This is a genomic window from Bacillus cereus group sp. N31 (assembly GCF_016483245.1).
Classification (GTDB): domain Bacteria; phylum Bacillota; class Bacilli; order Bacillales; family Bacillaceae_G; genus Bacillus_A; species Bacillus_A toyonensis.
Window position 1 is genome coordinate 57672 of record NZ_JAEHCH010000014.1, and the last position, 57671, is coordinate 115342.

Sequence of the window (57671 nt, forward strand, 5' to 3'; positions counted from 1 at the left end):
GTAAATATTGAAGATATTATATATGTAGGACTCGTAGATGGGAAAGTAACAGTAAAAACAATGAGAGAAACATATGTAACACACGATACACTTGTAATTTTGGAAAAGAAGTTACCACAAACAAGTTTTATGCGTGTTCATCGTAGTTTTATTGCAAATATTAATCATATTACAGAAGTGCAGCCGTGGTTCAATTCTACTTATAATTTAATTATGAAAGAAGGATCAAAAGTACCTGTTAGCCGTACATATGCAAAAGAACTTAAAAAGCTGCTTCGTATTTAAGAAGCAGCTTTTGTATTTCATCCTCTTATTTTTGTAACTGATTCTGTATATGTGACGCTCTGTTTTGTAAACGCTTACTAAAACGCGTACATCTTATACAATAAAGGTACCAAATCGAAAGAGGTGGCCAAAATGAGTAAGAAAAAAGTATATAGTTTTTTATCACAAGCATTCATATTCTCAGCTATTATGTTAATTTCTAATATTATTGCAACACATTTACCAATTCCGATGCCTTCATCGGTAATCGGGTTAGTCATTTTATTTAGTCTATTATGCTTAAAAGTTATTAAATTAGAGCAGGTTGAATCACTCGGAACAGCTTTAACAGGTATTATCGGATTCCTTTTCGTCCCATCAGGTATTTCAGTTATTAATTCTCTTGGTGTAATGGGACAATATTTTGTACAAATACTAACTGTAATTGTTGTCGCAACAATTATTTTACTCGCTGTAACAGGGTTATTTGCACAATTTATTTTAGGAAAAGATGACAAAGAAACAAAAGATACAAAAGAATTGAAAGTAGTCAATAAAGGACGCAAGTACGGAAAAGTTGCGTAACCATTTTAGTATATATTGTTAGGGGGTAATGAACATGGCAAGTACAATGACTCCATATTTCGGAATCGTCGTTTCATTAATCGCATACGGAATCGGCACATTATTATTTAAGCACTCAAAAGGATTCTTCTTATTTACACCGTTATTCGTGGCAATGGTATTAGGGATTGTCTTTCTAAAGGTAGGTAATTTTACTTTTGAAGAATATAATACTGGCGGAAAAATGATTAGTTTCTTCTTAGAGCCAGCAACAATCGCATTTGCCATTCCATTATATAAACAAGTTGATAAGTTAAAAAAATATTGGTGGCAAATTTTATCGGCTATCGTGGTTGGATCTATTTGTTCAGTAATTGTCGTATTCATTGTAGCAAAGGCAATTGGTTTAGATACAGCAGTAATGAATTCAATGTTACCACAGGCAGCAACAACAGCAATTGCATTACCAATCTCTGAAAGTATTGGTGGTATTCCAGCCATAACATCGTTTGCAGTTATTTTTAACGCAGTTATCGTATACGCATTAGGAGCATTATTTTTAAAAACATTTAGAGTGAAACATCCAATTGCGAAAGGTCTAGCACTTGGAACAGCAGGTCATGCATTAGGTGTTGCGGTAGGAATTGAAATGGGTGAAGTAGAGGCAGCTATGGCAAGTATTGCTGTAACAGTAGTTGGGGTTGTAACAGTTGTCGTCATACCGATGTTCATGCCATTCATTGGATAGTAAAACTTACTTAAAAAATGAGAAAAGCAAGCTATTTGTAGGACACATTCCTACTGATGGCTTGCTTTTTATGTTACAGTAGTGGTAAGACCTATTGTTAGCAAAATGCAAGTTTCCTTAAATCTTCATTAATACTGTGTAGAATACGTTTTGAATTAGGTCATTGTATTGTAAAATAAGAAGTAAGCTACTGTATGGTTTTAGGAATTATATGATAGCTCATCTTCATATGAATGAATAAATTATAGGTAGAAAATAGAGAGAAATCTACTTATTAACGTTTTACTTTATAGGACAGGAGAGAGTACTCGTCGATTATGCAAATAAAAAACCTGTTTCAAAGCAAAGGATTTCAGAGGTTACTCGTATTAGTAATACTTGCTCTCGTGTTATATGGGTTGCAAAGTATGTTGAATTTAATATTAATTACGTTTATTCTTACGTATTTAATGGATCGATTCCAAAAGTTTATTTCTCGCAAATTAGATAATTTTATGCCCATTAATCGAAAACTCATTATAGCATTTCTATACGTAATGTTAATTGGTGGAATTGCTATTACACTATTTAAATATTTACCAGTGTTAACGATACAAATTTCACAATTGATTTATCAATTTAACGTATTTTTAAGAAATCCACCGGATAGTGAATTGATTAAGTATGCGGTTAATGCTGTCAATCATATGGAACTTTCGAAATACGTAGGACAAGGCGTAGACATTTTGTATAAATCTATTACGAATGTTGGGAAGTTCGGTCTTCAAGTGTTACTTTCTTTAATTTTAAGTTTATTTTTCTTGTTGGAAAAGGCCCGTATCGTTGCTTTTACTGCAAAGTTTAAAGAAAGCAGGCTTGCAATTTTCTATCATGAAATTGAGTACTTCGGAAAGAAATTTGCGCGTTCATTTGGAAAAGTAATTGAAGCACAATTTTTAATTGCGGTTGTTAACTGTGTTTTATCTGTTATTGCATTATGGATATTAGGATTTCCACAATTATTAGGTTTAGCGTTAATGATCTTCTTACTTGGTTTAATTCCAGTAGCTGGGGTTATTATTTCGTTATTCCCGCTTTGTATGATTGCTTACAATATCGGCGGTATTATGTACGTTGTTTATATTTTAGTTATCGTAACAGTTATTCATGCACTTGAAAGTTACGTATTGAATCCGAAGTTTATGTCCCAAAAAACAAATTTACCGATTTTTTATACGTTTATGGTATTAATTTTCTCAGAGCACTTTTTAGGTGTGTGGGGACTTATTATCGGTATTCCGATCTTCATTTTCTTATTAGATGTTTTAGATGTAACGAGTGATGAAATGGAGAGGGATATTGAAAAAAATAGAGTGAAGTAAAGAAAAAGCATCGATATTCGATGCTTTTTCTTTTATAACATTATGTTTCTTATGCCATACTGTAAGAAGAATATAGAATAGGGGTGAAATAATGGCTGTAAATGAAAAGATAGAATTGGCTACATTTGCTGGCGGGTGCTTCTGGTGCATGGTTTCGCCATTTGAAGAGATGGAAGGTATTATAAAGGTCGTTTCTGGCTATACAGGTGGTCATAAAGAAGATCCAACCTATAAAGAAGTTTGTTCAGAAACGACGGGACATTATGAAGCGGTACAAATTACATTTGATGCAAATAAAATGCCGTATGAAGAGTTGCTTCAAATATATTGGAGACAGATTGATCCAACTGACGTCGGCGGACAATTCCACGACCGTGGACAGTCTTATGAAACGGTGATTTTTTATCATAATGAAGAACAACAGAAAAAGGCAGAGGCTTCAAAAGAAGAACTTGCGAAGAGTGAGCGATTTTCAAAGCCAATTGCGACAAAAATATTGCCAGCTGCTACATTTTATCCAGCTGAAGAATATCATCAAGGATATCATAAGAAAAATACATTCCGCTATGAGTTATATCGTAAAGGATCGGGACGAGATGCTTTTATTAAGCAACATTGGCCAAAGGATAATGCTCATTTAAAAGAAAAACTCAATGAGATGCAGTTTTATGTAACACAGGAAAACGGTACAGAACCACCATTCCGAAATGAGTATTGGAACCATAAAGAAGAAGGTCTTTATGTAGATATCGTTTCAGGCGAGCCATTGTTTACTTCTATAGATAAATTTGATAGTGGATGTGGCTGGCCGAGCTTTACGAAACCGGTGATGTCAGCTAGTGTGAAAGAAAAAATGGATGTTAGTCATAATATGACGCGCACGGAAGTGAGAAGTAAGGAAGGAGATTCACATCTTGGGCATGTATTTCCAGACGGCCCAGGACCAAATGGCCTTCGTTATTGTATAAATTCAGCAGCTCTTCGATTTATCCCAAAAGGGGAGTTAGAGAAAGAGGGATATGGGGATTGCCTAATCTTGTTTGGAGATAAAAAATAACCTCGCTAATTGCGAGGTTATTTTTTTATTATTTTACTTTTTTCTTTTTAAACTTGCTTAATACTTCATAAACGATTGGAACGATAAGAAGTGTTAATAACGTTGAACTCGTTAATCCACCAATTACAGTTACACCAAGTCCTTTAGAAATTAAGCCGCTGCCTTCAAATCCTAATGCAAGCGGGATAAGAGCCCCGATTGTTGCAATTGCAGTCATTAAAATTGGACGAAGGCGTGTAGCACCAGCTTCTAGTAATGCTTCACGTGTGGATAAACCTTCATTTTCTTTATGAATAACACGGTCAATAAGCACGATTGCGTTTGTTACAACGATACCGATTAACATAAGCGCACCAATCATTGCAGATACGCTTAACGTTTCACCAGAGATTAGTAAGGCAACGAGTGCACCAATGATTGTGAATGGTAGCGAGAATAAGATCGCAAATGGTGCAAGGGCACCACCAAATGTAACGACAAGAACGAAGTATACAATGGCAATCGCAGCTAACATCGCTAAGCCAAGTTGTTTGAATGATTCTTGAATATCCTTTGTAACGCCTCCCATAGAAACGTCTACACCAGAAGGAAGATCCATTTTATCTACTTCTTTTTGAACTGCAGCAGATGCTTGTGAAACGTCATCCGATGTTAATTTCGCACTAACTTCTGCATAAACGCGACCATCACGATGTTTTACTGTGTTAGAAGTTTCACCTTCTTTTACAGTCATCACATCTTTAACAGCAATTTCATTGCCAAGTGGTGTTGTAATTTTTCGATTTGTTAAATCATCGATTGTATCATAATTTTGTTTTTCAGCTTCTACATATACATTTACATCTTTACCGTCTTTTTTAATTGTTGTTAAAATAGGGCGATCATGTTGATTAGAAAGACCCATTCCAATTTGAGCGGCCGTTAGACCCATTTTACTTAGCTTTTCTTGATCTGCTACTAAAGTGTACTCTGCATATGTTTTTGCAATACTAGAGTCTATGTCTTTTAAATCTTTGTTTTTCTTCATGATATTTTGAAGATCTTTTACGACAGGCTTAATGTCTTCCGAGCTATCTCCGTAAACGTATAGTTTAATTTCATTACTACCGCCACTTGCTCCGAAATCTTGGTTTTTCCATTCGCCTTTTCCAGACATCTTTTGTAAATCTTTCACGACTTGTTCTTTTTCTTTTTCAAAGTTTTTCGTATCGTTATCATATTGAACGAAGAACATTGCTTGATTTGATTGACCAGGACTCATTGGGTTTTCGCCACCTAATGAGAATTGAATTGTTTTGACGTCTTTATTATTTTGGAAGTGCTTCTCAGCTTTCGTTGCAATTTTTTCAACGTCTTCTAATGTTTGACCTGGCTCTGGATTGTATGTTGTAATAATCATTTTTTCTTCTTCAGAAGGTAAGAAGCTTACACCGATAATCGGCACAAGTGCGAGACTACCAACTAATAGAAGGACAGCGATACTTGATGTAATGATTTTATGATTTAAAGCCCATGCAAGTATGCGTTTATAACCGTTTGCTAATTTACTCGGTTTCTCTTCATGATGTACTTCTTTTTCTCTCATGCTCTCTTTTTTAAATAAAGAATGAGCTAGCATTGGTACGATTGTAACTGCTACTAGTAACGATGCTAATAAAGCGAAGACGATAGTTAAGGCGAATGGTAAGAACATTTCACCAATCATACCTTTTACAAGTCCAAGAGGTAAGAATACAGCAATGGTTACAATAGTAGAAGACATAATTGGGACAAACATTTCCTTCGTAGCTTCACGAATTAAATCTTTTCCGCGTAGTTTCTCTTCTGATAACGACATTCTTCGGTAAATATTTTCAATCACAACAATTGAGTCATCGACAACGCGTCCGATAGCGACTGTCATTGCTCCAAGCGTCATAATGTTAAGCGTAATATCCATTTGCTTTATAACTAAAACAGCAATTAATAAAGAAAGTGGTATAGAAACGACAGAGATTAATGTTGTTCGGATATTTCGTAGGAACAACATAATAATAACAATCGCAAAGATAGCCCCGAAAATTGCTTTGCTAAGCATTGTTTCAACTGATTTCTCAATCGGTGCACCTTGGTCGAAGGTTGAGATGATTTCTAAGTCTTTATATTTTTTCTCAAGGTCTTTTACTTTATCTTTCACAGCATTTACAACATCAACCGTATTTGCATCAGCAGCCTTCACAATTTGAATTCCAATGGCTTCTTTTCCATTCGTTCGAGAAATAGATGCTGCTTTCCCAACTTCTTTAATGTCAGCAATTTCGTCTAATGTAACTGTTGGAATTCCATTCATAGCGGCTGGATTCATTTGCGGCGTTTGTGCACCGGCTCCAGCATTTTGATTGCCTTGAGCGCTAGGTGCTGAAGGTACAGCTGGGATTTTTAGCTCTTTTAATGCTTTGATTGTTGTAATATTTCCATCTACAATAACTGATTTTTCCGTGTCTTTAAATGTATATAAGCCAAGTGGTAAAGATACATCCGATCCTTTAATCACATTTTTTACAGTATCTTCACTTAAACCTAATTCTTTCATCTTATCTTTCTTGAAAACAAGTTGTACTTCATCTACTTGTTGACCTGAAATTTGAACAGATGCAACACCATCAAGTCCTTTTAATCCTGGAACAAAATTTTTTTCTACATTTTCTGTTAACGTAGCTAAAGATTCATTTTTACTTGCTACACTTAACGAAATAACAGGAAAGGCATTAAAGTTTACTCGTGAAACTTTCGGATCTTTTACGCCTTCAGGAAGTTTCACATTCGCGAGAGCTTCTTTAATTTCTGTTTCGGCCTTTTCCATATTTTTATCAAAATCATACTCTACTTGAATAGAAGATGCGTTTTGAAAAGATGATGAACTCACAACGTTTACACCGCTTAAATTTTGCAATTGCTCTTCCATCGGTTTTGAAACTTTGTCAGCTACTTCTTCTGGTGTAGCACCAGGATAAACCGTAGTTACTGTTACAACAGGTGTTGTAATATCAGGAATTGTTTCCAGTTTCATATTAAGCCCAGAATATATCCCTGCAATGGTAACAATAATGGTTAGTAGCCAAACTGCGAACTTATTTTTTAATGAGAAATTGATGATTTTGTTCATGTTTGCGCTCCCTTTATATCGTATTGACCAACTGGTCAGTCTAATACATAATATAACTGACTGATTGGTCAGTAGTCAATGAAAAGAGATGGTATAATAAAATCAAATTCGAGTTTATAATATGATGCGAGATTAAACGTAGGAGAGAAGATATGAAAGAAAAAGAGCGCTTAATTATAGAGATGGCTATGAAGTTATTTGCGACTAAGGGTGTAAATGCGACATCAGTGCAGGAAATTGTGACAGCTTGTGGTATATCTAAGGGAGCTTTTTATTTATACTTTAAATCGAAAGATGAGCTTTTATTAGCAACACTTCGATATTATTATGACAAGATTCAAAATAAAATGATGGATATTGAAAAAGAATCACTATTACCGCGTGAAAAATTTGAAAAACAATTGTGCTGCCAGTTTAATGATATACAAAAGCATAAGGAATTTATTATTATGCATGCGAGGGAAAATGCTATTCCATTTAATAAAGAAGTAGAAGAATTTATGATGCGGATGAAATTGGAATCTCATGCATTTTATCGAAATAGTTTGTTGTCTATTTATGGTGACAAGGTTATGCCGTATTTATTAGATTTAGTAATTATGGTAGAAGGGATCTGCCGTGGATATTTAGAATTAATTATTTTACAAGCGCCAGAAATTGATTTGTCCTATGTATCGGCTTTTATTTTAAAAAGGGTGGATCATTTAGTAGATGGACTTATAGAATCTTCGGAAGAACCTGTTTTACATGAAGAAAGACTTGGAGAGTTTCTTTGTAAATCAGAGCTTATTAAAGAACAAGTTAAGGAGCATTTTTTAAAAGAAATAATTGTTTTTAAGCGTACATTAGCTGATCAATTAGAAGATGATGAATTACTTATTACGCTAGATGTTTTAGAGGCAGAAATGAGATTGCCAAATCCAAGGGTCCCAGTCATTCAAGGGATGTTGTCTAATTTAGATGTATACCCAAATTTAAAAGAGTTCCGTTTGAGACTTATGGGGTATTACAATATAAAAAGGTAACAATGATAGTTTTCATTGTTACCTTTTTTATTATGCATTCACTTTTTCTTTTTTCTGTGCAGCCTCTTCTTGTTCAATATTGATAGTTTCTTTCACGATATAAATCGGACGGTTTTTACTTTCGTCATAAATACGAGCAATATACTGACCGACGATTCCAAGACCAAGTAACTGAATACCGCTAAAGAATGTAATAGCAACCATAATGGATGCCCAACCTGTTTGAGTACCATCACCGATGATTTTCACAGTAATTGTATACAGCAAGACAATTATAGAAATGAGAACTGATAATAAGCCTAAAGACATAACAATTCGTAACGGTTTTGTCGAAAAGGCAATGATACCATCTGATGCAAATTTAATCATTTTCTTTAATGGATATTTTGTTTCACCAGCAAAACGCTCGTCACGTTCATATTCAACATACGTTTGGCGGAAGCCAACCCAAGACATCATACCGCGAATAAAGCGATTTCGTTCTGTCATTTGATTGAACACATCAGCAACTTTGCGATCGATGATTCGGAAATCACCTGTATCTTTTGGGATATCGATATCAGACATATAGTTTAAGAATTTATAGAAATATTTAGCAGTTAAAAGTTTAAACCAAGTTTCACCTTTACGTTGTTTACGTTTTGCATAAACAACTTCATATCCTTCTTCCCATTTGGCAATAAGTTCAGGAATAACTTCTGGTGGATCTTGTAAATCTGCATCTATAATTACAAGAGCGTCACCTTTTGCAGCAGCAATACCCGCTGTAACAGCTACTTGGTGTCCGAAGTTGCGTGCAAAATTAACAATTTTTGTACGGTAATCATTTGCTGCAATCTCAGATAAAATGTCCATTGTACGATCTGTACTGCCATCGTTTACAAAGACAAATTCATAATTAATATTATTTTGAAGCATAACGGACTTTAAACGATTATAACATTCCTGTGCTACTTCTTCCTCGAAGTACATAGGAACTACAACCGAAATTAATTTTTCCATGTTGTATCCTCCGTAGTTTTAATAAGTTGCTTAAGTTTAATTGGTAGCCTGTTCAGTTTGGTTGAATGTCCAAATTTTATTAAGGATAAAATTTATAACCATTCCAACACCAATTGCGAAGATTTGTGCAATAAATGCATTAAAGGTAAGTTTATCTACTAATATAAACAAACATAATGTATTAAAAGCCAATACAATTAAATTTACAGTTAGAAACTTAAAGAACATTGACGTGCTTTTATTATTAGGTTTAAACACCCAATTTTTATTCCAATAATAGCTATTGGCAACACCAATTAAATAGGCAATGGTATTCGCAACAAGATAGTTCATCCCGAGCTTTACCAATATCCCAAAACTAATAATTGTAATGAGTGTATTAAAAATTCCTACTAAACCAAACTTTAAGAGTTTTTCCATCATAGTATCCTCATTTTTATAAAATAGAAAATATAGAAAGATAATTCATACATAACAAATACATATTATAACATATTTTATGGTGAAACGTTATTTGTTTTAATTAGGGAAAATATGAAAAGAACGAGCGATATATGTAAAGTCTAGTTATATATATGGTATGATTGATTTACGATCGACAATTAGAAAAGGTATAGTGTGAGCAAAAAAAATGGGTATTTTAGGTTTTTGGGTAGAAATGAAGGGCCCTACATATTCATTACATTTTTGTAAAGGAGATACCACTATTCTTATAGTAATGTATAAAGGAGTAAATTGTATTGAACTTATTTTTAAAAGGAATGTCTACTTTCTCTACACGAGCGGTATATATCATATACGGATTTTTTGCTTCGGTATTATTTATTAATTATTTTTCAGATACACAAAAATATAATTACGTAATATTATTAACGGGTGTTTTATTATTATCTATAGTAGGAAGTTTTATCCTTAGAAAAGGCTCGCTGTATCTAGAAAAATTAAATGAAAAAAAATGCTTTTTCGTTTTAGTAATCGTTTGTTTAGCAGTTAAATTAACATGGGTGCTCAGCTATCAAATTCAGCCATTAGTTGATTATGCTACGTTTTATTATACTGCAGAAGAATTAAGTGAAAGCTTCGTTATTAATAAGAGATACATAGCATTATTTCCACATATTTTTGGTTATGCGTCAGTCTTAAGTATTTTCTTGAAGATATTTGGCTCTAGTTATATGATACCACCTATTTTGAATGTTATCCTAACTACAATATCAATGGGATTAATATATGCTATATCTAGAAAAATTGGTGGGGTAAAAACTGCAATAACAGCAAGTGTTTTATGGATCGCGTTACCTTCGCAAACCATGTATAATATGTTTGCATTGTCAGAGCCGCTCTATTGTACAGTACTGTTGTTGATTTGGATGATTATGATAATCGTTCATGAGAAAATCGCCAATATAAATATAAAAAGATTACTTGTTTATTCCATTTTAATAGCAGCGTTACTTGCATTTATGAATATGGTACGACCAATTGCAGCAGTTCCAATTATAGCTCTAGTGATATGGTTCTTTATTATAGATATAAAGCAAATTGGGAATAAAAAAATATGGTTAAATAAGATAACATATGTAGGGGTTATCGTTGTCGGATACCTTATTTTTTCCTCGGCGATAAATCAGTATATAACATTACGTTTAGGTGAAGAAATAGCATCAACCCCGGGTTATAATATTTATGTAGGATTTAATGAGGAAAGTTCGGGGAAATGGAATAAGCCAGATGCTGAACTATTGTTTTATTATAGTGATAAACCAGGATGGACTGCTGATGATGCTCAACAGAAAATGCTAGAAGAAGCAAAAGAAAGGGTGCAAAGTGGTAATATCGACTTTGTGAAACTATTCTCCGATAAATTCTTTTCGTTTTTAGGTGATGATAGTTCAGCAGTGGACTATGCTGGGCCTGTATTAGATAATATAGTACGATATACTGTAGCATCGAATATGTTTTATTACTTCTTAATTGCTACCTCAATACTAGGTGTATTAGTGGCTATAAAAAATAAAAATAAATCTTCTCTATTTATTATTTGCTTATTTGCAATAGGGCTAACAATGGCACAGTTGTTAGTAGAAGTGGCATCAAGATATCATTATTCAGCTACAATATCAATGGTAATCTTGGCTGCTTTTGGTATAAATCATGCTTTCAATAAAAAAGAGAATATAGATATAAATGAAAAGGCATGAGTTCGGTATTGTACCGGGCTCATGCCTTTTTATTCGGTTTTAATTTGTTTTGATGATTAAAACCTTACTGTATTTTATACTTTTGAGGTTTTTCTATTTGATATAAATCGATAGCATAAATATAGCCCATAGCTTTGAATGATTGTAAAGCTAGGCATGATGAAGTATCGATATCTTGTTTGGTATTCGATTAAGAAATGAACAGTTACGTAACCAATTATTAATAATAAAAATAGTGTGTAATGCGTGTTGTTTTGCTTAGTCAATATGAGATAAAGAAGTGCTAATGTACTGAATAGCATAGATGTAGTATATATATACTTTTCATATTTCGTAAGGTCGTCTTTTAAAGTAATCATATCATTATCTGTGTTCCCAAGTGTTAGTAGACTCCATACTGGAGCGGAGTCGTACTCTGCCCACATGAGTATGAACTTATCACCAAATAACGATAAAACCTTTTGTGGATCAGCTAATCGTTCTTGAATCAGTTTCTTTTCAGCAGCTTTTCGTTCTTCGCCAATCTCAAGGGACATAATATATTCCGCATCTGCTGCAGAATAGCCACCTTTTGTTTCGTGATTAAATCCTACTGTAAACTTCCAGAGAGGATCACGGTTAGATAGTGGATATTGTGTAATTCCCGCAGATATAAACGAATAACTTATAATGTAATGAACAAGGTAAAATACAACGAAAATCCCACAAAGTTTTTTTATAGAAGTGAAAATATCTTGCTTTGATTTCCCTAACATACCGTGTAAAAAGACATAAATAGTTACTGCAATCAAGATTATACCACCAAGCGGACGCATGATGTCCCCTAAGGAAAGTGAAACTCCTATAAAAATCCACATATATTTATGGCTTAATCCTTTTGTAATTAATAAATAAAATCCAAGGTAAAATAGGAACGTGGCAAGATGTTGATTTGTTAGGACTGAGCTCAGCACAATACTTGGGATATATACTGCATATAGTAATCCAGCCACGCGTCCGGACCACTCATTAAATATGTGAGAAGTTATTTTGTAAACGAGAAATGTTGTTCCAGTGCAATAGAATACATTTAAGAGCTTTAGAAGGAAGGTCCCTTCACCAAATAAATTAACAATAAAAGCTTCGTACATTGTAAATCCAAGTTGATAAACCCACGAAGTATAATATATGCTTTGAGCAAAACTAAAATCTCCTTTAGTCGCTTGTAAAGCACCATTGTACATCATACCAAAATCTGATTCGACAGGAGTTTGGATATTAAGAATCCAGATTAATCGAATAGAGAAAGCTAAAATGATAAGTGAAATGGCGAACATTAATTTTGACATATATTTATTGGAAATATAGCCAATTAGTAAAAATAAAATCCCTATTAGAATAATACTTGGGATTATAATAAGTAAACGAGTGTTGGCCTGTTCTCTAACTACATATACTGAGTGCCATGTAATAGCTCCAGAAATAATGAGACATAGCACTAACAATGATTTCACAAAAAATGTATTGAGTTTTAGAAAAAATGAACTTTGCATTATAATTAAAAACTCCTTATTGAATTTTATGGCTATTTTAAGGAAAAATCCCTTTACACACTAAGTGGTGGTGTAAAGGGATGATTTCAGGTGATTAAGAATTTTCTTGGGCCCATTTTTCTACATCCCAAGTTTTTGTTATCCAATCTTCATAAAAATCGGGTTCGTGGCATACAAGAAGAATTGTTCCTTTGTATGCTTTCATCGCCTTTTTTAGTTCCTCTTTTGCTGTAACATCAAGGTGGTTCGTCGGCTCGTCAAATAGTAACCAGTTGCTGTCTTCTCCCATTAGCTTACATAAACGAACCTTTGCTTGTTCACCACCGCTTAATTGGTTCAGTGGACGAGAAATATGTTCATTTTTCAAACCGCATTTTGCTAGCATTGCACGTACTTGGTGTTGGTCCATGCTAGGGAATGTATTCCAAACATCATCAATTGGTGTTATATTATCAGCTTTTACTTCTTGTTCGAAGTATGATGGATTTAAGAAGTCACCAAGACTTGTTTTTCCGCTTAATGGTTTGATCTTACCTAAAATTGTCTTTAATAGTGTTGACTTACCGACCCCATTACATCCAACGATTGCAATTTTTTCACCACGTTCGATTGTCATCGTTAATTTTGGTAATAACGGATGTGTATATCCAATCTCTACATTTTCTCCTTCAAAGACGAATCGGCTACTTGCGCGACTCTCTTTAAATGAGAATTCAGGTTTAATTGCTGTTTCAGGACGATCGATACGTTCCATACGATCGAGTTGTTTTTGACGACTCTTTGCACGACCTGTCGTTGAGTAGCGAGCCTTATTTTTCGCAATAAAATCTTCTTGTTTTTTAATAAATTCTTTTTGTTTTTCGTAAGCATTAATATGTTGGTTTTTATTAATTTCCGCAAGTTCTAGGAATTTTTCATATGTCGCTGTATAACGCGTCATTTTTGTAAACTCTAGATGGAAAATAATATCGACACATTTATTCATAAATTCCGTATCATGGGAAATTAATAGGAATGCATGTGGATATTCTTTTAAATAATTTGTTAACCAATGAATATGTTCAACGTCTAGATAGTTGGTAGGTTCATCTAGTAGTAATACTTCTGGTTGTTCAAGTAGTAATTTTGCAAGTAACACTTTTGTACGTTGTCCACCACTTAATGCGGCAACATCACGATCTAAACCAATTGCGTCAATTCCAAGACCACGCGCTGCTTCCTCAATTTTCATATCTAATAAATAGAAACCCCCTGCTTCAAGAGCATCTTGTATTTCTGCCATTTGCTCAAGAAGCTCTTCTAATTCTTCAGGTGTAGCAGTTCCCATTTTTTCTGTAACTTCATTTAAAGCTTTTTCTTGTTCAAATAAAGGTAAAAACGCATCTGCTAATATGTCACGAATTGTGCGGCCAGGTGTTAAAATTGTATGTTGGTCTAAGTAACCATAATTTGTACCAGGTGTCCATTCAACTCGGCCTTCATCATGGATAAGTTGACCAGTAATTATATTCATAAATGTTGATTTACCAACACCGTTTGCTCCAACTAATCCAACGTGTTCTCCTGCGAGTAAGCGCATGGATACATCTTTAAATAATGTACGATCACCAAATGTATGGCCTAATTTTTCAACAGTTAATAAGCTCATAATGTCCTCCGTTCAATTCTAAATAGTGTCTTGAATCATGATACTAAATTCTTCGATATAATGCTATCATTTCAAAAATGTATATTTTTTCAAATAAGGAGTTGCATTATTTTGGAAAAAATATATAATATAATTGAACAGTGGTTAATTAAATCGTGAGGTATAAAAAATGTCGCCAAGAAGAGCAGTCAAACAAGAGTTAACAAGAGAAATGATTATGAACGTAGCAAGAAATTTATTTGTACAACAAGGATATCAGCACACTTCCATGCGTAAAATTGCGACGGAACTAGGGTATAGCCATGGTTCAATTTATTACCATTTTAAAAATAAAGCTGAACTTTTTTATGCGATGGTAGAACAAGACTTTCAATTGTTAAATGAAAAGTTAGATGAAATTAGTAAAAGAAACTTATCTCGAGAAGAGCAGTTAAAAGCAGTTTTATTTGGTTTTATAGAGTTTGGTTTGAAAAATCAAAGTCATTATGAAATTATGTTTTTAATTAAAAACGATGAGTTAAAGGAATGTTTGGCAGACGGCCCAAATGTTAGTTATGAAAAATTTGCAAAGGTTGTTTTTTCTTTATGTAATAAAAAAATAGATACAATGACGATATGGTCTGTCTTTTTATCATTACATGGGTTTGTCGCACATTATTGCGGAAGTGGGCAAACATTTGAAGAATTAAAGGGGCTTGCTCAAGTGCATGTAGAGTTTATTTCAAAATCGCTTCTAATGTAGGTGATTTTCTTTTTGTTATTAATTAAACAGTGGTTAATTAATTAGAGGGGGAACTTATGATGAGAAAAGCGTTAGTACTGGGAGCATCAGGAGCAATGGGATATGCGATTACAAAGGAGTTATGTAATAGAGGGATTGATGTAGTTGCCTTTGCAAGAAATAAGGAGAAGTTGGAGAATTTATTTCAAGGAGAGGAACATATACAAACAGTAGCAGGAGATGTATTTGTAAAAGAGGATATAATAGATGCCGCGAAAGGTGTAGATGTTATATTCCATGCTGTAAATATCCCATATTCAGATTGGGAAAAGAAGCAACATAAACTATTAAGAAACATATTGGAAGTAGCAAAAGAGAGTGATAGTAAGTTAGGGATCGTTGATAATATTTATGCATATGGAAGGCAAAATCAAAGGCTGGTTAAAGAAGATGCTGAAAAGAATCCTCATACGAAGAAGGGGAAAATACGATTACAACTTGAAGCGATGGCAAAGCAGAGTAGCGTCAAAATGTTTATTGCTCATTTTCCTGATTTTTACGGTCCAAATGCGGAAAGCACACTTGTTCATCATACTTTACATGGCGTACTTGCAAATAAAGTGTCTAGCTTTGTTGGAGATAAGAGAATTGCACGCGAGTATATTTTTACGCCAGATGGTGCAAAAGCGATGGTTGAATTAGCGTTATGTGAGGAGGCTTATGGACAACAGTGGAACATACCAGGTTGCGGTGTCATTACCGGAGAAGAGATGATGCAATATATACGCGAATTGACGGGATATACAAAACAAGTTATGACCGTAAAAAGAGGAATAATAAAGTTAATGGGTTTATTTGATAAGCAGATGAAAGAATATGTAGAAATGCTCTATTTGACAGAAAAACCGGTTGTATTAAGTGGAGAAAAATATGAAATGCTCATTGGGAAAGTACCTAAAACATCTTATCGCGAAGGATTAGAGGAAACAATCTTATCTATGCAAAAGAAATAAAAGGTGTAACCATTTCATAGAAATGGTTACACCTTTTTCATATGAGTTTATTTTAAATATCCACGAATAATCCCGCGTAAACGATTTGCATGGAATTTACGTTTATCATTAGAAATATTTTGTGTCATACGGAATGTGGCAGCAGCAACAGCACGTAAGAAATAAGGGAATCCATAATGTAAGCGAATCACTCTGCCAAAACCGCCAGCATAAGAAATGGCACGTTTTAATGATTGTTCATTTATAACTTCTTCTTTTACAGGATGGTATACGAACAGATCTTTTCTAAATAAACCAGTGTGGTCTTTTTTCATACCGCGTAGAACAAAGTCGGTTTCTTCACCAGCTCCATAAATCGTTCCAGAGCCAACACCTAAATCCTCGTCGAATGTACCTACATCTTGTACAAATTGTTTTGTAAAGAATAGTGTAAAAGAGGGACCTAAAAATCCATATTTGTTATTAAGAATAATGTCTGTATTAGGTGCAAGTATTAAAGAACCAGTTCCTTCAACATTAGTAGTGTTTGTTGATATAAACTGAACATCGTTATTAGAGTTGAAAGTTTCTAATATACTTTCTAAAACATTTGTTTCATAAATACAATCGTCATCTGGAAAAGCGATGATATCGCCATCCGCTACTTTTAATCCAGTATTTCGAGCTCTAGATAACCCTTTAATAGGTGTATAAATGTAGTTAATAGAAAATTTTTCTTTATATTCATCAAAGAGATCCGAGATTGGAGTATCATTTTGATCTACTACGATGAGTTCAAAGTTTTGGTAAGTTTGTTTTTCAAGTGATTTTAGTAAGTCAAGAATATCATCACGTCTGCCACAAGTAGCCATGATTAAAGAGAATTTCAATTTTAACAGCTCCTTTAAGAATTACGTTTAAGCTTTTTTAAATCGTGCTTGTATTTTTTCTATTAGAGTAAAGAGAATTTCATCCTTTGTTAAGAAAAGGATAAGAGCATATGTTAATCCGCATGCTACCATGACTAGGAGAACTTGTAGTATTTGCCCAGATACGAACATACGAATAACGAATGCTATTGGTACAAATGTTAGTGAATAAAATAGATATTTAAGTTTTTGCATATCAAATAATGTATAATTCACTTTTAATTTCTTTTTAACATAAATATATTCAAGTACAATTAATAAACTGTTAGCAATTGTAGTTGTGAAAATTGCTGTCGCTGGTGTAAGCACATGGAAGAATATTAGTGCAATATTAGATGCTAGGTTAATAAACCCGCAAATGAATAAGAAGCGTACTAAAATACCTTCCTTCTTTTTAACATAAATAATTTGATTCGATAAAATAGATTCAATACCAACTGTAATCATATAGAAAGCGAACACAATTAATGTATTACCAGCCCCAGCAAATTCTGATCCACCATAAATGACAACAGCTCCGTGAGCAATGAGCATTAAACCAATTGCGGCGGGAAATAGGGTAATAAAATACACTTTTGAAATTTTGTTTAACAAAGATTCATACTCACTTTCAGATGCATTTCCTGATAAGTAAGAAAGCCGTGGAATCGTTACTTGTACAACGCTTAACATAAGTGTATTAATAATGGTCATAATTTGAAAAGCCATAACGTAGTAAGCGACCTCTGCTTTTCCGGCGTATTCACCTAACACAAGACGATCTAATTGTGTATATAAAATATTAGCATTTGAAAAAATGACGACTAATAGCAACGGTTTTAAATGCGGGATAATGGTTAAGTTAGAAAAATCAAACTTAACTTGGCGTTTCACATATACAAAGCTAATAGAATGATTTAAAAATGTTGATAGTGCTAATAAACCTGCGAATGTTTTATAATCATCCACTCCATGAACTAAGCAGAAAAGCAGTACAACATAAATTAGTCGAACAATAACTGTTTTTTTAGTGATGAAGTCATAATTTTCATACGCTTCATTGAACCATTCCACATAAAATAGATTGGAAATAAAATTGAAGCCAAAAATAAGAAGAACAGGAAATAAGCTTTCATTTCCATATCCAATATAACTAAAGGCTAAAAAAGCACATAAAGCTAAAAGGCTGGTTGTAACATTAATTACATAGAGACTTGTGAATAATTGAGAAACTTTCTTTTTATCATTTTTAATTAAGCTAACTTCACGTAAGCCATATTGATATACACCAAAAACCGCGAATATGAAAAAGTAATTAAAAATAGTTTCAGCAAAGTTAACAGTTCCCATTGAATTGGCTCCTAGCATGCGGTATGCGTATGGACCAACTAAGATGGGAAGTATAATGTTAAACGTATTGAGTAGTATTTTATAAAAAATATTTGAAACAATAGACTTTTGCATAGTTTCACCTTTCCATTAAAGTAATACAATTTAATTAAAATGCGTTTTATATTAAAGTTTTTAAGTAGGGATAATTACTTCAACTAAAATGAAATTGTTTTTCGTTGGTAAAGAATAATGATCGTTTTTTATTGTATTTTGATATAGTAAAAAACAATGCGTTTTCTACACAACTTGCAAATTTTTAAATTAGTTTGCTGACCGCCCGTATAAGTGTACCTTACATAAACTTTGTAAAGCAACTATTCCTCGATTAGAAGCGAGTTATAAATAGAACTTTATACACTAGAAAAAGTTAATATTGAAATAGCCTAGCCAAGACATGTATAAAAATATTACATAGTATTTGTGAAAAGACGTAGAGATTGTATGAGAGACTTGAACTGTTTATAAAGAAATGAGCGAATACAATTTAGTTATCCGCTCAGAAGGTATTTTCGATATTGAAATTTTAAACACTCCAAGGCTTATTTAAAGTTAATACCTCAGCCATTTCTTTGCTTTTTAAACGTCCTTTTTTTCGGGTCTCAGCACGTTCGGAACCAGTTTTATGCAACCAATGTTCTTCCTCAGTTTCTGGTAATACTTGAGGTACAGAAGAAGGTTTTCCATCTTGTAATGCTACGAATGTAATAAAGCAAGTAGCAGCGATACGGCGTTCTCCCTCTAATAAATTTTCTGCAATTATTTTTACGAAGACTTCCATAGATGATTTCCCAGTATAGCAAACAAATGCCTCATAACAAACAGAGTCAGCTTGATGAATAGGTGTTAAAAAATCAACAGAATCAATGGATGCTGTCACACAATGCTTGCGACTATGCCTTGCTGCTGCAATAGAAGCAATACTATCAATTTCAGCCAATAATTTGCCACCAAATAATGTTTGATGGTTGTTTAAATCATTTGGAAAAACACGTGTTGTTTTAATTGCTTTTGATTCTCTCATAAATTTCTTTTCCATATATTCAGCCCCTAGTGTACATTTTCAATCAGAGTGACATGTTCTTTATGACATAAAAGGAAGGTTAGTTCCTATTTGATTTTACCGGGTATTTAAACAAGTAAAATGTATGAGTAGAGGAGTAATAATACTTTTGAAAGTATATTCATGTAACTGAAAGAAAATTTATTTTGTCTAAAGTGTAGTGTAAAAGAGGATTCGCTTACATTGCAAGTGAAAAAGTAATGACTATATATTTGTCATAGAAATTCCCTATCAGCCGTGTACCTATTCATGATAGAATCGTTTTGTTATGAATGGAGATAGAGGTGCAATGGACATATGAATCATATACAAACAAATTTTTCGTCTTTTTTCAGTAAAATAATGATTGGTGCGATGCTCGCATTTTTTGTTTATAGTTGTTGGTCAGCGTTTGAAACAAGTAAGCAATTTTTTGGAGGAAGTACAACGAGTGTAACAATCGTATTGGCAATTTTCGTCATCCTCATATTGTTAGTGGCATCAATTTTACAATATCGTTTTACAGATAAACAATTTTTTATTTTTCTTATGAGCGTATCTATAGTTGTGAGAGTTAGTATGGTTTTATTTGTAGATGTTCCGATCATCGGTGATATGAAAGCGATGTATGAGTCTGCAAAGCAGATTGCAATTGGCAATAATATAGAGAATGTAACACAGTTACCCTTTATCATTTATGAATCGATAGTTATTCGTATATTTGGTGATACGGTATTTGTTTTACAGTTATTTAATATTTTGTTCTGTACAGGAACTGCATTTTTAATTTATCGTATTGCCGCTATGGTTTTTGGGGAAGAATGTGGTCGCATTGCGTCCGTATTTTACGCTTTATATATTCCAAATATATTTATGAGTTCCTTATTAGCGCCTGAGTCGCTCGCAATATGCTTATTTTATTTTGCTTGTTACATACTTTTATATAAAGGATTAGATCATCCTTATATGTGGGTGCTTTCAGCGACATTATTTGCATTTAGCAATATGTTGTTCCCAATGGGGTTATTTCTTCCTATTTTTATTGCGGTATATGTGTTGTTAATTGAATTGTTTCAATCCGCAACGAAACAAAAAATACTATTAAAGATGATAGGGATGCTTATTCTATTTTATAGTGTTCATTTTGGCGTGAGTTACGGAATTAAGACGATGGGAATGTCACAATATACGATTTCGAATGAGACGTATGTTCAATCGGTTTTAATCGGTAAAAATCAAAAAAAGGAAAAAATACCGGAAAATCAAACTGTAATAGAACATATTGATCAAAAGTTAAAAGAGATTGAGAGTGAAAGATTTAAACTGCTAAAACCAGTAATGAATCAGTTTTCAGATGAGGGGATAAATTCTATCCTATTCAAATGTGAAAAGCTGATATATATAGCAATAACCTTATTCATGGCTATAGCTTTATTACATTTCCTTATTAAGAAACAAAAGAATGAAGGATACATGTTGTTCTTATTGTTGATTAGCGGATATGTATTGCTAAAAATCTTTCAAGTAGATATGGCATACTATAATATTATTATGCCAGCATTGTTTATTTTACAAAGCTTTGGTGTCTATATGAGTTATGTATATTGTCAAAAAATATTTTTTAGAAAATAAAAAGAATCCAAAATGGATTCTTTTTTTATTGTTAGATGATGAAAAATCGTTATTAATATAAGCTTGGCCTTATCGGTTTAGTTCTAGTTGTAGACTATCAGCTGTTAGAGCCATTTTTGAAGAATCGTCTTGAATGCCCTTCATTACTTGCGAAATAGCTTCTAATTCATTTTCAATTTTTTTATTCTGTTCTTTCGAATTAGACATATCTTTTACGATTTCATGGAAGTATTGATCTGTCGCGTACATACTATCGGTTCCTTCAGATACGAGAGAACTAATTTGTTTTACAGAAGAAGAAACATGAATAATCTGTTCATTTGTTTTTTCAACGAGTTTTGTAACGTTGGAGATCGATTCTTTCGTTTGCTCTGATAATTTTCGGATTTCTCCAGCTACAACAGAAAAACCTTTGCCAAACTCTCCAGCACGTGCAGATTCAATAGCAGCGTTTAGTGCTAGTAAATTTGTTTGCTCTGCAATTGAATTAACGATATCTATGATTTCGTTAATTTTGTTAGAAATATTGAGAAGTTCATGAGTATCTGTAATGATAGTTTCCATATTTGTTTGAATGTATCCCATTCGTTTGTTTTGCTGATTTAATTGTTCTTTACCTTTATTAGCTTTTTCTTCTGATGTTGTTGCTAATGATGTACCGGTTTTGGCAATCTCTACAATAGTTTCGGATTTAGCAGTTAACTTTTGAATAGAAGAGCTTGTTTTTTCAGATACAGCTGCTAGTTCATTTGCAATATGTGTAATTGTCATAGCCGTTATTTCTTTTTCTTTTTCATGTTCTTTTTGAATTTGTTCATACTCAGATTCATAAGCTGCAAGAACAAGCTCTTGTTCAAGTGTGAATAATTTGTTTATTACATTTATAGAATATGAAAAATCATCGATTATTGTAATCTTTGTTTGTAAAATCTTTATGATGGAACGGAATAATTCTTGATAGGCAGCCGTATACCATTTTCTATGTAAGCCAATTTGAACATGTCTTTTGGCAATTCTGACACGTTGTTCAATAAAATCTTCGTGCATATCTCCACTGAATAATTCTTTAATATGTGTTTTTAAAGTTTGTTTTAGTTTTGGAATAGAGCTGTAACGTTCAATAATAGTAATTAAATTAGGTTGTTTTGTAATATTGGCATAGAATTTTTCTGTAATCCAATCTATTTCCTCATAAATAAAGGGCTGTAGTACTTTTACAATTTGTAAATCTTCCTTTGAAATATGTAGCATATCCATTTGAATCCTTAATTCGGAATTAGCAGGTACGTTAAAGGTTATTTGTTGTGCCTTACTTAATTCAATTATACTGGTGTTTGTTTTATGAGTATGTTTTTTAAAAACCCCAAGCATCGTTCTTCCCCCTGTTTGTGAAGCGTTTTCATTTTTGTTTCTAATATAATTATATATTTTTATATTCAATTACTCTATATCTGTGTATAGAATAGTATATAAATTAAGAGAATTCTATGTAGAATTCTCTTAATGACCTTTATTAACTTTAGCATGTGTTTTAAAGAAAACAGGGAAATGTACATTATATATTACAGTGACGACACGAATAATGAATGTTACTAATAAACAAACATAGAAAGCTAATACGTGCGCCCCCATTGCATGTGTGATTAAGAAGCTAATTGCTCCTAATATAGAAGCGATTGCGTAAATTTCTTTTCGGAATACGTAAGGGATATCTTGGGCGCATATATCACGCAAAATACCGCCTCCAATCCCCGTAATGACTCCCATTGAAACAACTAAAAATGAGGCATCAACATGATGTGACATTGCCGCATTTGCACCAATGGCTGTAAAAACACCTAAGCCAACAGCATCAGAAAGCATAATAACGACTTGAAGTTTATTGATACGCTCAAAAAACATACAAGTAAATAGTGCTGATAATACGCTTACGAAAAAGTAAATAGGTTTTACAAATGCGACAGGAGGCAGGTTACCGATCATAATATCACGAATAATACCGCCGCCGAGCGCAGTAGCTACAGCTAAACAAAGGACACCGAATAAATCTAAATCTTTTTTTAAACCAACTAATGTACCAGAAATAGCAGCGGCGATAATGCCAAGAAACGTAAATATGTCGATTAATAACATGGCTGTAATCCCTTCCTCCTAAAGATGTTCCAGAGAAAAAATATACACTAAAGTTATGTAAATAACAATGCATTTTCGTTACATGTAGAAAAAAAGAAAAAATAAGGAAGGAAAGCGTTTGAAAATGCAAATTTAATTTTTTTTATGAGGTAAGGTTGGATAGAAATGTGAGACGTTTAATTAAAAAATATATGTTATAATACATATTTGAGATGAGAAAAATAATAATAATTGTATAGAGTTAATTTAGGTATAAGTTATGGAGGTTCTAGATGTTAAGGGAAAATAGTACAAGTAATAAATTTGAAAATTTTCTATTAATCTTTATTTTGTTGCAACCCATTTTAGATTTGCTTACAGCATTCTGTATAATGGTTTTAAAAATTGATACGACTATTGGAGTTATTACACGTTTATTCGTTATGCTTCTAGGTGGAATATATATTTTAATTCAAACAAAGAAGAGAGAGAGTATAAAATATATATCGTATATAATTCTAGTTGGAATTATTTTCACTATTGGGTTAATAAATAATAAATTTACAAAGAACCCTATGGTGTTTACAGAAGAAGTTAAGTTTATAGCAAAAGCTTTATATCCGTTTGTTATGCTTACTTGTTATGTGTTTGTTTTTAAATCTTTAAAAGAAAAAAGACATTCAAAAATGCTTGAATATATTACGTATGCATCGTTAATCATAGGAATAGTAATGGTAGTTTCGATTGCAACGGGAACAGATTACAATAGTTATACGTGGTTGAAATTGGGGTCTCGTGGTTGGTTTTATGCAGGTAACGAGCTAGGATCTATTTTAGCCATCATGTGCCCAATTGTTATTTTGTATTCAATTGAAAAAACAAAAAGTATAGGTAAAGTATATTATTGGATTCCTTCAGTTTTAGTTGTCTATTCACTATTCGCAATTGGAACGAAGGTTGGTGTAGGAGCCATCTTTGTGGCAATGGCTATTGCAGTTGTTATGTGCTTTATCCAGGGATATACACAGCGTAAAGATGGCAAGAAAAATGTCTATTTATTAAATGGTTTTATTGCAATGACTGTTTTTGTAGGCATAATGGCATATACACCTTTTTCGCCATTCATGAAAAACATGGGATTCCATTTCCAATTTATTGAACAGCAACAGAGTGCGAAAAATGAAGAGAGAAAGAAAGAGGAAGCGAAAGAGCATAAACCTCCAGTGACAGAGAAAGAAAAGGAACAAGAAAAAGAAAGAGAGAAAGAAAAAGAGAAAGAAAAAGTAGCTGAGAAAAAGGAAGAAACTCAAGCTATTATTTTTAGTGGACGTCAAATATTCGAGCAAATGTATAAAGATTTTTATAAGGAAGCCCCAATGTCTCAAAAATTATTAGGTATGGGTTATGCTGGTAACTATAAAGCAGATCCGAAATTAATTGAACGTGATTTTCATGATTGGTTCTATTCATTCGGAATTATAGGATTTATTTTACTGGTAGTTCCGTTCGTATACTTTGGTATTAAATTTATCGCATGTGTATTTACTAAGTTTAAACAAATATTTACAGTAAGGTACGCAATGGTAATTGCAGCGATCCTGTTAGGATTAGGTATCTCATTTATCGCGGGGCATATTTTAATGGCACCTGGAGTAAGTTTTTACTTAGTATTACTCATGGCATATTTAATAGTTGACTTGGAAATTGAATGATAGAAAAATAAAAGCTAGCATATGTTAGCTTTTATTTTTGTTATAGTAAATAAAAATAAAAATGGAGGATGTAAGAAATGAAAGTGTTGCATATTAATGCTGGTGCAGAAGAAGGTGGGGGGAAAACACATATTATTTCACTCTTATCTCAGTTTCCACAAAAAGAAGTGGAATTAATGGTATTTGAAGAAGGGGCGATTGCTAGAGAAGCGAGGAACCTTGGTATTCAAGTACATGTTTTTACTCAGTCATCTCGGTACGACCTATCAATTCTTTCAAAAATAAAATCATTTATTAATGAAAATCAATTTGACATTGTGCATACACATGGCGCACGAGCGAATTTCTACCTCTCCCTCTTGAAAAAAGGTATAAAAGCGAAATGGATAATGACCGTTCATAGTGATCCAACCTTAGATTTTATGAAGGGGGGATTAAAAGGATGGGTATTTACGAAATTAAATTTACGTTCTTTCAAGAAGGTAGATTTGTTTTTTGCAATTACGGAAAACTTTAAGGAAAATATAATAAAGCTTGGGGTATCAGAAGAGAAAATTTGTACCATTTATAATGGAATTGAGTATGATAATATTCCAGCAAAGGCTTATGATAAGAGTGAATTTGGTATCGATGAAGGAGTATTTACAGCGATCCAAGTAGCTCGTCTTCATCCTGTTAAAGGACATAGTATTTTATTTGAAGCGTTACAAAAAATTAAAATCCAAAATATAAAGATACTTTTGCTTGGTGATGGACCTATAGAAGCAGAATTAAAAGCGATGGTGAAACAAAAAAACTTAGAGGATAAGGTGATTTTTCTAGGTTTTCGTACAGATTCAAAAGAATTATATGCATCTGCACACATTAATTTGTTAACTTCTTATAGTGAAAGTTTCCCTCTTGTTTTATTAGAAGCAGCTAATCAACGCTTAACATCTATTGCAACAAATGTGGGGGATATGAGAAAGCTAATAGTTGATGATACATATGGATGGATTGTACCGATTGGTGATGCAGATTCGTTAGCAAAATCATTAGAAAATGCTTATGAAAAGTGGTTGAAGGGGGAATTAGAAGAGATGGGAAATCGTTTATATGATTACGCATCTACTCATTTCTCGCTAAAGAATTTGTATGAGGATACTCGTAGTGCATATAAAAAACTTTTATTGAAATAGAGAGGATATTTAATTATGGCAGTACAAACAGTTGATATTCTAGGCGTTCCTTTCTCTACAATGACAATGGATGAAACAGTCCAATATTTAAAGGAACAACTAGAATCGGAGCAAAATGATACCTTTCAGGTAGTAACAGCGAATCCTGAAATTGTTATGTGTGCAAAAAAGGATGAAAAGTTCCATAAAACATTATTAAATACAGATTTAATTACACCTGATGGTATTGGGGTTGTAAAAGCAAGTGGTATGCTTGGTACACCTGTAAAAGAGCGTGTAGCAGGTTTTGATTTAATGTGTAATTTGTTTGCGAAGTTATCAGAAGAGAATAAACCAGTATCCGTTTTCTTATTAGGAGCAAAACCACATGTTGTACAAGCTGCAGCGGATCATTTAAAGAAGACATATTCAGCTGTATCTATTGTTGGTACGCAAGATGGGTATTTTAAGCAAGAAGAAGAAGAGAATATCGTTTCTCGTATTCAAGAAGCAAAACCAGATCTACTACTTGTTGCACTTGGTTTCCCAAGACAAGAGAACTTTATCCAAAACAATAAGCATCGTTTAGAAACGAAAATGGCTGTTGGAGTAGGTGGAAGTTTAGACGTATGGGCGGGAGAGGTAAAACGCGCACCAAAGTGGATTCAAGCGATTCATTTAGAGTGGTTTTACAGGTTATGTAGTAATCCAACACGCTGGCGTCGTCAGTTAGTATTAGCGGAATTTTTAAAAGAAGTAATGCGTTCAAAAAAGTAGCGAAATCTCGCTACTTTTTTTTGTTGATTTTTGATAAATATTTTAAATTTTGGGAATGATGAAGGAGAATTTTTTACACGAAAGTATTTTACTTATGTAATTCACACATGTAAAATGATGTGTAAAGACACCTGTGTGAGGAGGACTTCTTGTGGGCAAGGTAAAAGAAATTTCGAAGCGAAAGCTACTTGGCATAGCGGGGCTTGGATGGCTATTTGATGCAATGGATGTTGGAATGCTTTCATTTGTAATGGTGGCACTCCAAAAAGATTGGGGATTAAGTACGCAAGAAATGGGATGGATAGGTAGTATTAATTCAATTGGTATGGCAGTAGGAGCGCTCCTTTTTGGGATACTATCGGATAAAATAGGCCGAAAATCAGTCTTTATTATTACATTATTACTATTTTCTATCGGTAGTGGTTTAACTGCTTTAACGACGACACTCGCGATGTTCCTCGTTTTAAGATTTTTAATTGGTATGGGGCTTGGAGGTGAGCTTCCGGTTGCCTCTACACTAGTATCAGAGAGTGTTGAAGCACATGAACGAGGTAAAATAGTTGTGCTATTAGAAAGTTTTTGGGCAGGTGGATGGCTAATTGCAGCTCTTATCTCATATTTCGTTATTCCGAAATATGGTTGGGAAGTTGCGATGGTGTTGAGTGCGGTTCCGGCACTATATGCTTTATATTTAAGATGGAATTTACTAGATTCTCCGAGATTTGAAAAGGTCGAACAAAGACCGTCTGTTATCGAAAATATAAAGTCAGTTTGGTCTGGAGAATATCGTAAAGCTACAATTATGTTATGGATTTTATGGTTTTGTGTTGTCTTTTCCTATTATGGAATGTTCCTTTGGTTACCTAGTGTAATGGTATTAAAAGGATTTAGTTTAATAAAAAGTTTCCAGTACGTACTTATTATGACATTAGCTCAACTTCCAGGGTATTTCACAGCCGCTTGGTTTATTGAACGCCTTGGGCGAAAGTTTGTTTTAGTTACGTATTTAACCGGTACAGCGTGCAGTGCCTACTTGTTTGGAGTTGCAGATTCATTAATAGTTTTGATCGTGGCAGGCATGTTACTATCCTTCTTTAATTTAGGTGCCTGGGGGGCATTATACGCTTATACACCTGAACAGTATCCGACAGCTATTCGTGGTACAGGTGCAGGAATGGCGGCCGCATTTGGTCGTATTGGTGGTATTATTGGCCCGTTATTAGTAGGCTATTTAGTTGCTGCACAAGCTTCACTTTCGCTAATATTTACGATCTTCTGTGGATCAATTTTAATTGGAGCACTTGCTGTAGTTATACTTGGGCAAGAAACAAAGCAACGAGAATTAGCGTAAAAGGAAAGGGGGGACCGAGGTGGTTTCCTTTTTTCTGTTTTTTTAGATAAATAATGGTATAGTAAGAAAAAGGGATTATTTCTTATTAAAGAGAATGTATACAACAGGACATACGGACAAAGGAATTAGGTGGTTGGATAAATGAAAATTTTACTTATCATGGAAGAGGCAGAAGAGCGAAGGAAATTAGTTGAGAACTTTACTGAGAATATTCGAAATATAGAATGTTTTGAAGCGAATACAGGAACAGAATCTTTGTTAATAATGAAAAAACATACACCAGATTTTGTTTTTTTAAGTTCGCAATTAATAGATGGTACTGGTTTTGAATATGCGAGTTTATTACGAGAAGTAAATTGCTATACGAAATTTATTTTTATGGGTGAGGATATAGAAGAATCCATTACAGCATTTCGTTTTCAGGCATTTTATTATTTATTACGACCATTTCGTGAAGAAGATTTACAATTTCTTTTATATAGAATGGGTAAAGAGCAAGGAGAGAGATCAAAGAGTTATTTGCGAAAACTACCGATAGAAGGTCAAGAGGGAATTAGATATGTTTTCCCAGAAGATATTGTATATGTGAGTAAAAATAAGGAGAATAAGACGGTTTCAATTTATACAACAAATAATCAGTATATTTCAACATATACACTTCAGGAATTGGAAAATAAACTAAATGTATATGATTTTTTACGTGTGCATAAAAGCTATTTAATTAATATGTCATATGTACAAGAACTGAAACCATATTATAACGGCACGTATAATTTATATTTAGACAGGTATGATGAGCAACCGATTCCAGTCAGCCGTAATTATGTAAAGCGCCTTCGAAATAAAATTGAATTATAGTAGGTAATGAGAGTATTTTAACATGATAAACTAAAAATCCTTCATGATAAGGAGGATTCAACTTAAATATTCAGAAAATTTAGTACAATCTCCACTAAGAAGTAGTATTGGGGGGATTGTATGTGAAGACGTTGAAGTCGATTTTACTTTGGGGGGTTATTACGGCAGTAGGAGCAGGTGCTTTTGGTGTAATAGCTTTATCACAAGGTGAAACTATTAATGCTGTGTGGCTCTTAGTAGCTGCAGTATGTGTGTATGCAGTTGCTTATCGATTTTATAGTAGATTTATAGCGAGAAAGGTTTTTGATTTAGATAATAATCGGCAAACGCCAGCCCATACATTGAATGATGGAAAAGATTATGTTCCGACAAATAAGTGGGTATTATTCGGGCATCACTTTGCAGCAATTGCTGGGGCAGGGCCTTTAGTAGGACCTATTTTGGCAGCACAGATGGGATATTTACCAGGGACAATTTGGATTATTGTCGGGGTAGTGGTCGCTGGAGCTGTACAAGATTTTGTAATTTTATTTGCTTCGATGAGACGTAATGGTAAATCGTTAGGTGAAATGATTAAAGATGAGATAGGCCCTGTGACTGGGCTCATTGCCATGATAGGTATTTTAGGCATTATGATTATTTTATTAGCAGTATTAGCATTAGTTGTAGTAAAGGCACTTATCGGAAGCCCTTGGGGAATGTTTACGATAGCGGCAACGATTCCTATCGCTATTTTAATGGGAGTATACATGCGCTACATTAGACCTGGCCGGGTTGGTGAAGGATCGGTAATTGGTATTATTCTACTTATTCTATCTCTTATTGGAGGTCAGTATGTAGCTGAAAACCCAACGCTTGCAAGTATGTTTACGTTTAGTGGTGAAACAATTGCTATTATGCTTATCGTATATGGATTTATTGCATCGGCATTACCAGTTTGGATGCTTTTGGCACCGCGTGATTATTTAAGTACATTTTTAAAAGTAGGGACAATTGTTGGATTGGCAATCGGTATTTTAATTGTAGCACCAGATTTACAAATGCCAGCAGTTTCAAAATTTATCGATGGAACAGGCCCTGTTTTCTCAGGTAACTTATTCCCGTTCTTATTTATTACGATTGCCTGTGGGGCGGTGTCTGGATTCCATGCGCTTGTTTCATCTGGTACGACGCCAAAAATGATTGAGCAAGAGGGGCATGCACAGCCAATCGGTTATGGAGCAATGTTGATGGAGTCGTTTGTAGCAGCAATGGCTATGATTGCGGCTTGTGTATTAACACCAGGAACTTATTTTGCAATTAACAGTCCGGCAGCACTTATCGGTACGGATGTATCTCAGGCGGCCCAAGTTATTTCTTCATGGGGATTTGCTATTACACCAAATGAATTAAAAGATCTTGCTGTAAACGTTGGAGAACAAACGATTTTATCACGTACAGGTGGCGCACCAACGTTAGCGATAGGTATGGCATATATTTTCTCACAAGTAATAGGTGGGACCGCAATGATGGCATTTTGGTATCATTTTGCCATTCTTTTTGAAGCACTATTTATTTTAACAACGATTGATGCAGGAACGCGTGTCGGTCGCTTTATGATTCAAGATATTTTAGGACATGTATATAAGCCGTTTGCGAAAACAGATTCTACATTAGCGAATGTAATAGCTACAACGTTATGTGTATTAGGTTGGGGATATTTCTTATACCAAGGAGTAATAGATCCACTTGGTGGAATTAATACATTATGGCCATTGTTCGGTATTGCAAACCAAATGTTAGCGGGTATTGCATTATTACTTGGGACGACAATTTTATTCAAAATGGGGAAAAAGGTGTATGTTTGGGTGACACTTATCCCGACTGTCGGATTGTTAATTGTAACAATGACAGCTGGTTATCAAAAGCTATTTCATGAAAATCCAAAAATAGGATTTCTATCTCATGCAAAGGTGTTTCAGGGAGCATTAGATGAGGGGAAAGTGTTAGCTCCAGCTAAAAATGTCGCTCAAATGAAACAAATTATTTTCAATGATTATATCGATGCCGCACTTTGTGGGATTTTTATGATAGTTGTAATCGCCGTATTAATTTCTGCAATTCGAATTTGGATTCAAGTATTAAGAAATAAGCCGATGCCGTTAAAAGAGTCACCATATATTCCTAGGGATGAAAGTGAGTCGAGGAATTATGCTTAAAAAACTACGGCAAGTATGGGGTAAAAGGAAACAGTTTATTAGTTTACTTGTAGGGGTACCAAGTTATGAAGCATATGTGGAGCATATGAAAAAGCATCATCCAGAAGAAGAGATTGTATGTCAGAAGCAATTTTTCGCTGAGGCGCAAGAAGCTAGATTTAATGCGAAAGGCGGCAAGATATCACGTTGTTGTTAATAAAAAAGGGACGAATCTTCGTCCTTTTTTATTTTTTGCTGTTTCACGTGGAACAGCAAAAATAAATAAAAAGCTTTGGGAATTATAGGGAGTTCGTATACAATAAAGTAAGGAAAGGGATAGACGAAAAAGTAGGGAGATTATTTTATGTTAAGGGATTTATTTGTAAACACAACAATCATTCTTTCCTTTATCTTTATTGGAGGTCAGCTTTTAAGAGATAGTCCATTAAAAGAAGGATTCTCTTTCTGGCAGAAATGTGTAGTAGGTATTTTTACTGGAATATTAGGTATATTACTAATGCATTTTGGTGTACATATTGAAGATATTATGTTGGATCTACGCTATCTAGCTGTTATTTTAGCAATTATAGTTGGAGGCCCGATAGCTAGTAGTATAACAGTTATTATGATTTTAATTACAAGGATAGTTTTTACTGAGTACTCTTTAGCCTCTGAATTGGCTTGCTATACAATTGTATTAAGTGGAATTGGTGTTATCTTTATTGCAAGAATGCAAATTTCCATTATGTTAAAGTTGATATGGTTACACGTATACTGCCTTTCTATTTTAGTAGTACCGATGTATATATTATTTAACGATATATCTGTAGTTGTACTGTATTTAATTTCAAGTATTACTACAGGCTACATAACATTCGTAAGTGCAAACTATGTTTTACAATCCAATGAGCTATTTCAAACGATGAAGCAATACGCAACGATAGACGCATTGACAGGTTTAGGAAACGTAAGGCAGTTTGATCTAGAGATGAATCATCATATTGGTAATAAACACATGGAAAATGATTCACTTTGTTTACTACTTATAGATATTGATCACTTTAAGTATGTAAATGATACGTATGGGCATCCTGCAGGAGACGAAGTGTTAAAACAAATAGGGTGTATTTTAAGAGGAATTTCAACATTTCCGGATTTGGTTTTTCGAAAGGGTGGAGAGGAATTTGCACTTTTGATACCGCAGAGGGGACTATCTTATGGTATTCATCTTGGGGAACAAATCCGTATAGCTGTTGAAAAACATTCATTTCAATTGTTAGATGGAACGAAAATAAAAATCACAGTGTCGGTAGGGATTTCAGAGTATAAAGGATCACAGGAACAGCTTATTCAAGCGGCTGATGACGCGTTATATTACTCAAAAAGAAATGGTAGAAATCAGGTCAATTCTGCATCTTAAAGGTAAGATGACCAGAAGATGTAAAGTTTATTAAAAAAACACCCACAGAGGGAACGTATTAGCTCTGCGGGTGTTTTTATTTATACGCTAGACAAGCTCTTTCGGTGCAACGAATTTACGATATGCACCATGATGAGTTGGTCCTACGTATTCGTTAATCTTGAATGAGTAACGAATAGCAGCTGTGATAAATTCTTTAGCAGTTTTTACTGCTTCTTTCACAGATTTTCCTTTTGCAAGTTCTGCTGTAATTGCAGCAGAATATGTACAACCAGCGCCGTGTGTGTTTGTAGTATCAATTTTTTCTGATTCTAGAAGATCGAATGTTTCTCCGTCATATAGGACGTCGATTGCAGTTTCTGTACCTAGTTTACTACCGCCTTTAATTAGGACGTATTTAGCACCTAAAGCGTGGATTTTCTTCGCTGCTTCTTTCATGTCCTCAAGAGAATTAATTTTCACGCCGCTTAATTGGTAAGCCTCAAATAAGTTTGGTGTTACAACTAATGCTTTTGGAACTAAAACGTCACGTAAGCAATCATTCGTTTCAGGATGTAATGCTTCATCTGCGCCTTTACATACCATAACAGGATCAACTACTACGTTTTTAAAATTATGCTTTTCAATTGTTTCTGCAACCATTTCAATAATTTCTACTGATCCAAGCATACCCGTTTTTAAAGCATCTACGCCAACACCTTCAATTGTTGTTTCTAATTGTGGTTTTAATGTAGAAGCTGGGATTGGGAATACGTTATGTGCCCAACCGTTATGTGGATCCATCGTTACGATCGTCGTAAGAGATGTCATTCCATATACGCCAAGTTCTTGGAATGTTTTTAAATCTGCTTGTATACCAGCACCGCCACTTGTATCAGAACCAGCGATAGTAAGTGCTTTATTTAATGTCATTATGAAATCCCCCTCAAGTGATATAATGAAAACTATGTTTTCACCATTATATCAATGTTACGAATAAGTACAAAGTGAAAAGTAGATGATTTACTTTAGAGGCGATTTAAAATCTTGTATGTAGGAGATTGAGCATGTTTCGAGATAATCGTACAAATGAATTAGTTATATTAAAAGAAATTGCAGAAACACTAAATACATCAAATGATACATATCATGTATTGCAAGCGGTGCTAGAAAAATTGCTAAGTGTAACAGGTTTGACGACAGGATGGATTTTTCTTGCGGATGAAAATGGGAAGTATACGAAGTTGATCGATTACCAGTTACCAGAGGCGCTGACATATGAAAACAAACGCCCGATGTGTGAAGGTGAATGTTGGTGTTTACGTGGATTTGTAGATGGGAAATTAGAACGAGCTGTTAACATTATTGAATGTAAAAGAATTAATAATGCAATTGAATACAATTGGGGAGATACAGAAGGAATTCTTCATCATGCTACAGTTCCTTTAAAAGCAGGAGGAGAAAAGTTTGGCTTATTAAATGTAGCGAGTCCAGGTAAAACACATTTTTCAGAAGAAGAATTAGTATTGCTCCAATCCGTTGCTTTCCAAATTGGGACGGCTTTAAAACGAACGAAATTATATGAAAATGAAAAACGAAGAGCACATTATTATGTGAAATTGGAACGTTTTATTCAAGATTTAAAAACAATTCATAGGTTTAATGTATTACCTGAAAAAGTTGTAAATCACGTAGGTGAAGTATTTCAATGGAATCAAGTGGCGTTTTTTATTAGAGAAGAAAAAGAATTATCTTTGCGAGCGTCTTTTAGTCCGGAAGAGTTACAAGAAGATGTAAAAGAAGCGGCAAAGAAGGCGCTAGTAAAAGGTGAATCGGTTCTTTTAAAACGTCAAATTGGTCATAATGTACATCTAAATGGAGCTGTTATTGCTACGCCAATACATATTCAAAGCCATGTATTTGGTGTTTTATGTGTAAGTTTAAATAATGGAGAATTTGATGTGAATACAATAGATGTAATCCAAGCGCTATCGAATCATATTTCGCTAATAATAGAGAATTTAAGATTAAACGAGCAGCGTCGTGAACTTGTACGAATGGAAGAAAGAAATCGATTAGCAAGAGATTTACATGATTCTGTTTCACAGAAATTATTTTCATTAACCTTTATGACAAAAGGTGCTGAGGCAGTTTTAAAAGGTCAAAACGAAAAAGTGGATCGATCTTTGCATGACATGCGTGAACTAGCGCAAGGGGCATTAAAAGAAATGAGGACATTAATTTGGCAGCTTCGTCCGGCAGGATTAGAAAAAGGATTATTACCTGCTCTAAAGCAGTACGGTGAAAACTTAGGATTGAAAATTAGGGAGCAAGTTACCGGTGTTCGTGACTTACCTCGTGTGGTAGAAGAGGCATTATGGCGCATTGGACAAGAAGCGTTAAACAATGTAAGTAAGCATGCAGGTGTAAAAGAAGCGACGGTTTATTTTACAGTGACTGAGAAAAATGTATCATTAGAAATAGTTGATCAAGGAAATGGCTTTGTAGAAAAAGATATAAAAGAGAAAAAATCACTCGGTATGACTACGATGCGTGAAAGAGTGGAATTAGTTAGTGGAACAATTAAAGTTGTAAGTAGCAAGAAACGAACGAGCATAAAAGTAAATGTACCATTATGATGTGAAAATGAGGGAAGTTTGTGAAAATAAAAGTATTGTTAGTTGATGATCATACAGTCGTTTTAAAAGGGTTAGCATTTTTCTTGAGTACACAGGAAGATTTAGAGTTAGTTGGAGAAGCAAATAATGGGAAAGAAGCATTAGTGAAAGTAGGAGAAACAAATCCTGATGTTGTACTAATGGATTTATATATGCCTGAAATGGATGGCGTTGAGGCGACAGCTTGTATAAAAAATGAATATCCAGATGTGAAAGTAATCGTATTAACTAGCTTTTCTGATCAGGCACATGTTTTACCAGCATTAAAAGCAGGAGCAAGTGGTTATATTTTAAAAGATGTAGAACCGGATCAACTTGTTGAAGCTATTAGAAGCGCATATAAAGGTAATATTCAATTACATCCCGATATTGCGAGCACCCTTATCTCTCAAACATTGCCTCAAGAAGAGAGGGCAGAGGAACATTTCGTTCATGTAGATGTATTGACAGCAAGAGAAAACGAAGTGTTACAACTATTAGCAAAAGGGATGAGCAATAAAGAAATTGCCTCTGTTTTAGTTATTACAGAAAAAACGGTTAAAGCACACGTAAGTAGTATTTTGAGTAAATTAAACTTATCTGATCGCACGCAAGCAGCATTATATGCAGTGAAAAATGGGATTGTATAAGACGAAAGTCGTAAGACCTAGTTCGCCTTTAGGAGGTGGACTTTTTTTATGGAAAAATACGTCTATGTGAGGACGAAATTGTCTTGATATAAAGATAAAATATGTTTGTAAGCAACAAAACAACAATTACAAGGGATACCTTTTTTAAAAACATATAACAACGTAAGAGTGAGTATTAGGAGGAAGAAATAATGGCAACAGTTTTATTCGTAAAAGCAAACAATCGTCCAGCGGAACAAGCAGTTAGTGTGAAATTATATGAGGCATTTTTAGCAAACTATAAAGAAGCACATCCAAATGATACAGTAGTAGAACTTGATTTATATAAAGAAGAATTACCATATGTAGGCGTAGACATGATTAATGGTACATTCAAAGCAGGTAAAGGATTTGATTTAACGGAAGAGGAAGCAAAGGCAGTAGCAGTTGCTGATAAGTACTTAAATCAATTTTTAGAAGCTGATAAAGTTGTTTTCGGTTTCCCATTATGGAACTTAACGATTCCAGCAGTATTGCACACGTATATTGATTATTTAAACCGTGCTGGTAAAACGTTTAAATATACACCAGAAGGTCCAGTTGGACTTATTGGAGATAAAAAAATCGCATTATTAAACGCACGCGGTGGCGTATATTCTGAAGGTCCAGCGGCTGAAGTAGAAATGGCTGTTAAATATGTAGCAAGTATGATGGGCTTCTTCGGTGCAACAAACATGGAAACAGTGGTTATTGAAGGACATAACCAATTCCCAGATAAAGCAGAAGAAATCATTACTGCGGGTCTTGAAGAAGCAGCTAAAGTAGCAAGCAAATTTTAATTGAAATTATAATCGCCACTCAAAGAAACAGCATTAACATAAACGTTAATGCTGTTTCTTTATATTTTTAACTCATCAGCAAGTTTTTCTAATTGACTTCGATCTTGTATATAATATGTTCGGCCTTCTTTTTTTAAATAATTTTGCTGGCAAAACTGGTTTAATACGTATAAAAGGTGACGATAACTGACGTTTAAGTATTCTGAGGCTTCGGTATGTTTTTCGGTATAGCAATTATTTTGTTCTGTTAATAGAACAAACGCCGCTAATCGATTTTCGAACGGATAACTATTGTTTTTTGCATAACTTTCTGTTCGGGCAATTGTTTTTTCGCCAATGAATTTGCATAGTTTCTGTAAAAAGGTAGCATCTTGCAATAAAAGATGCTGACAATCTTTAAGAGGAAGTGCTAAGTAAATACAATCATCGATTACCTCAACTGCTTTAGTAAAGGATTCTACACCAATTAATCCTAATTCTCCAATGAACGAAGGTGCTTGAATAAAGTTAATTAATGAAACCTTTCCGTTTTTATGACTCATATATATTTTTGCTTTCCCAGAAATTAAATAATAAAGATAAGGGAAATCACCCCCTTCAGTACATATCTTTTCTTTCTTTTGAAAGGAATGTAGCTCAGCATACGGTAAGACATCAAAAGAAAAAAGAGTGTGGAGATTGTAAGTTTGCATGTAATGAGAAATTTCTTCGTTGTTTTTGCTGACTTTCATATTTTCACCTCATATTTAGTATGAGATATCTCCTATTATTTTTACAAGAAAGAATGATACGATTTACTTAAATTTGTTTTTGTAGAAAAGAGAGGGTGAGGGGTTTATGAAAAAATATAAAACATTGTTGTTTGATGTAGATGATACACTGTTAGATTTCCAGAAGACGGAGAAAGTGGCATTACGTATGCTTTTTGAGGAGAAAGGGATTCCTCTAACTAGTGAGATTGAAGCGCGTTATAAAAAAGTTAATAAAGGTCTTTGGGATGTTTTTGAAAAAGGCGAAATCAACCGCGATGAAGTTGTAAATACACGGTTTTCCATTTTATTCAAAGAGTACGGGGAAGAAGTAGATGGGATATTATTCGAAAATAATTACCGTAGCTACTTAGAAGAAGGAAATCAACTCATACAAGGTGCATTTGAATTTATAAATCAAATTCAAAATGAGTATGATTTATATATAGTGACAAACGGCATTTCTAAGACGCAAGATAAACGTTTACGTAATGCAGGGTTACATTCATTGTTTAAAGGTATTTTTGTTTCTGAAGATACAGGTTTTCAAAAGCCGATGAAAGAGTATTTTGATTATGTTTTTGAACGGATTCCTAACTTTGCTTCTGAGGAAGGGCTTATTATTGGGGATTCATTAAGCGCCGATATTAAAGGTGGATATGTAGCGGGAATTGATACTTGTTGGTTTAATCCAGAAAAGAAATTAAATGATAGCGAGATTGTGCCAACATATGAAGTGCATAGTTTTGAAGATTTATACGCTCTATTGAAGCGGCATGTGTAACAAAAATAGGCAGTGGAATTTTTGTCCCTACTGCCTACTTTTATTAATTTGTAGTTTCGTTCCGTTTAGGAAGCGGAAATGCATTACCAATCGCTGCTGCCCCGAGCATTGGTAATAGTAAATTAAGCGGGAAAAACATAAGTAATAGCAAAGTTATAGCTATTGGCTTTCGTAACGCATAGCTCGAAATCGCTGTCGTTACGATGGCCACAGATGCTACTGGATCTATAGGAAGAATAGAAGCTATAGCGTATCCAATACTTGACCCTGAAAATATAATTGGGAAAATATGTCCACCACGCCACCCCGTATTTAAACAAACGGCAGTAATGCATAGCTTTAAAACTCCTGAAAGAAGTAGTATCCAAAAGGATAAATGCCCCCATTCAACAACTAATTCTTTTAATTGATGTTCCCCTGAAAATAATGTGTACGGAAGAAAAGTGCCTACAATTCCTAATAAAATACCACCGATAATTCCAAGTGTAATTTTGTACTTTGTAAAAGGATGAATTAACTTCTCTAATATGAATTCTAATTTGAAATAAAAGAAACCAATTATAGCACCAATACTAGCAAGCGGGAGAAATGCGATCCATTCATTGAAAGAAAGTGAACCTTCTCCAAAATCAACAATAAAGGATCCTCGATTATCGAGTTTACTCAGTAGTAAATAAACAGAAAAACCTGCAAAAGTAGTAGTTAAGTATACAATTGCTTTTTTTCTTTTAGAAAATTCGTTAATTTGCTCACTCTCATTTTCATTTGGGGCCAAGTAACCGAATAATGGTGCATTAAAAATGACACTTAAAGTAGCACCAATTCCAACCTCTGTTAGTTCATTCATTCCCTTTAAAGCAAATTTAAAGCGATCACCAACCCATGTGCAAAGTCCGCCAATAATTCCAACAAGTGCGGCTTCTGGACCGAGACTAGCCCCAAATATTAAGACAATAATCGCAGTTAAAGTAGCTTGATGGACAAAACGGTATTCAATCCTACCTGTTTTTTTATATTCATCCATAACCTCTGGCATAAGACGTGGATATGTACCAAAGTATTTTTGTGATAAACCAACAAGAATCCCGCCGATTGTGGTTACGCAAAGGGTGTAATAAGGGGGGGAAGAGAAAACGCTAGGTAAATAACCCCAAATAAAATGGATTCCGATATTTATCGTAACTAAAAATAGCCAGACTGTAGCGCCTACTATGGATCCTAGAAGAATGCCATATAAGACGATTATATAATGCATGTCTTTTGTATTTGTCATGTTATACCTCCGTTATGCAAGTCTTAGTAGGAAAAGGTTGCAGATGTTAGTGTGAAATGGATTGAATATGTATAGTATCTTTTTGAGAGGATTGCTTATTCAACATGTAGGGCGATTTTTTGAATTTATAGTTTAAGTTACTTATTTAATTTTATAGATTGATTTGAGTTTTTTAAAGGTCTTTTTTGAAATAGAATGGAATATATTTCTTTTGTTGCTTTCTATAAAACTGTTAACATTTATTTTAGAACATTCGGAAAAATCGATTGACATTAGGAAATTATTGCTATAAAATCAACGGTAATTGCATAGTCTTATCAAGAAAAGGTGGAGGGACAGGCCCGATGAAACCTTGGCAACAGCCGTATAACGGAATTGTGCCAAATCCTGCAGGTAATAATCCTGAGAGATAAGAAAGAGCCTTTAGAGCGTGTTTTTAAACTGCTCCTTTCTTATTTTCAGGAAAGGGGCAGTTTTTTATTTTGTATAAAAGAAAGGAGAATGAGAGATGGGAGAATCATGGGGAAAAGGAACGATTTGTGTGCAAGGTGGCTATACACCAAAGAATGGTGAACCACGTGTTTTGCCGCTTTATCAAAGTACAACGTATAAATACGATACGTCGGATGATTTAGCAGCACTATTTAATTTAGAGGCAGAAGGATATATATATACGCGTATTGGCAATCCTACTCTAGCTGCATTCGAGCAGAAGTTATCAGATTTAGAAGGCGGTGTAGGAGCGGTTGCAACAGCTTCTGGGCAGGCAGCCATTATGCTAGCAGTTTTAAATATTTGTAGTAGTGGAGATCATCTTCTTTGTTCTTCAACAGTTTATGGGGGGACGTTTAATTTATTTGGAGTAAGTTTACGTAAGCTTGGCATTGATGTTACGTTCTTTAATCCAAATTTAGCAGCAGATGAAATTGTGGCACTTGCTAATGATAAGACGAAACTCATCTATGCAGAATCGTTAGGAAATCCAGCAATGAACGTTTTAAATTTCAAAGAATTTTCAGATGCAGCCAAAGAGCTGGAAGTACCTTTTATCGTTGATAACACATTAGCGACTCCTTATTTATGCCAAGCGTTCGAACATGGAGCAAATATTATTGTTCATTCTACGACGAAATATATTGATGGGCATGCAAGCTCTTTAGGTGGCATTGTAATTGATGGAGGAAATTTTGATTGGACAAAAGGGAAATATCCTGAGCTTGTTGAACCAGATCCAAGTTATCACGGCGTAAGCTATGTTCAAAACTTTGGGGCAGCAGCTTATATTGTGAAAGCACGTGTTCAGCTGTTAAGAGACTATGGAAATTGTATGAGCCCATTCAATGCGTATATTAGCAATATTGGCTTAGAAACACTGCATTTACGAATGGAGCGTCATAGCGAAAATGCTCTCGCAGTTGCCAAGTGGCTTGCTAACCATGAACGTATTGAATGGGTGAGTTATCCGGGGTTAGATAGTAATGAAAATTACTCGTTAGCACAAAAGTATTTGAAAAAAGGTGCTAGTGGAGTTTTAACTTTCGGTATTAAAGGTGGATTAGAAGCAGCAAAAGAATTTATCGCAAATGTAAAACTAGCGACTCTCGTAACGCATGTAGCTGATGCAAGAACTTGTGTTATACATCCTGCTAGTACGACGCATAGACAATTAAGTGCTGAAGATCAGCGTTTAGCTGGTGTTACATCTGATTTAATTCGTTTATCGGTTGGTATAGAAGATGTTTCTGATATTATTGCAGATTTAGAAGCGGCATTAGTCGGAGGCAAACAACATGCCGATCATAATTGATAAAGACTTACCAGCTCGTAAAGTATTGCAAAAAGAAAATATTTTTGTAATGACGAAGGAACGAGCAGAAACACAAGATATTCGGGCATTGAAAATTGCTATATTAAATTTAATGCCAACGAAGCAAGACACAGAGGCACAATTACTTCGATTAATTGGAAATACACCATTGCAATTAGATGTTCATTTGCTTCATATGGAATCACATCTGTCTCGTAATGTAGCGCAGGACCATTTAACAAGCTTTTATAAAACGTTTCGTGATATTGAAAATGAAAAATTTGATGGACTCATTATTACAGGAGCACCAGTTGAAACTCTTTCTTTTGAAGAAGTAGATTATTGGGAAGAGCTTAAACGTATTATGGAGTATTCAAAAACGAATGTAACATCTACGCTTCATATTTGCTGGGGGGCACAGGCTGGTTTGTATCATCATTACGGCGTTCCGAAGTATCCCCTTAAGGAAAAAATGTTCGGTGTATTTGAACATGAAGTCTGTGAGCAACATGTGAAACTGTTACAGGGGTTTGATGAGTTGTTTTTTGCCCCACATTCCCGTCATACAGAAGTACGAGAGAGTGATATTAGAGGGGTGAAAGAATTAACGTTGTTAGCAAACTCTGAAGAAGCTGGTGTTCACCTTGTTATTGGGCAAGAAGGAAGGCAAGTTTTCGCCCTCGGACATAGTGAATATAGTTGTGAGACGTTAAAACAAGAATATGAACGAGATCGTGACAAAGGGTTAAATATTGACGTGCCAAAAAATTATTTTAAACATAATAATCCAGATGAAAAGCCGCTTGTTAGGTGGAGGAGTCATGGGAATTTATTATTCTCTAATTGGTTGAATTATTACGTGTATCAAGAAACCCCTTATGTATTGTAAAAAAAGATTGTGTAACACGTGGCAACGTTTTCTTTGTAAGGATTACTCTTTATTTTTCCGAATGTTCAAAATACATTGTTTTTCAGATTTTTTACTCATATAATTTCATCTAAACACAATTTTTGAGGGGTGGACAGTATTATGAAAGAAATTCAGGTTGGTCTATTAGGTCTTGGGACAGTTGGTAGCGGTGTAGTTCGTATTATTACAGATCATCAAGAGCGACTTATACACCAAGTGGGTTGTCCAGTGAAGGTAACGAAAGTATTGGTGCAAAACATTGAGAAAGAGAGAGAGGTAGAGGTACCTTCTACTCTATTAACACAAAATGCAAATGAAATTTTAGATAATCCAAATATTGATGTTGTCATCGAAGTGATGGGTGGCATTGATGATGCAAAGGCATATATTTTACAAGCTTTACAAAGTGGGAAGCACGTTGTGACTGCAAATAAAGATTTAATGGCGTTACACGGAGCGGAACTATTAGCAGTAGCAAAGGATAATAAGGCTGATTTGTTTTATGAAGCAAGTGTAGCTGGAGGAATCCCGATTTTGCGAAGCATCGTAGAAGGACTTTCTTCAGATCTTATTACGAAAGTAATGGGAATTGTAAATGGAACGACAAATTTTATTTTGACGAAAATGTCAGATGAAGGGAGAGCATATAACGACGTGTTAAAAGAAGCCCAACAACTTGGATTTGCAGAAGCAGATCCAACATCAGATGTAGAAGGTTTAGACGCGGCAAGAAAAATGACGATTTTAGCTACTCTCGGTTTCTCTACAAACGTAGAGCTTGGAGATGTGAAAGTAAAAGGAATTACTTCTATTACAGAAGAAGATATTGAATATAGTAAGAGCTTAGGTTATACAATTAAATTAATTGGTCTTGCAAAGAGAGATGGCGAAAAATTAGAGGTTACAGTTGAACCGACTTTACTTCCCAATACACATCCTCTTGCGGCAGTGCAAAATGAATATAATGCTGTGTATGTGTACGGTGAAGCGGTAGGAGAAACGATGTTTTATGGGCCGGGAGCAGGAAGCTTACCGACAGCAACAGCGGTTGTTTCGGATTTAGTTGCTGTGATGCAAAATATTAGACTAGGGGTAACAGGAAATAGTGCTGTAGTCCCGCAATATCAAAAGGTATTAAAGGAGCCAGACGAAATTGTCGTGAAAAAGTTTTTAAGACTTCATGTAAAAGACGAAATTGGTGTATTTGCAAAAATTACATCATTGTTCTCTGAGCGTGGTGTTAGCTTTGAAAAGATTATTCAAATGCCGCTCGAAGAGAAAGGGAAAGCAGAAATTGTAATTGTAACGCATCGTGCTTCTCTTGCGGATTACGAGTACATTCTACATACATTGCAAGGGTATGAAGAAATTGATTGTGTGAAAGCAAATTATCGAATTGAAGGGGATGCTAAGTAGTATCTCTTATCATAAAGTGAAACGGGGTGTCCATCCCAAGTTGATCATTAGTCTTCACCAATCGGGCATTTAGGGGAAGTTATCTCCCGCCTAACTTCTTTGCCTTTGCTGGACTTTGAGGTGGGAGTTTTACTGCCCACAAATAACGGGATAAAATAAAAAAGAGCCTATTAAGCAGCTTGCTTAATAGGCTCTTTTTTATTTAAAATCTGCGTACCAATTTGAATAAATGCTTGAATGATCCAACCTGTTGTAAAGGATAAGATAATTGTTCCAAAATAGATGGGTCCATCTAATAAGAAGCTTAATGTTAAAAATAGAAAAGCCAATGAAATCTCTGTTTTTCTAAACGTCCATTTTCTCTTCTCAGCAACTGTTAAAACGAAAGCTTCTTGAGGTGCTGCGCAAAGGTTTGTTGAGACATAAAGGCCAATGCCAGCTCCGACAAATAGATTTCCACAAATAAGTGTTATATATTTTGGAAGAGAGCGGATAGCGTCCATAATAATTGTAATGGAACCAATCCAGTCAACAAAAAGAGAAATAAGAATCATCGTTACAATTGTGCCGATTGTAATTTGTTTTTTATTCCAAAAGAGTACGATAAGTGTAAAAGCAAAGTTAATCATGAAAATCCAAAAACCAATACTTATCCCGAAATTTTGATATAGTGCAATAAAGAAGGAATCGTAAGGGCTAAGTCCAAAGGAAGTAATTGTCGTCATCATATTAATACCGATGGCGAGAATGAGTAAACCGCCAATAAAAAATATATATTCTAATTTGAATCGAAGCATAGTTGCATATCCTTTCTAAATGTATTTGCTAGGAAAGGATATATTGTGGAAAGCTTACCAGGTCAAGTGAGAATTTTTGAGGGGAAGGGGAAAATGAGATGACGAATATAAGAAAGATTGCTGAACTTGCCGGGGTATCGGTTTCAACCGTTTCACGTGTACTAAATAATCATCCATACGTGAATGAACAGAAACGAAAAGAAATTTTAGCGATTATAGAGGAATTGAATTATACGCAAAATGTGAACGCGATTCATTTAGTGAAAGGAAAAACGAATGTAATTGGCGTTTTATTGCCACACGTAAATGATCAATATTATAGTGCTATTATTGAGGGGATATCAAAAGAAACGGCAAAGAATAATTATAATATGATGCTTTGCCAGACAAATTACAGCGAAGAAAGAGAACTAGAAATTTTACATATGTTAAAAATGAAAAAGCTTGATGGGGTTATTATATGTTCCCGTGCCAATAGTAAGGAGAAACTTGAAGAATATACGAAATTCGGCCCGATTGTTATGTGTGAAGAAATAGATTCGAAATGCATTTCAAGTGTGCATATTGATTACTACAAAGTATTTTCGCATGGGATGAAAAGCTTAATAGATGTCGGTCATACACGTATTGGATATTGTATTGGAAGAAGTAATAGCATTAATAGCCAAAGACGAAAAAAGGCGTATGCAGATTCGCTTCAACAGAGTACCGTAACACCGTTAGAGACTTGGAAATTTGAAGAGTGTTTTACGGTGGAAGATGGACGTAACGTAATCAGAGAATGGGCTCGTATGTCTGTAAAACCGACGGCGTTTCTTGTATCTTGTAATCATATTGCAGCGGGAATGGTAACAGAAGCAAAAAAACAAGGAATTCGAATTCCAGAAGATATGACGATTATCGGATGTGACGATCAAGAGGTAGCAGATATATTAGGTATAACAACAATTTCCCATCCTAGTAAAAATGTCGGGATAAAAGCGTTTGAATTATTATATGAAAAGATTAATGCAGAGAAATTAGATGTGAAACATATAGAGTTATTACCAAAGTTAGTAAATAGAGAAACGACGTGATAGGGAAGGTGTGAAAATCGCTTTTCAAAATTTCGTTTGGTATAATTATGGACAATCTAAGAGGGCTAAAAGGGGTTTTGACATGAGATCAAAAGTAGTAAAAGTAATCCTACTCATTACAATTGCATCTTTTTGTTTATTTGCATATGGCTTTGTTTCAGGTGTAAATGATGTATTAAATCCGAAAGCTTCAAGTTTAATTAAGAAAACGGATGTAGTAGCAAAAGAGAAAAAGAAAACGGGAACATTGCAAGTCGTTAGTTTAGGTGATTCGTTAACGCGCGGCGTCGGTGATAAAGAAGGCATTGGCTATATTGGACGAATGAAAGAAGATTTACAAAAAGATTATAAGCAAAAGGTTGCACTAACTAACTTGGCAGTGAGTGGTGCGAAAATGCCTGATTTATTAAAACAAATTGAAAGCAGCGGTGCTCAATATTCAATTAAGCAAGCAGATGTGATCGTTTTAACAATTGGCGGAAATGATTTATTTCCAGGCTGGGAATCGCTTGGAAAGATAGATTTAGAAACATACCGTCCTGATACGGAAACGTTCCAAAATGAAGCTAAGAAAATTATAGAACAAATTCGTAAGTTAAATACAGATAGCCCTATTTTTTGGCTAGGTTTATATAATCCTTTTGAAGATGTAGAAGATTTAAAAGGGTCTTCAAACATTGTTGTGGATTGGAACGCTTCTTTAGAGAAGTTAGCGTTAAATGATAAAAATGTATATATTACACCGACATTTGATTTATTCCAAAACCGTGGAAAAGATTTATTATACTCTGATCATTTTCACCCGAATGAAGTAGGGTACACACATATGGCAGAACGATTAGTTCAAAATGTTGTGAGTAAGTTAAAACTAGAACAAGGAGGGGTAAAATGACGACGATACTTTCCGTGCGAGACTTGAAGAAGGTAATTGGAAAGAAGACTCTTGTAGAGAATATTTCCTTTGATGTAAAGCAAGGAGAAGTGTTCGGGTTCCTAGGACCGAATGGTGCTGGAAAGACGACTACCATTCGAATGTTAGTCGGATTGATTAAGGCGACAGAAGGTACGATTTCTATCGGTGGTTATTCGATTAAGGAAAATTTCAGAGAAGCGATGCGTCAAATTGGGAGTATCGTTGAAAACCCAGAACTGTATACATATTTAACAGGATGGGAAAATTTAAAGCAATTTGCTCGTATGTTAGGTGATATATCAGATGAACGTATTATTGAAATTGCTCAAATGGTTCATTTGGATGAAAGAATTCATGACAAGGTAAAAACGTACTCACTCGGTATGAAACAGCGCCTTGGAATTGCGCAGGCGCTCCTTGGGAATCCAAAGTTGCTCATATTAGATGAGCCAACGAATGGTTTAGATCCAGCTGGGATTAGAGAACTTAGAGAATTTATACATAAGCTTGTGAAAGAAGAAAATATGAGCGTGTTTATTTCAAGTCACTTGCTAAGTGAAGTACAAATGATATGTGATCGTGTCGCAATTATTCATAAAGGAAAAATGATAACAGTTGCCAAGGTTGAAGAGTTAATTAAAACAGCAAGTGATCGTGTAGAATGGATTGTTACACCAATTTCTAAGGCGAAAGATATGCTAGAAGCGGCCGAGGAAGTAAGAGAAGTGAGTGTAGAAGGCGAGCGATTACTATGCCGCATGGATATTGCATCTATAAGTAGTTGGAATAAACACTTTGTAGAAAATGAGATAGATGTGCATAGCGTTAAGGAGCTTGTATTTACGCTAGAAGATTTATTTATTGAACTCACAAGGGGTGAGCAGCATGCGTGAATTTGCGAATCTAGTTTTAAATGAATCAGAAAAGATTTACCGTAAGAAACGTATTTTTGTTGTCATGCTTATTTTAGCAATATTAATCCCGCTTTTTGTGTATGCGCAGTATCGTGAAATAGAAACGACACAAAAAAGACTCGGTACAACGGATTGGAAAGTTTCATTACAACAGCAAATTGTTGATTCTCAGAACCGGTTGAACAATTCTAGGTTGCCAGAAGAATGGCGTGATTGGTTAAAAGTAAGAGTTGAGCAACAACAATATTATTTAGATCATGATATTAACCCGATGGCGCCGGGCGCACCGACTTTTGTCAGAGCATTTATTGAACAAGGAATTACATTGTTTATTCCGCTTCTCGTGATGATTGTCGCTATTGATATCGTTTCGGGAGAACGAAGTGATGGGACGATGAAGATGTTACTTACGCGGCCGATTCGGCGCTGGAAAATACTACTTAGTAAATACGTGACGATGTTATTTTTCATTTCGCTCATACTGCTTCTTGTAGGTTTGTTTGCTTACATATTATCAGGGCTTGTATTTGGGTACTCGGGATGGAATTTACCTGTTTTAACTGGATTTGTCATTGATAAGGAAACGTTAAATACGAATTTTGTACATCTTATTCCGCAGTGGCAATATATTTTAATGGCGTACGGATTAGCTTGGTTTGTTGCTATCGTTGTCGGAACTATATCGTTTATGGTTTCTGTTTTAATTCGCAATACACCAGCTGGTATGGGTGTTATGTTAGCTGCATTAATTGCAGGTGGTATTTTAAGTTCATTTGCAACGTCTTGGGAAGGCGCAAAATATATTTTTAGTGTGAACCTATCATTAACGGATTATTTATCAGGAAAATTACCTGCATTACAAGGTTTATCGATGGGATTTTCTTTGATGAATTTAACTGTTTGGGCAGTTGTTTCCCTTATTATTTCGTTCATAGTATTTACAAAACAGGATATGTTGAATTAATTAGACAGGAAGTGACAGTATGGAAAATGTTTTAAAAAATGATTGGGGGCCGTTATTGGCACCAGAATTTGAGAAAGAATATTATCGCGAATTGGCTAATTTTTTGAAAGAAGAATACAGTACACATGTTGTTTATCCAAAGATAGAAGATATTTTTAACGCTCTAGAGTATACAAGTTATGAAAATACAAAGGTCGTTATTTTAGGACAAGATCCATACCATGGACCGGATCAAGCGCATGGTTTAAGCTTTTCTGTGCAACCCGGTATTAAAACGCCACCGTCGTTGTTAAATATGTATAAAGAACTTCGAGATGAATATGGGTATGACATTCCAAATAACGGTTATTTAGTAAAGTGGGCAGAGCAAGGAGTTTTATTATTAAATACTGTATTAACAGTTCGGCAAGGTGAAGCAAATTCTCATAAAGGAAAAGGATGGGAGCATTTCACTGATCGTGTAATTGAGCTATTAAATGAACGTGAAAAACCAGTTATTTTCATATTGTGGGGACGCCATGCACAGGCGAAGAAGAAGTTAATTACGAATCCAAATCATCATATTATCGAATCTGTACATCCAAGCCCATTGTCAGCAAGACGTGGTTTCTTTGGAAGTAAGCCGTACTCTAAAGTAAATACGATTTTAGCTAATATGGATGAGAGAGAAATTGATTGGGAAATTCCAAATTTATAAATAGAAAAGGTAGTTAACAGTCGTTAACTACCTTTTTGTTATTGTTGTTCGTTCTTTAATTTTGCATCTAGTACAAAAGTACCAAATGGGATAACTGATGAAACGAATGCCCCAAGTGCCCATAAAATTGATTTACGGTGTACGATTGTTACTTGAATGACTGCAAAGATGAATAGAATAAATAGAACACCATGAGCCATGCCTGTAATTTTAACAGCTGTTGCAAATCCTGCGAAGTATTTCAATGGCATTGCTACAAATAATAGTAATAGGAAAGAAATCCCCTCAACTAGTCCAATTGCTCTTAATCGTCCGATTGGTGTAGATAACATGTAAAGTAGCCTCCTTTAACGTATGCTTGTTTATAGTAAATTTGTATTCTTTTTCAAAATAAAATAGTCTATTTTGTTTCATTATATACAAAAAGAAAGTTTACACTACGAGAATAGGGCAAAGTTCAAAATATAGTCACAAAAGCACGAGAATTTAAATAAAAACCTATTTGAAGTGTTTGACTTCAAATAGGTTTTATGAATGAAAATATTAAACAAGTACTTCTGTTTTTAAAACGAATTTCTCTACAACTTTTGCAACGCCATCGTTCATATTTGTATCTGTTACATAGTTTGCAATTTCTTTAATATCATCAGGTGCATTGCCCATTGCAACGCCAAGACCAGCAAATTCAATCATTGCTTGGTCGTTATAGCTATCGCCCATTGCGATAACTTCTTCACGCTTAATGCCAAGCTTTTGGATCAGTTTGTTTAAGCTCGTTCCTTTTGTAACACCGGCTTCTGTAAATTCTAAGAAGAATGGTTTCGAACGCATCACGCTTAATTGGCCTTCTAGTTGTTTTTGTAGTTTCTTTTCAACTTCAACAAGACGTTCAGCCTCTTTATTCATTAATACTTTTACTACCGGCTCTTTAACTGCGGCTTTAAAGTCATCTACTACAACAATTGGCATACCAGTAATATCGCCCTCAATTTCAGTATAAGGGTTATTTTCTTCCGTTACGATATCATCGCCCATATAAGTATGAATCCATACATCTTCAGTTTTACTAATTTCAAATAGGTTGTGAACGATTTCAGGAGATAGCGTACTACTAAAGATTTCTTCGTTTGTTTTACAGTTAATAATTTTTGCACCATTAAAAGATAGAATGAAACTGCCGTATTCTTCTAAACGAAGTTCTTTGGCTACATTGCGCATACCAAACGTTGGACGTCCAGAAGCAAGTACAACCTTTACCCCTTGCTCTTGTGCAGTCATTAAAGCTTCTTTCGTACGAGGTGAAATAGTATGGTCATCACGTAATAAAGTATCATCTAAATCTAAAACAATCATTTTATAAGTCATATAGAAAATTCCTTTCTTTAATTGAAATCAAAATACATGTTCATGAAGATGTTGAGGAATAATAGTAAGACATCAAACCTCTTTGAAAAGAAGTAGATAAATTATTATGAGTGTGTTGCTCATAATATTGGTTAATAATCATTGGGGATGAATAAAACCCCAATGATTAAAGTTTGATTTTATCGTAACAACTCTAAAGGTAGAGTGCAATAATGGAAGTTTTCCAATTTAAGATATTTGTTTTGCCGTGGAACGAGAAAATAGTATTTCTAGCAAGATTGCCATTACAGATCCAAGAACGAGACCATTACTTAAAAAAGATGCTAGAAATGGTGGAAGTGTGGAATATGCTCCTGCTGGAACAAACATAACTCCGACTCCTGTAAAGATTGAAAGACCGGCTACTTTAAATAATCGTTCTTTATCCTGGACAGTTTCGTATTCTCGAAAGGCGAGGCCAATCATGCTTGCGAATACAGGATAAATAGCGGCATAACCAACTGCAACAGGGATTGCTGCAAAGAATGAAGTGATCTTTGGGAATATACTAACGGCAATAATAAAGCTTGATCCTAATATAAATGGAAGGCGTTTATAAATATTAGTCGTTGCAATAAATCCTGCTGATCCAGAAATGGCAACAGGTCCAATAGCTGAAAATAGACCGCCTAGCAATTGATTTATTCCCGTTATAATGCCAGCTTGTTTAAATCGATCTGGAGCTGCATCTGTTTCGTACTTAGAAACAACCTTTTGTACAACACGAATACTTGCTAACATATTTGTTAGAAGTAATAGTGTAACGAAAATGACTGTAATTGCCATGTTCCATTCAACGCGAGGCATTCCGAAAACGAATAGAGATGGAAGACGGATTATGTCTGTTACAGGTGTTACAGGATTAGATAATCCGAAGCATGCAAATAAAATCCAGCCGCAGACAATACTGAAGAGAACGGAATATTGTCCAATAATAGGTAGCTTCATAATGAAAAAGGATAGTAAAATAACAATGAGTGAAAGAATAAATACTTTTGGTTGTACTTCTGTATGTTGTCCATCAAGACCAAACATTCCTTTTAAGAAGGAGCCACTGAGTTGCGTGACAAGAAGAAATAAATATGTTCCAATAACTGTCGGTGTAAAGTAGCGAACTAGTTTATCAATGAGTCCAAAAACGCTAAGAATAATGCAAATAATACCGCTTAATAAGAAAGCATATTGAAGAACTTTAAGTGTCTCATTGCTTGATCCAAATAATATGACGCCTAAACTTGCGTAAAGGGAGAAAATTCCCCACCAAAGGCCAGCAGGACCTTCTTGAATAGGAAGTTTATGCCCAAATATAGCTTGCAAGAGACCAGCAAAGCCTAGAACAAATAATGTTCTTTGTACGAATGCGATAGCTTCAGCGCCATCAAGACCATAACTAGTTGCGACACTAATTGGTACAATAAGGCTTCCCGCTAAAATAAATAGTGCCCATTGTAAGGCGGAAAGAAATGTCTTCATTATATCAACCTCTTTCATAGATTCCGTATCTAGTATATACGTATTTTATTTCCACTGGCAAAGATTGTAGATAGAGAAAAGAGTTGAAACACGATATGAATGCACGTAAGCAATTATGGATAGCTGTTGTATGTATGACCTTTGTTGTAATTTTAGGAACACTAGGATTTATGACAATTGAAGAGATTAGTTTGTTTCAAGCATTTTGGATGACGATGATTACTGTATTGACTGTTGGATACGGAGATGCCGTTCCTGTAACGCAAGCAGGGAAAGTATTTGCGCTCCTTATTATTCCTGTTGGTGTTGGTATTGTTACATATGCAATTGGAGTAGTGGCAGCTATAATTATTGAAGGGAATTTATTTCATGCAGTGCGGAGGAAGAAGATGGATAAACAAATAGCACAGTTACAAAATCACATTATAGTATGTGGTTGCGGTAGAGTGGGGCTTCAAGTTGTACACGAATTGCAAGAAAAGAAAATTCCATTTGTTGTTGTCGATAAAGATGAAAGCATATTAGAGAAGGAAAAGCTTTTGTATATACATGGAGATGCGACGGAGGATCAAGTTTTACATCATGCTGGAATTTCAAAAGCGGCTGGTTTAGTTGCTATTGTTGCAAATGATGCTGAAAATGTATTTATTACATTAACGGCAAGAGGATTAAACGATGCAATTAAAATTGTAGCAAGAGCGGAAAAGCAAGAAACCGAAGAAAAATTAAGGCGTGCTGGTGCAAATAAGGTTATTAATCCATCTAGTATGGCAGGAATTCATATTGCAAAAGGTATTGCGAATCCGCTAACAGTTCATTATATTGATACAGTACTGTATGGAATAGAGCAATCATTTGTAATTGAAGAAATTTCAGTCGGAAACGATTCTATCTTAGTCAATAAATCGTTACTAGAGAGTGATGTGAGAAATCAATTTGATGTAACAATTTTAGCGATTTTGAGAAGTGGGGATATTATACATAATCCGACGGGGCAGGAAAAATTGCAAGAACATGATATGATAATAGTATTTGGTTCAGTAGAGAAGCTGGGGCAATTTGAGAAAGAACTACAAAGTACGAGGTGATAAGGAATGCAAATATCGAGCGATAAGATTTTAAATAAAATGGCGAATGAAATTGCAAAGGCAAAAAGTAGTGAAGGACAAAAATCAAAAGATCATTTATTAGTTGTGCGTGCTTTATGCGATTTACTATTAGATGAACAGGTTGAATCTTCTACGTATAGAGAGCCGCAAATTCAATCGCAAGTAATTAGATCGCAGCCTATAACAACAGTTCAACCAGTCCAACCAGTTATACCGGTTTCTGGAGAACCTGTGTATATAAAAGAAGAAGGTGCAAATGGTAATTCTTTATTTGATTTTTAAGGATTAAATCGTTTGGCTTATATGAAAAAATTGCTTATGATAAAAGTAAAAAAGGGGAATTAAGATGAAAATTTTCTTTTTACTAGGTTGTATTGCAGCGGGGCTATCTGTTGCGTTAGGAGCCTTTGGGGCACATGGTTTAGAAAATAAAATTTCTGCGAAAATGTTAGAGGTTTGGAAAACAGGTGTTACATATCAAATGTTTCATGCAGGTGGACTATTCGTAGTTGCTCTATTGATGGATAAGATTCAATCATCACTTTTAACTACTGCTGGTTGGCTTATGGTAGCTGGGATTATTATGTTCTCAGGTAGTCTTTACGCACTAAGTACGACAGGTATTAAGTTCTTTGGTCCAATTACACCTCTTGGTGGTGTAGCGTTTATTGTGGCGTGGATTTTAGTAGGAACTGCAGTAGTAAAAGGGTTATAAAAAAACAAAAGCTGGCATTTGCCAGCTTTTTTTTATGGTCTCGGAGCATAAGATGCTTGTTGACTAGGTAAATACGTAATCTCTTCTGGGAATTCTACATAATCTAAGTAGATCATTAATAGTAAAAAACGTTTCCCTGATTGTGGTTCACTAATAACGATATGATCACGTCCGGCCGCTTCGATAATCCCTGTATAAGATTGTGTACCGAGCGAGCTACCACGCTCATAAGTCATTACAACTGTAGCTTGCTTTCCTTTATTTAAGCGAAGAATGTTTTCAATGTATGATTGCTCGAGCGGTAACATCCCTTGAGAAACTGCAAGTTGAGCCTGAGCAGCTTGTTGTTGCATTGCTTGCTGTTGTTGCTGTTGCTGCGCGGTCATTTGTTGTGGTTGTACGTAAGTGCCTGATGGTTGATAAAAACCTGTTCCATAGTACGGGTTTTGTTGCTGTGCCATTCAAAAATCCCTCCTCATTTTCATTCCCTAATATACGCTTGGACAGTCTCCGGCAGATGGCTGGAAGAAGCAGTGCTTTTTAAAGCGACCAGAATTTTGTTGGTCATACCAAGTTGGCGGACAAGGACCTTCAGGTCTAAAAAACCATAAGGCAAAGTTAGCGGGCCAAAAACGTTGTCCTTGAATGGTCCGTCTTGCTAATGCGATATCTTGCTCCCTCGCTCGCTGATAAAAATATCCTTTTTGAGTTGCCTCAAAACCACCAGGATTTTGATAAACCATTTGACGTAAATTACGTATCTTTTTAAAATCTAAACAATTTCCGCGGACACGATTTACCCCAACGTTTCCGACCATTAGCATTCCTTGTTGCCCTTCTCCTTCGGCTTCAGCACGCATCAGTCTAGCTAATAACTTTACATCTTCTTCGTTATAAGCAATAACACCCATTATGTGTCACCTCTCTTTGTGGAATACCTTTTGGAAAGAGGTTTATCCCGCATTAATGGACAGTAAGACTCCCACCTTAAAATTTGGCTGGAGCAAAGAAGGTGGGTGGGAGATCAAACTGCCCCTAAACGCCTGATTGGTGAAGGCTAATAATCAGTGGGGGATGAACAAAACCCCCACTGATTAAAGTTTCACTTTATCTCTAGATGAAGTGTGGAACAATTACTAGTTCATACGTATGAGGAAAAGGACTCAGATATGACAACCAAACGAAGTTTTACATTGAGAGAGGAAAATAAAAAAGCTAGCGTGTGCTAGCTTTTTATCATTAAAATATTTTGGACCATAAGTTTGAGAAGAAATCACCAACGGAACGCATTGTTAATACGAACCAATTTGCTTTTTCTACTTCTTCTGTCGTTTTTGCAGCAACCTTCATGCTCTTATTTCCATCTAAGAAACCATATTTATCAGTTGATTCTAAAACGATGGAACCCACCTTTGTATCTTTCTTAATAGGAGCAATTAAATGTCCATCTTCAGCGAGTGACTTATCTGCTTCAGTAGAAATTTTGTAAGGTGATTTGTCACCCTTTTTCGCAATTACTGTTATTTCTTTTTCAGGTGCAACAGTTACTTGATCTGCTTTCCCTTTTACTACAGAGATTGTATTATTTTTATTAATTTTCAGCTTTTGTTTTTCGAAGCTATTAAATCCATATTCAATTAATGCACGAGATTCTGTGAAACGTTCGTCCATTGATTTTGTCTTAATAATAACGGAAATAAGACGTAAATCACCACGTTTTGCTGTAATAGTGAATCCATATCCAGCCGTATCAGAACTTCCTGTTTTCAAACCATCTGACCCTTCATAAGCGAAAGCAGCACCTGGTAACATCCAGTTCCAGTTTTCCATACGAATTGGCTTCGGATGATTATCCGGGAAGTTTCTAAATCTTTGTTTTGTATCCTCTAGCATTTCTGGATACTTTGTAATAATTGTTTTTGAAAGAATACCCATATCGCGAGCTGACATGGAGTTTTCTCCATTCGGATCAGTTCCTTCAGGATGTTTCCCTTTTAAATCAGCGTTATTTAACCCAGTAGCGTTTACAAATTTATATTTCTTTAACCCTAGTTTTTTTGCATGGTCATTTGCAAGATTTAAGAAGTTTTTTTCGCTTCCTGCAAGAAGTTCTGCTAAAGCAATACTAGATCCATTCGCAGAGAAGATAACGATAGAATGATATAATTCTTTTACAGTATATTGACGTCCTTTTTCAAATGGTACGTTAGAGAATTCGTTATTACGAGAGACTTCATAAGCATAATCAGAAATATTTACTTTTGTATCCCAAGTAATTTTCCCTTCTTTAATTGCCTCTAAAACAGCATAAACAACAATTAATTTTGACATACTAGCGATAGCTAGTAATTCATCTGGATTTTGCTCATGCAGTATTTTTCCTGTATCTGCATCAAATAGAAGTGCAGCGGCTGCCTCAATATGTATTTTTTCTTCCGCATGGGATGTTGTTACTCCTAAGGAATAAATTGGCAATAAAAGCAATAGTAAAATAGACAAGATTTTCTTCATATAGATTATCACCTTCGCATCGGTATTTAGCATATAGCTCGTATCATTTTAGCATAACTTTATATATAAAAAGGTTACAATTTTACAAGAAATTTGAAAAGAATTTGTCGATTTTTGTTCAAATTTGCGGAGAAAAGAAGTTTTTTGAGGAGAAATATAGAGGATAATAAAAAAAGGAACGAAATTCGTTCCTTTTTCCTATTTATATGTGTAAAAATTTCTCTACTTTTTCGTTCGGTAAAATATTTCCTACGAAAAATGTTCCGAATTCACCGTAACGAGCACTTACTTCATCGAAGCGCATTTCATATATAAGTTTCTTAAATTGAAGAACATCATCAGCGAATAATGTTACGCCCCACTCGAAATCGTCGAATCCAACAGATCCTGAAATAACTTGGCGTACTTTACCTGCGTATTGGCGACCGATTTTACTGTGACTGTACATCATTTTTTTACGTTCTTCCATAGGAAGCATGTACCAGTTGTCATCACCTTGGCGACGCTTGTCCATTGGATAGAAGCAAATATGATTTGCTTTTGGTAATTCAGGATATAAGCGAGCTAAAATTTGTGGGTTTTGGTATGGATCTTCATCAGCTGGAAGATAGTTGCTTAGTTCAACAACAGATACGTAAGAATATGCAGGAACCATATATTCAGCTAATGTTGTTTTATTTAATTCTGTTTCAATTTCATTTAATTCTTCCATTGTTGGACGTAAAATCATAAGCATAATATCAGCTTTTTGACCAACAACTGTATACATTGCGTGACTACCTTTTTTTGCAGTAGCTACTTCGTTCCATTTTTCAACGACATTTAAAAATTCAGACACTGCTTGTCCGCGTTCGTCGCTAGATAATGTTTTCCATGCAGCCCAATCAATAGAACGTAAATCATGTAGACAATACCAGCCATCTAACGTTGTTGTTGCTTCACTCATTCTATTCACCTCAGTTAATGATAGTTTTACACGTTAACTATAGCATATATAGTTTTAAAATCATCTATATAAAGTTTCGGCACATAAAATTGTCACATTTATATTTATTAGAAAACGGGAGAAAATAAGGCTTAAGTAGGACATATTTTTCGGCTGAATTTTATGAAAATATAATCATTTTAATTTTATCTATTTTTTGGGAGCTATAAGTTTAAAATATAGAGGAAAAGCAGTATTCTTAAAGATAGAGTTTTTTTAACATATGTAGGAGGGTTTATTCGTGAGCAACTTATTTACAACAGTAAAAGAAAAAG

The 57671-nt window shown here is 34.6% G+C and carries 55 protein-coding genes, 1 pseudogene and 1 riboswitch (2 of these 57 cut by a window edge); of the genes and pseudogenes, 34 read left to right on the forward strand and 22 right to left on the reverse strand.

Annotated elements, in window-relative coordinates; translation table 11 throughout:
* The 5 genes from JDS81_RS17605 to msrB form a co-directional block, all read left to right on the forward strand.
* Nucleotides 1–285, forward strand: partial view of a LytR/AlgR family response regulator transcription factor gene (locus JDS81_RS17605; protein ID WP_000921837.1) — the 3' portion only. It extends 456 nt beyond the left edge of the window; 285 of the gene's 741 nt are visible here — the last part of the coding sequence; the start codon falls outside the window, past its left edge; the stop codon is at nt 283–285.
* Between the two features lie 132 nt (nt 286–417).
* Entirely contained in the window at nt 418–849 is a 432-nt protein-coding gene (gene lrgA, locus JDS81_RS17610) for an antiholin-like murein hydrolase modulator LrgA (protein ID WP_097954058.1), read from the forward strand.
* 34 nt (nt 850–883) lie between these two features.
* Nucleotides 884–1576 carry an antiholin-like protein LrgB gene (gene lrgB, locus JDS81_RS17615; RefSeq protein WP_000168869.1) on the forward strand — a complete coding sequence of 231 codons (693 nt, stop codon included), beginning with the start codon at nt 884–886 and terminating at the stop codon, nt 1574–1576.
* 317 nt (nt 1577–1893) lie between these two features.
* Nucleotides 1894–2937 (forward strand): AI-2E family transporter, encoded by a 1044-nt coding sequence (locus JDS81_RS17620; protein ID WP_001166024.1) that lies wholly within the window; start codon nt 1894–1896, stop codon nt 2935–2937.
* Nucleotides 2938–3028: 91 nt separating this feature from the next.
* Nucleotides 3029–3994: a peptide-methionine (R)-S-oxide reductase MsrB gene (gene msrB, locus JDS81_RS17625; protein WP_097954059.1), complete on the forward strand. Its 966-nt coding sequence runs from the start codon at nt 3029–3031 to the stop codon at nt 3992–3994.
* Between the two features lie 28 nt (nt 3995–4022).
* On the opposite strand, the gene JDS81_RS17630 is transcribed toward msrB, so the two are convergent.
* The gene (locus JDS81_RS17630) at nt 4023–7139 is read right to left on the reverse strand and encodes an efflux RND transporter permease subunit (protein ID WP_097954060.1); all 3117 of its coding nucleotides are present in this window, start codon (nt 7137–7139) and stop codon (nt 4023–4025) included.
* Between the two features lie 152 nt (nt 7140–7291).
* Here JDS81_RS17630 and JDS81_RS17635 point away from each other — a divergent pair, with 152 nt between their 5' ends.
* Nucleotides 7292–8164 (forward strand): TetR/AcrR family transcriptional regulator, encoded by an 873-nt coding sequence (locus JDS81_RS17635; protein WP_000659604.1) that lies wholly within the window; start codon nt 7292–7294, stop codon nt 8162–8164.
* 30 nt (nt 8165–8194) lie between these two features.
* Here JDS81_RS17635 and JDS81_RS17640 read toward each other — a convergent pair whose 3' ends face one another.
* Together JDS81_RS17640 and JDS81_RS17645 are read right to left on the reverse strand one after the other, a co-directional pair.
* Nucleotides 8195–9166 (reverse strand): glycosyltransferase family 2 protein, encoded by a 972-nt coding sequence (locus tag JDS81_RS17640; protein WP_097954061.1) that lies wholly within the window; start codon nt 9164–9166, stop codon nt 8195–8197.
* A gap of 36 nt (nt 9167–9202) precedes the next feature.
* Nucleotides 9203–9586, reverse strand: a complete 384-nt coding sequence (locus tag JDS81_RS17645) for a GtrA family protein (protein WP_000413274.1) — start codon at nt 9584–9586, stop codon at nt 9203–9205.
* 320 nt (nt 9587–9906) lie between these two features.
* Here JDS81_RS17645 and JDS81_RS17650 point away from each other — a divergent pair, with 320 nt between their 5' ends.
* The gene (locus tag JDS81_RS17650) at nt 9907–11367 is read left to right on the forward strand and encodes a glycosyltransferase family 39 protein (protein WP_001048187.1); all 1461 of its coding nucleotides are present in this window, start codon (nt 9907–9909) and stop codon (nt 11365–11367) included.
* Between the two features lie 74 nt (nt 11368–11441).
* Here the strand turns inward: JDS81_RS17650 and JDS81_RS17655 are convergent, their stop codons facing one another.
* Together JDS81_RS17655 and JDS81_RS17660 are read right to left on the reverse strand one after the other, a co-directional pair.
* Nucleotides 11442–12899 carry a glycosyltransferase family 39 protein gene (locus JDS81_RS17655; protein WP_001191900.1) on the reverse strand — a complete coding sequence of 486 codons (1458 nt, stop codon included), beginning with the start codon at nt 12897–12899 and terminating at the stop codon, nt 11442–11444.
* 94 nt (nt 12900–12993) lie between these two features.
* Entirely contained in the window at nt 12994–14547 is a 1554-nt protein-coding gene (locus tag JDS81_RS17660; RefSeq protein WP_000055386.1) for an ABC-F family ATP-binding cassette domain-containing protein, read from the reverse strand.
* 169 nt (nt 14548–14716) lie between these two features.
* Between JDS81_RS17660 and JDS81_RS17665 the strand changes: the two genes are divergently transcribed.
* On the forward strand, nt 14717–15289 hold the full coding sequence (locus JDS81_RS17665) for a TetR/AcrR family transcriptional regulator (protein WP_016107332.1): 573 nt from the start codon (nt 14717–14719) through the stop codon (nt 15287–15289).
* A gap of 56 nt (nt 15290–15345) precedes the next feature.
* Nucleotides 15346–16281 (forward strand): SDR family NAD(P)-dependent oxidoreductase, encoded by a 936-nt coding sequence (locus JDS81_RS17670; RefSeq protein ID WP_002046064.1) that lies wholly within the window; start codon nt 15346–15348, stop codon nt 16279–16281.
* A gap of 47 nt (nt 16282–16328) precedes the next feature.
* Here the strand turns inward: JDS81_RS17670 and JDS81_RS17675 are convergent, their stop codons facing one another.
* The 3 genes from JDS81_RS17675 to JDS81_RS17685 form a co-directional block, all read right to left on the reverse strand.
* Nucleotides 16329–17150, reverse strand: coding sequence for a glycosyltransferase family 2 protein (locus tag JDS81_RS17675; RefSeq protein ID WP_000672689.1), 822 nt, complete (start codon nt 17148–17150; stop codon nt 16329–16331).
* A gap of 27 nt (nt 17151–17177) precedes the next feature.
* Nucleotides 17178–18632, reverse strand: coding sequence for an oligosaccharide flippase family protein (locus JDS81_RS17680; RefSeq protein ID WP_016107330.1), 1455 nt, complete (start codon nt 18630–18632; stop codon nt 17178–17180).
* 451 nt (nt 18633–19083) lie between these two features.
* Entirely contained in the window at nt 19084–19596 is a 513-nt protein-coding gene (locus JDS81_RS17685; protein WP_000412115.1) for an acyl-CoA thioesterase, read from the reverse strand.
* A 321-nt stretch (nt 19597–19917) separates the two neighbouring features.
* Between JDS81_RS17685 and JDS81_RS17690 the strand changes: the two genes are divergently transcribed.
* Nucleotides 19918–21231 carry an ArnT family glycosyltransferase gene (locus JDS81_RS17690; protein WP_097954063.1) on the forward strand — a complete coding sequence of 438 codons (1314 nt, stop codon included), beginning with the start codon at nt 19918–19920 and terminating at the stop codon, nt 21229–21231.
* A gap of 69 nt (nt 21232–21300) precedes the next feature.
* On the opposite strand, the gene JDS81_RS31085 is transcribed toward JDS81_RS17690, so the two are convergent.
* The 3 genes and pseudogenes from JDS81_RS31085 to JDS81_RS17700 form a co-directional block, all read right to left on the reverse strand.
* Nucleotides 21301–22002, reverse strand: a complete 702-nt coding sequence (locus tag JDS81_RS31085; protein ID WP_374221161.1) for a methyl-accepting chemotaxis protein — start codon at nt 22000–22002, stop codon at nt 21301–21303.
* A gap of 102 nt (nt 22003–22104) precedes the next feature.
* Nucleotides 22105–22602 (reverse strand): annotated as a pseudogene (locus tag JDS81_RS31090) (protoglobin family protein); the annotation flags it as partial.
* Between the two features lie 129 nt (nt 22603–22731).
* On the reverse strand, nt 22732–23364 hold the full coding sequence (locus tag JDS81_RS17700; RefSeq protein ID WP_097954065.1) for a trimeric intracellular cation channel family protein: 633 nt from the start codon (nt 23362–23364) through the stop codon (nt 22732–22734).
* Nucleotides 23365–23636: 272 nt separating this feature from the next.
* Between JDS81_RS17700 and JDS81_RS17705 the strand changes: the two genes are divergently transcribed.
* The 8 genes from JDS81_RS17705 (at nt 23637) to JDS81_RS17740 (ending at nt 32795) form a co-directional block, all read left to right on the forward strand.
* Complete coding sequence (locus tag JDS81_RS17705) at nt 23637–25055, forward strand: O-antigen ligase family protein (protein WP_097954066.1); 1419 nt, start codon at nt 23637–23639, stop codon at nt 25053–25055.
* A gap of 77 nt (nt 25056–25132) precedes the next feature.
* Nucleotides 25133–26233 carry a glycosyltransferase family 4 protein gene (locus tag JDS81_RS17710; RefSeq protein ID WP_097954067.1) on the forward strand — a complete coding sequence of 367 codons (1101 nt, stop codon included), beginning with the start codon at nt 25133–25135 and terminating at the stop codon, nt 26231–26233.
* A 15-nt stretch (nt 26234–26248) separates the two neighbouring features.
* Nucleotides 26249–26989, forward strand: coding sequence for a WecB/TagA/CpsF family glycosyltransferase (locus JDS81_RS17715; protein ID WP_000290755.1), 741 nt, complete (start codon nt 26249–26251; stop codon nt 26987–26989).
* Nucleotides 26990–27140: 151 nt separating this feature from the next.
* Nucleotides 27141–28340 (forward strand): MFS transporter, encoded by a 1200-nt coding sequence (locus tag JDS81_RS17720; protein ID WP_097954068.1) that lies wholly within the window; start codon nt 27141–27143, stop codon nt 28338–28340.
* A gap of 141 nt (nt 28341–28481) precedes the next feature.
* Nucleotides 28482–29198 (forward strand): LytR/AlgR family response regulator transcription factor, encoded by a 717-nt coding sequence (locus tag JDS81_RS17725; protein WP_097954069.1) that lies wholly within the window; start codon nt 28482–28484, stop codon nt 29196–29198.
* Nucleotides 29199–29320: 122 nt separating this feature from the next.
* Nucleotides 29321–31396 carry a carbon starvation protein CstA gene (gene cstA / locus JDS81_RS17730; protein ID WP_097954070.1) on the forward strand — a complete coding sequence of 692 codons (2076 nt, stop codon included), beginning with the start codon at nt 29321–29323 and terminating at the stop codon, nt 31394–31396.
* Nucleotides 31389–31592, forward strand: a complete 204-nt coding sequence (locus tag JDS81_RS17735; protein ID WP_000914411.1) for a YbdD/YjiX family protein — start codon at nt 31389–31391, stop codon at nt 31590–31592. Before cstA ends, JDS81_RS17735 begins: the two co-directional genes overlap by 8 nt.
* Nucleotides 31593–31739: 147 nt before the next feature.
* On the forward strand, nt 31740–32795 hold the full coding sequence (locus JDS81_RS17740; RefSeq protein ID WP_000942910.1) for a diguanylate cyclase: 1056 nt from the start codon (nt 31740–31742) through the stop codon (nt 32793–32795).
* A gap of 87 nt (nt 32796–32882) precedes the next feature.
* On the opposite strand, the gene pdxK is transcribed toward JDS81_RS17740, so the two are convergent.
* The gene (gene pdxK, locus JDS81_RS17745) at nt 32883–33707 is read right to left on the reverse strand and encodes a pyridoxine/pyridoxal/pyridoxamine kinase (protein ID WP_000174255.1); all 825 of its coding nucleotides are present in this window, start codon (nt 33705–33707) and stop codon (nt 32883–32885) included.
* Between the two features lie 134 nt (nt 33708–33841).
* Between pdxK and JDS81_RS17750 the strand changes: the two genes are divergently transcribed.
* The 3 genes from JDS81_RS17750 (at nt 33842) to JDS81_RS17760 (ending at nt 36899) form a co-directional block, all read left to right on the forward strand.
* Nucleotides 33842–35413 carry a GAF domain-containing sensor histidine kinase gene (locus JDS81_RS17750; RefSeq protein ID WP_097954071.1) on the forward strand — a complete coding sequence of 524 codons (1572 nt, stop codon included), beginning with the start codon at nt 33842–33844 and terminating at the stop codon, nt 35411–35413.
* A gap of 20 nt (nt 35414–35433) precedes the next feature.
* Complete coding sequence (locus tag JDS81_RS17755; RefSeq protein WP_000695810.1) at nt 35434–36081, forward strand: response regulator; 648 nt, start codon at nt 35434–35436, stop codon at nt 36079–36081.
* Between the two features lie 191 nt (nt 36082–36272).
* Nucleotides 36273–36899: an FMN-dependent NADH-azoreductase gene (locus JDS81_RS17760; protein WP_000246726.1), complete on the forward strand. Its 627-nt coding sequence runs from the start codon at nt 36273–36275 to the stop codon at nt 36897–36899.
* 59 nt (nt 36900–36958) lie between these two features.
* Here JDS81_RS17760 and JDS81_RS17765 read toward each other — a convergent pair whose 3' ends face one another.
* The gene (locus tag JDS81_RS17765; RefSeq protein ID WP_097954072.1) at nt 36959–37630 is read right to left on the reverse strand and encodes a transcriptional regulator YeiL; all 672 of its coding nucleotides are present in this window, start codon (nt 37628–37630) and stop codon (nt 36959–36961) included.
* Between the two features lie 106 nt (nt 37631–37736).
* Here JDS81_RS17765 and JDS81_RS17770 point away from each other — a divergent pair, with 106 nt between their 5' ends.
* Nucleotides 37737–38432, forward strand: a complete 696-nt coding sequence (locus JDS81_RS17770; RefSeq protein ID WP_097954073.1) for a YjjG family noncanonical pyrimidine nucleotidase — start codon at nt 37737–37739, stop codon at nt 38430–38432.
* A gap of 43 nt (nt 38433–38475) precedes the next feature.
* Here JDS81_RS17770 and JDS81_RS17775 read toward each other — a convergent pair whose 3' ends face one another.
* A complete protein-coding gene (locus JDS81_RS17775; protein WP_000185593.1) occupies nt 38476–39705 on the reverse strand; it encodes a chloride channel protein in 1230 nt (409 codons plus the stop codon).
* A gap of 311 nt (nt 39706–40016) precedes the next feature.
* Nucleotides 40017–40121: riboswitch (SAM riboswitch) on the forward strand.
* Between the two features lie 92 nt (nt 40122–40213).
* Here JDS81_RS17775 and JDS81_RS17780 point away from each other — a divergent pair.
* From JDS81_RS17780 to JDS81_RS17790, 3 genes are all read left to right on the forward strand, one after another.
* Complete coding sequence (locus JDS81_RS17780) at nt 40214–41512, forward strand: bifunctional O-acetylhomoserine aminocarboxypropyltransferase/cysteine synthase (protein WP_000504770.1); 1299 nt, start codon at nt 40214–40216, stop codon at nt 41510–41512.
* Nucleotides 41496–42401, forward strand: coding sequence for a homoserine O-acetyltransferase MetA (gene metA, locus JDS81_RS17785; RefSeq protein WP_001121528.1), 906 nt, complete (start codon nt 41496–41498; stop codon nt 42399–42401). Before JDS81_RS17780 ends, metA begins: the two co-directional genes overlap by 17 nt.
* Nucleotides 42402–42542: 141 nt before the next feature.
* The gene (locus JDS81_RS17790; protein WP_000659113.1) at nt 42543–43838 is read left to right on the forward strand and encodes a homoserine dehydrogenase; all 1296 of its coding nucleotides are present in this window, start codon (nt 42543–42545) and stop codon (nt 43836–43838) included.
* Nucleotides 43839–44008: 170 nt separating this feature from the next.
* On the opposite strand, the gene JDS81_RS17795 is transcribed toward JDS81_RS17790, so the two are convergent.
* Entirely contained in the window at nt 44009–44635 is a 627-nt protein-coding gene (locus JDS81_RS17795; protein ID WP_000943407.1) for a YczE/YyaS/YitT family protein, read from the reverse strand.
* Nucleotides 44636–44733: 98 nt separating this feature from the next.
* Between JDS81_RS17795 and JDS81_RS17800 the strand changes: the two genes are divergently transcribed.
* From JDS81_RS17800 to JDS81_RS17820, 5 genes are read left to right on the forward strand one after another with little or no spacing between them, the layout of a single operon-like run.
* The gene (locus tag JDS81_RS17800; RefSeq protein WP_000181952.1) at nt 44734–45711 is read left to right on the forward strand and encodes a LacI family DNA-binding transcriptional regulator; all 978 of its coding nucleotides are present in this window, start codon (nt 44734–44736) and stop codon (nt 45709–45711) included.
* A 10-nt stretch (nt 45712–45721) separates the two neighbouring features.
* The gene (locus JDS81_RS17805; protein ID WP_142312464.1) at nt 45722–46603 is read left to right on the forward strand and encodes an SGNH/GDSL hydrolase family protein; all 882 of its coding nucleotides are present in this window, start codon (nt 45722–45724) and stop codon (nt 46601–46603) included.
* A complete protein-coding gene (locus tag JDS81_RS17810) occupies nt 46600–47517 on the forward strand; it encodes an ABC transporter ATP-binding protein (RefSeq protein ID WP_097954075.1) in 918 nt (305 codons plus the stop codon). Before JDS81_RS17805 ends, JDS81_RS17810 begins: the two co-directional genes overlap by 4 nt.
* Nucleotides 47510–48502, forward strand: coding sequence for an ABC transporter permease subunit (locus tag JDS81_RS17815; protein ID WP_087968790.1), 993 nt, complete (start codon nt 47510–47512; stop codon nt 48500–48502). Before JDS81_RS17810 ends, JDS81_RS17815 begins: the two co-directional genes overlap by 8 nt.
* A gap of 19 nt (nt 48503–48521) precedes the next feature.
* A complete protein-coding gene (locus JDS81_RS17820) occupies nt 48522–49199 on the forward strand; it encodes a uracil-DNA glycosylase (protein WP_000432531.1) in 678 nt (225 codons plus the stop codon).
* Nucleotides 49200–49237: 38 nt separating this feature from the next.
* On the opposite strand, the gene JDS81_RS17825 is transcribed toward JDS81_RS17820, so the two are convergent.
* From JDS81_RS17825 to JDS81_RS17835, 3 genes are all read right to left on the reverse strand, one after another.
* Nucleotides 49238–49531 (reverse strand): DUF3817 domain-containing protein, encoded by a 294-nt coding sequence (locus JDS81_RS17825; RefSeq protein ID WP_000953396.1) that lies wholly within the window; start codon nt 49529–49531, stop codon nt 49238–49240.
* Between the two features lie 211 nt (nt 49532–49742).
* Complete coding sequence (locus JDS81_RS17830) at nt 49743–50564, reverse strand: Cof-type HAD-IIB family hydrolase (RefSeq protein WP_000221383.1); 822 nt, start codon at nt 50562–50564, stop codon at nt 49743–49745.
* A 228-nt stretch (nt 50565–50792) separates the two neighbouring features.
* Nucleotides 50793–52076, reverse strand: a complete 1284-nt coding sequence (locus JDS81_RS17835; protein WP_000847019.1) for a purine/pyrimidine permease — start codon at nt 52074–52076, stop codon at nt 50793–50795.
* A gap of 95 nt (nt 52077–52171) precedes the next feature.
* Between JDS81_RS17835 and JDS81_RS17840 the strand changes: the two genes are divergently transcribed.
* From JDS81_RS17840 to JDS81_RS17850, 3 genes are all read left to right on the forward strand, one after another.
* Complete coding sequence (locus JDS81_RS17840; protein WP_000994012.1) at nt 52172–53164, forward strand: potassium channel family protein; 993 nt, start codon at nt 52172–52174, stop codon at nt 53162–53164.
* 6 nt (nt 53165–53170) lie between these two features.
* A complete protein-coding gene (locus tag JDS81_RS17845; RefSeq protein ID WP_001167342.1) occupies nt 53171–53467 on the forward strand; it encodes a YwdI family protein in 297 nt (98 codons plus the stop codon).
* 64 nt (nt 53468–53531) lie between these two features.
* Nucleotides 53532–53900, forward strand: coding sequence for a DUF423 domain-containing protein (locus tag JDS81_RS17850; RefSeq protein ID WP_000688311.1), 369 nt, complete (start codon nt 53532–53534; stop codon nt 53898–53900).
* Nucleotides 53901–53932: 32 nt separating this feature from the next.
* On the opposite strand, the gene gerQ is transcribed toward JDS81_RS17850, so the two are convergent.
* The 4 genes from gerQ to hemQ form a co-directional block, all read right to left on the reverse strand.
* A complete protein-coding gene (gerQ, locus tag JDS81_RS17855) occupies nt 53933–54361 on the reverse strand; it encodes a spore coat protein GerQ (RefSeq protein ID WP_097954076.1) in 429 nt (142 codons plus the stop codon).
* A gap of 27 nt (nt 54362–54388) precedes the next feature.
* Nucleotides 54389–54811 carry a cell wall hydrolase CwlJ gene (gene cwlJ / locus JDS81_RS17860; RefSeq protein ID WP_000538157.1) on the reverse strand — a complete coding sequence of 141 codons (423 nt, stop codon included), beginning with the start codon at nt 54809–54811 and terminating at the stop codon, nt 54389–54391.
* A gap of 328 nt (nt 54812–55139) precedes the next feature.
* Complete coding sequence (locus JDS81_RS17865; RefSeq protein WP_097954077.1) at nt 55140–56411, reverse strand: serine hydrolase; 1272 nt, start codon at nt 56409–56411, stop codon at nt 55140–55142.
* A gap of 202 nt (nt 56412–56613) precedes the next feature.
* Nucleotides 56614–57357 (reverse strand): hydrogen peroxide-dependent heme synthase, encoded by a 744-nt coding sequence (gene hemQ, locus JDS81_RS17870; RefSeq protein WP_001287596.1) that lies wholly within the window; start codon nt 57355–57357, stop codon nt 56614–56616.
* 280 nt (nt 57358–57637) lie between these two features.
* Here hemQ and pta point away from each other — a divergent pair, with 280 nt between their 5' ends.
* Nucleotides 57638–57671, forward strand: partial view of a phosphate acetyltransferase gene (gene pta, locus JDS81_RS17875; RefSeq protein WP_097954078.1) — the 5' portion only. Its footprint extends 938 nt past the window's final position; the window shows 34 of its 972 coding nt (coding positions 1–34); its start codon is at nt 57638–57640; the stop codon falls past the right edge of the window.

What these genes read in the sequence shown, in the direction of transcription:
- JDS81_RS17850 (WP_000688311.1), top strand. Translation starts at nt 53,532, where the DNA reads ATGAAAATTTTCTTTTTACTAGGTTGTATTGCAGCGGGGCTATCTGTT.
- JDS81_RS17705 (WP_097954066.1), top strand. Translation starts at nt 23,637, where the DNA reads ATGTTAAGGGAAAATAGTACAAGTAATAAATTTGAAAATTTTCTATTA.
- JDS81_RS31085 (WP_374221161.1), bottom strand. Translation starts at nt 22,002, where the DNA reads ATGACAATTACACATATTGCAAATGAACTAGCAGCTGTATCTGAAAAA.
- JDS81_RS17790 (WP_000659113.1), top strand. Translation starts at nt 42,543, where the DNA reads ATGAAAGAAATTCAGGTTGGTCTATTAGGTCTTGGGACAGTTGGTAGC.
- JDS81_RS17750 (WP_097954071.1), top strand. Translation starts at nt 33,842, where the DNA reads ATGTTTCGAGATAATCGTACAAATGAATTAGTTATATTAAAAGAAATT.
- msrB (WP_097954059.1), top strand. Translation starts at nt 3,029, where the DNA reads ATGGCTGTAAATGAAAAGATAGAATTGGCTACATTTGCTGGCGGGTGC.
- JDS81_RS17620 (WP_001166024.1), top strand. Translation starts at nt 1,894, where the DNA reads ATGCAAATAAAAAACCTGTTTCAAAGCAAAGGATTTCAGAGGTTACTC.
- JDS81_RS17780 (WP_000504770.1), top strand. Translation starts at nt 40,214, where the DNA reads ATGGGAGAATCATGGGGAAAAGGAACGATTTGTGTGCAAGGTGGCTAT.
- JDS81_RS17845 (WP_001167342.1), top strand. Translation starts at nt 53,171, where the DNA reads ATGCAAATATCGAGCGATAAGATTTTAAATAAAATGGCGAATGAAATT.
- JDS81_RS17680 (WP_016107330.1), bottom strand. Translation starts at nt 18,632, where the DNA reads ATGCAAAAGTCTATTGTTTCAAATATTTTTTATAAAATACTACTCAAT.
- JDS81_RS17630 (WP_097954060.1), bottom strand. Translation starts at nt 7,139, where the DNA reads ATGAACAAAATCATCAATTTCTCATTAAAAAATAAGTTCGCAGTTTGG.
- JDS81_RS17840 (WP_000994012.1), top strand. Translation starts at nt 52,172, where the DNA reads ATGAATGCACGTAAGCAATTATGGATAGCTGTTGTATGTATGACCTTT.
- JDS81_RS17740 (WP_000942910.1), top strand. Translation starts at nt 31,740, where the DNA reads ATGTTAAGGGATTTATTTGTAAACACAACAATCATTCTTTCCTTTATC.
- JDS81_RS17775 (WP_000185593.1), bottom strand. Translation starts at nt 39,705, where the DNA reads ATGACAAATACAAAAGACATGCATTATATAATCGTCTTATATGGCATT.
- JDS81_RS17690 (WP_097954063.1), top strand. Translation starts at nt 19,918, where the DNA reads ATGAATCATATACAAACAAATTTTTCGTCTTTTTTCAGTAAAATAATG.
- cwlJ (WP_000538157.1), bottom strand. Translation starts at nt 54,811, where the DNA reads ATGGGTGTTATTGCTTATAACGAAGAAGATGTAAAGTTATTAGCTAGA.
- JDS81_RS17825 (WP_000953396.1), bottom strand. Translation starts at nt 49,531, where the DNA reads ATGTTATCTACACCAATCGGACGATTAAGAGCAATTGGACTAGTTGAG.
- JDS81_RS17760 (WP_000246726.1), top strand. Translation starts at nt 36,273, where the DNA reads ATGGCAACAGTTTTATTCGTAAAAGCAAACAATCGTCCAGCGGAACAA.
- JDS81_RS17660 (WP_000055386.1), bottom strand. Translation starts at nt 14,547, where the DNA reads ATGAGCTTATTAACTGTTGAAAAATTAGGCCATACATTTGGTGATCGT.
- JDS81_RS17655 (WP_001191900.1), bottom strand. Translation starts at nt 12,899, where the DNA reads ATGCAAAGTTCATTTTTTCTAAAACTCAATACATTTTTTGTGAAATCA.
- JDS81_RS17725 (WP_097954069.1), top strand. Translation starts at nt 28,482, where the DNA reads ATGAAAATTTTACTTATCATGGAAGAGGCAGAAGAGCGAAGGAAATTA.
- JDS81_RS17635 (WP_000659604.1), top strand. Translation starts at nt 7,292, where the DNA reads ATGAAAGAAAAAGAGCGCTTAATTATAGAGATGGCTATGAAGTTATTT.
- JDS81_RS17810 (WP_097954075.1), top strand. Translation starts at nt 46,600, where the DNA reads ATGACGACGATACTTTCCGTGCGAGACTTGAAGAAGGTAATTGGAAAG.
- lrgA (WP_097954058.1), top strand. Translation starts at nt 418, where the DNA reads ATGAGTAAGAAAAAAGTATATAGTTTTTTATCACAAGCATTCATATTC.
- JDS81_RS17715 (WP_000290755.1), top strand. Translation starts at nt 26,249, where the DNA reads ATGGCAGTACAAACAGTTGATATTCTAGGCGTTCCTTTCTCTACAATG.
- JDS81_RS17735 (WP_000914411.1), top strand. Translation starts at nt 31,389, where the DNA reads ATGCTTAAAAAACTACGGCAAGTATGGGGTAAAAGGAAACAGTTTATT.
- JDS81_RS17700 (WP_097954065.1), bottom strand. Translation starts at nt 23,364, where the DNA reads ATGTTATTAATCGACATATTTACGTTTCTTGGCATTATCGCCGCTGCT.
- JDS81_RS17800 (WP_000181952.1), top strand. Translation starts at nt 44,734, where the DNA reads ATGACGAATATAAGAAAGATTGCTGAACTTGCCGGGGTATCGGTTTCA.
- JDS81_RS17820 (WP_000432531.1), top strand. Translation starts at nt 48,522, where the DNA reads ATGGAAAATGTTTTAAAAAATGATTGGGGGCCGTTATTGGCACCAGAA.
- pdxK (WP_000174255.1), bottom strand. Translation starts at nt 33,707, where the DNA reads ATGACATTAAATAAAGCACTTACTATCGCTGGTTCTGATACAAGTGGC.
- JDS81_RS17685 (WP_000412115.1), bottom strand. Translation starts at nt 19,596, where the DNA reads ATGGAAAAGAAATTTATGAGAGAATCAAAAGCAATTAAAACAACACGT.
- JDS81_RS17865 (WP_097954077.1), bottom strand. Translation starts at nt 56,411, where the DNA reads ATGAAGAAAATCTTGTCTATTTTACTATTGCTTTTATTGCCAATTTAT.
- JDS81_RS17640 (WP_097954061.1), bottom strand. Translation starts at nt 9,166, where the DNA reads ATGGAAAAATTAATTTCGGTTGTAGTTCCTATGTACTTCGAGGAAGAA.
- JDS81_RS17795 (WP_000943407.1), bottom strand. Translation starts at nt 44,635, where the DNA reads ATGCTTCGATTCAAATTAGAATATATATTTTTTATTGGCGGTTTACTC.
- JDS81_RS17670 (WP_002046064.1), top strand. Translation starts at nt 15,346, where the DNA reads ATGATGAGAAAAGCGTTAGTACTGGGAGCATCAGGAGCAATGGGATAT.
- JDS81_RS17710 (WP_097954067.1), top strand. Translation starts at nt 25,133, where the DNA reads ATGAAAGTGTTGCATATTAATGCTGGTGCAGAAGAAGGTGGGGGGAAA.
- JDS81_RS17765 (WP_097954072.1), bottom strand. Translation starts at nt 37,630, where the DNA reads ATGAAAGTCAGCAAAAACAACGAAGAAATTTCTCATTACATGCAAACT.
- hemQ (WP_001287596.1), bottom strand. Translation starts at nt 57,357, where the DNA reads ATGAGTGAAGCAACAACAACGTTAGATGGCTGGTATTGTCTACATGAT.
- metA (WP_001121528.1), top strand. Translation starts at nt 41,496, where the DNA reads ATGCCGATCATAATTGATAAAGACTTACCAGCTCGTAAAGTATTGCAA.
- JDS81_RS17835 (WP_000847019.1), bottom strand. Translation starts at nt 52,076, where the DNA reads ATGAAGACATTTCTTTCCGCCTTACAATGGGCACTATTTATTTTAGCG.
- JDS81_RS17665 (WP_016107332.1), top strand. Translation starts at nt 14,717, where the DNA reads ATGTCGCCAAGAAGAGCAGTCAAACAAGAGTTAACAAGAGAAATGATT.
- JDS81_RS17815 (WP_087968790.1), top strand. Translation starts at nt 47,510, where the DNA reads ATGCGTGAATTTGCGAATCTAGTTTTAAATGAATCAGAAAAGATTTAC.
- JDS81_RS17645 (WP_000413274.1), bottom strand. Translation starts at nt 9,586, where the DNA reads ATGGAAAAACTCTTAAAGTTTGGTTTAGTAGGAATTTTTAATACACTC.
- JDS81_RS17770 (WP_097954073.1), top strand. Translation starts at nt 37,737, where the DNA reads ATGAAAAAATATAAAACATTGTTGTTTGATGTAGATGATACACTGTTA.
- JDS81_RS17830 (WP_000221383.1), bottom strand. Translation starts at nt 50,564, where the DNA reads ATGACTTATAAAATGATTGTTTTAGATTTAGATGATACTTTATTACGT.
- lrgB (WP_000168869.1), top strand. Translation starts at nt 884, where the DNA reads ATGGCAAGTACAATGACTCCATATTTCGGAATCGTCGTTTCATTAATC.
- gerQ (WP_097954076.1), bottom strand. Translation starts at nt 54,361, where the DNA reads ATGGCACAGCAACAAAACCCGTACTATGGAACAGGTTTTTATCAACCA.